Source organism: Stenotrophomonas lactitubi, from assembly GCF_002803515.1.
In the GTDB taxonomy this organism is placed as follows: domain Bacteria; phylum Pseudomonadota; class Gammaproteobacteria; order Xanthomonadales; family Xanthomonadaceae; genus Stenotrophomonas; species Stenotrophomonas lactitubi.
In genome coordinates, this window is record NZ_PHQX01000001.1 from 2835724 (window position 1) to 2892300 (window position 56577).

Annotated in this window: 51 protein-coding genes (1 of these 51 only partly in view); 24 read left to right on the forward strand and 27 right to left on the reverse strand. The window is 66.8% G+C overall.

Annotated features, from left to right (window positions below):
- On the forward strand, positions 1–304 hold the 3' portion of the coding sequence (locus tag CR156_RS13325) for a mechanosensitive ion channel family protein (RefSeq protein WP_080353823.1). 290 nt of this gene lie to the left of the window's left edge; the window shows 304 of its 594 coding nt (coding positions 291–594); its start codon lies off the left edge, out of view; its stop codon occupies positions 302–304.
- 531 nt (positions 305–835) lie between these two features.
- Here the strand turns inward: CR156_RS13325 and CR156_RS13340 are convergent.
- The gene (locus tag CR156_RS13340) at positions 836–1102 is read right to left on the reverse strand and encodes a DksA/TraR family C4-type zinc finger protein (protein WP_025879161.1); all 267 of its coding nucleotides are present in this window, start codon (positions 1100–1102) and stop codon (positions 836–838) included.
- Between the two features lie 106 nt (positions 1103–1208).
- Entirely contained in the window at positions 1209–1766 is a 558-nt protein-coding gene (locus tag CR156_RS13345; protein ID WP_100554171.1) for a DUF2058 domain-containing protein, read from the reverse strand.
- A 61-nt stretch (positions 1767–1827) separates the two neighbouring features.
- On the opposite strand from CR156_RS13345, the gene CR156_RS13350 reads away from it, so the two are divergent.
- The 3 genes from CR156_RS13350 (at position 1828) to CR156_RS13360 (ending at position 4833) form a co-directional block, all read left to right on the forward strand.
- Entirely contained in the window at positions 1828–2328 is a 501-nt protein-coding gene (locus CR156_RS13350; RefSeq protein ID WP_059064772.1) for a M48 family metallopeptidase, read from the forward strand.
- 46 nt (positions 2329–2374) lie between these two features.
- On the forward strand, positions 2375–3073 hold the full coding sequence (locus CR156_RS13355) for an RNA pseudouridine synthase (RefSeq protein ID WP_100461343.1): 699 nt from the start codon (positions 2375–2377) through the stop codon (positions 3071–3073).
- Positions 3074–3222: 149 nt separating this feature from the next.
- Complete coding sequence (locus CR156_RS13360; protein ID WP_409349554.1) at positions 3223–4833, forward strand: phospholipase D family protein; 1611 nt, start codon at positions 3223–3225, stop codon at positions 4831–4833.
- A 3-nt stretch (positions 4834–4836) separates the two neighbouring features.
- Here CR156_RS13360 and CR156_RS13365 read toward each other — a convergent pair whose 3' ends face one another.
- Positions 4837–5916, reverse strand: a complete 1080-nt coding sequence (locus tag CR156_RS13365) for an HDOD domain-containing protein (protein WP_100553190.1) — start codon at positions 5914–5916, stop codon at positions 4837–4839.
- 269 nt (positions 5917–6185) lie between these two features.
- Between CR156_RS13365 and CR156_RS13370 the strand changes: the two genes are divergently transcribed.
- A complete protein-coding gene (locus CR156_RS13370; protein WP_100553191.1) occupies positions 6186–7283 on the forward strand; it encodes a Glu/Leu/Phe/Val dehydrogenase dimerization domain-containing protein in 1098 nt (365 codons plus the stop codon).
- 85 nt (positions 7284–7368) lie between these two features.
- On the opposite strand, the gene CR156_RS13375 is transcribed toward CR156_RS13370, so the two are convergent.
- Positions 7369–10206 (reverse strand): autotransporter serine protease, encoded by a 2838-nt coding sequence (locus CR156_RS13375; protein WP_100553192.1) that lies wholly within the window; start codon positions 10204–10206, stop codon positions 7369–7371.
- A gap of 181 nt (positions 10207–10387) precedes the next feature.
- On the opposite strand from CR156_RS13375, the gene CR156_RS13380 reads away from it, so the two are divergent.
- From CR156_RS13380 to CR156_RS13390, 3 genes are all read left to right on the forward strand, one after another.
- On the forward strand, positions 10388–11563 hold the full coding sequence (locus CR156_RS13380) for a thiolase family protein (RefSeq protein ID WP_100553193.1): 1176 nt from the start codon (positions 10388–10390) through the stop codon (positions 11561–11563).
- A 124-nt stretch (positions 11564–11687) separates the two neighbouring features.
- Complete coding sequence (locus CR156_RS13385; protein ID WP_089236409.1) at positions 11688–12029, forward strand: hypothetical protein; 342 nt, start codon at positions 11688–11690, stop codon at positions 12027–12029.
- A gap of 149 nt (positions 12030–12178) precedes the next feature.
- Positions 12179–12589, forward strand: a complete 411-nt coding sequence (locus tag CR156_RS13390) for a hypothetical protein (protein ID WP_089236410.1) — start codon at positions 12179–12181, stop codon at positions 12587–12589.
- Between the two features lie 306 nt (positions 12590–12895).
- On the opposite strand, the gene CR156_RS13395 is transcribed toward CR156_RS13390, so the two are convergent.
- Positions 12896–14533 carry an acyl-CoA dehydrogenase family protein gene (locus tag CR156_RS13395; protein ID WP_100553194.1) on the reverse strand — a complete coding sequence of 546 codons (1638 nt, stop codon included), beginning with the start codon at positions 14531–14533 and terminating at the stop codon, positions 12896–12898.
- Between the two features lie 114 nt (positions 14534–14647).
- On the opposite strand from CR156_RS13395, the gene CR156_RS13400 reads away from it, so the two are divergent.
- Genes CR156_RS13400 through pdeM form a run of 4 tightly spaced genes read left to right on the forward strand, consistent with a single transcriptional unit; the run spans position 14648 to position 20337 of the window.
- The gene (locus CR156_RS13400; protein WP_099818946.1) at positions 14648–15646 is read left to right on the forward strand and encodes a ligase-associated DNA damage response exonuclease; all 999 of its coding nucleotides are present in this window, start codon (positions 14648–14650) and stop codon (positions 15644–15646) included.
- Entirely contained in the window at positions 15643–17250 is a 1608-nt protein-coding gene (locus tag CR156_RS13405) for an ATP-dependent DNA ligase (protein ID WP_100553195.1), read from the forward strand. Before CR156_RS13400 ends, CR156_RS13405 begins: the two co-directional genes overlap by 4 nt.
- A complete protein-coding gene (locus CR156_RS13410) occupies positions 17247–19706 on the forward strand; it encodes a ligase-associated DNA damage response DEXH box helicase (RefSeq protein WP_100553196.1) in 2460 nt (819 codons plus the stop codon). Before CR156_RS13405 ends, CR156_RS13410 begins: the two co-directional genes overlap by 4 nt.
- The gene (gene pdeM / locus CR156_RS13415) at positions 19696–20337 is read left to right on the forward strand and encodes a ligase-associated DNA damage response endonuclease PdeM (protein ID WP_089238046.1); all 642 of its coding nucleotides are present in this window, start codon (positions 19696–19698) and stop codon (positions 20335–20337) included. Before CR156_RS13410 ends, pdeM begins: the two co-directional genes overlap by 11 nt.
- A 33-nt stretch (positions 20338–20370) precedes the next feature.
- Here pdeM and CR156_RS13420 read toward each other — a convergent pair whose 3' ends face one another.
- The 8 genes from CR156_RS13420 to CR156_RS13455 form a co-directional block, all read right to left on the reverse strand.
- Complete coding sequence (locus CR156_RS13420; RefSeq protein ID WP_100554172.1) at positions 20371–20640, reverse strand: hypothetical protein; 270 nt, start codon at positions 20638–20640, stop codon at positions 20371–20373.
- Between the two features lie 177 nt (positions 20641–20817).
- Positions 20818–22086: an FAD-dependent oxidoreductase gene (locus tag CR156_RS13425; RefSeq protein WP_100554173.1), complete on the reverse strand. Its 1269-nt coding sequence runs from the start codon at positions 22084–22086 to the stop codon at positions 20818–20820.
- Positions 22087–22470: 384 nt separating this feature from the next.
- Positions 22471–22677, reverse strand: coding sequence for a transcription antiterminator/RNA stability regulator CspE (gene cspE / locus CR156_RS13430; RefSeq protein WP_019183439.1), 207 nt, complete (start codon positions 22675–22677; stop codon positions 22471–22473).
- Positions 22678–22765: 88 nt separating this feature from the next.
- Positions 22766–23512: an S-methyl-5'-thioinosine phosphorylase gene (locus CR156_RS13435; protein WP_099818943.1), complete on the reverse strand. Its 747-nt coding sequence runs from the start codon at positions 23510–23512 to the stop codon at positions 22766–22768.
- Between the two features lie 81 nt (positions 23513–23593).
- Positions 23594–24148, reverse strand: coding sequence for a hypoxanthine-guanine phosphoribosyltransferase (locus tag CR156_RS13440; protein ID WP_025879180.1), 555 nt, complete (start codon positions 24146–24148; stop codon positions 23594–23596).
- Positions 24148–25155, reverse strand: coding sequence for a beta-N-acetylhexosaminidase (gene nagZ / locus CR156_RS13445; RefSeq protein ID WP_100553197.1), 1008 nt, complete (start codon positions 25153–25155; stop codon positions 24148–24150). The genes CR156_RS13440 and nagZ overlap by 1 nt, the downstream gene beginning before the upstream one ends.
- A gap of 162 nt (positions 25156–25317) precedes the next feature.
- Positions 25318–26025 carry a DsbA family oxidoreductase gene (locus CR156_RS13450; protein WP_100553198.1) on the reverse strand — a complete coding sequence of 236 codons (708 nt, stop codon included), beginning with the start codon at positions 26023–26025 and terminating at the stop codon, positions 25318–25320.
- Positions 26026–26117: 92 nt separating this feature from the next.
- On the reverse strand, positions 26118–26603 hold the full coding sequence (locus CR156_RS13455) for a CYTH domain-containing protein (RefSeq protein ID WP_100461406.1): 486 nt from the start codon (positions 26601–26603) through the stop codon (positions 26118–26120).
- A 94-nt stretch (positions 26604–26697) separates the two neighbouring features.
- Between CR156_RS13455 and CR156_RS13460 the strand changes: the two genes are divergently transcribed.
- On the forward strand, positions 26698–27318 hold the full coding sequence (locus CR156_RS13460; protein ID WP_133120088.1) for a hypothetical protein: 621 nt from the start codon (positions 26698–26700) through the stop codon (positions 27316–27318).
- Positions 27319–27367: 49 nt separating this feature from the next.
- Here CR156_RS13460 and rlmD read toward each other — a convergent pair whose 3' ends face one another.
- A complete protein-coding gene (gene rlmD / locus CR156_RS13465) occupies positions 27368–28702 on the reverse strand; it encodes a 23S rRNA (uracil(1939)-C(5))-methyltransferase RlmD (RefSeq protein ID WP_099818938.1) in 1335 nt (444 codons plus the stop codon).
- A gap of 128 nt (positions 28703–28830) precedes the next feature.
- Here rlmD and CR156_RS13470 point away from each other — a divergent pair, with 128 nt between their 5' ends.
- A complete protein-coding gene (locus tag CR156_RS13470; protein ID WP_089238050.1) occupies positions 28831–29553 on the forward strand; it encodes an Hpt domain-containing response regulator in 723 nt (240 codons plus the stop codon).
- Between the two features lie 549 nt (positions 29554–30102).
- Here the strand turns inward: CR156_RS13470 and recO are convergent.
- The 9 genes from recO to rpoE all read right to left on the reverse strand — a co-directional run bounded on the left by recO (position 30103) and on the right by rpoE (position 38757).
- On the reverse strand, positions 30103–30822 hold the full coding sequence (gene recO, locus CR156_RS13475) for a DNA repair protein RecO (RefSeq protein ID WP_100553200.1): 720 nt from the start codon (positions 30820–30822) through the stop codon (positions 30103–30105).
- Between the two features lie 18 nt (positions 30823–30840).
- On the reverse strand, positions 30841–31737 hold the full coding sequence (era, locus tag CR156_RS13480) for a GTPase Era (protein WP_025877117.1): 897 nt from the start codon (positions 31735–31737) through the stop codon (positions 30841–30843).
- Positions 31734–32414, reverse strand: coding sequence for a ribonuclease III (rnc, locus tag CR156_RS13485; protein ID WP_032977092.1), 681 nt, complete (start codon positions 32412–32414; stop codon positions 31734–31736). The genes era and rnc overlap by 4 nt, the downstream gene beginning before the upstream one ends.
- Positions 32404–32787, reverse strand: coding sequence for a DUF4845 domain-containing protein (locus CR156_RS13490; RefSeq protein ID WP_100553201.1), 384 nt, complete (start codon positions 32785–32787; stop codon positions 32404–32406). Before CR156_RS13490 ends, rnc begins: the two co-directional genes overlap by 11 nt.
- Before the next feature lie 34 nt (positions 32788–32821).
- Positions 32822–33616, reverse strand: a complete 795-nt coding sequence (gene lepB, locus CR156_RS13495; RefSeq protein WP_025877111.1) for a signal peptidase I — start codon at positions 33614–33616, stop codon at positions 32822–32824.
- 54 nt (positions 33617–33670) lie between these two features.
- Positions 33671–35464 (reverse strand): translation elongation factor 4, encoded by a 1794-nt coding sequence (gene lepA / locus CR156_RS13500; RefSeq protein ID WP_165781022.1) that lies wholly within the window; start codon positions 35462–35464, stop codon positions 33671–33673.
- Between the two features lie 185 nt (positions 35465–35649).
- Complete coding sequence (locus tag CR156_RS13505) at positions 35650–37188, reverse strand: DegQ family serine endoprotease (RefSeq protein WP_100553203.1); 1539 nt, start codon at positions 37186–37188, stop codon at positions 35650–35652.
- 76 nt (positions 37189–37264) lie between these two features.
- Positions 37265–38140 carry a sigma-E factor negative regulatory protein gene (locus CR156_RS13510; RefSeq protein ID WP_100553204.1) on the reverse strand — a complete coding sequence of 292 codons (876 nt, stop codon included), beginning with the start codon at positions 38138–38140 and terminating at the stop codon, positions 37265–37267.
- On the reverse strand, positions 38137–38757 hold the full coding sequence (rpoE, locus tag CR156_RS13515) for an RNA polymerase sigma factor RpoE (RefSeq protein WP_025877103.1): 621 nt from the start codon (positions 38755–38757) through the stop codon (positions 38137–38139). The genes CR156_RS13510 and rpoE overlap by 4 nt, the downstream gene beginning before the upstream one ends.
- Positions 38758–38992: 235 nt before the next feature.
- On the opposite strand from rpoE, the gene CR156_RS13520 reads away from it, so the two are divergent.
- The 4 genes from CR156_RS13520 (at position 38993) to CR156_RS13535 (ending at position 44039) form a co-directional block, all read left to right on the forward strand.
- Entirely contained in the window at positions 38993–41056 is a 2064-nt protein-coding gene (locus tag CR156_RS13520; RefSeq protein ID WP_100553205.1) for a 3-hydroxyacyl-CoA dehydrogenase NAD-binding domain-containing protein, read from the forward strand.
- Between the two features lie 623 nt (positions 41057–41679).
- Positions 41680–42543 (forward strand): pirin family protein, encoded by an 864-nt coding sequence (locus CR156_RS13525; RefSeq protein ID WP_100554174.1) that lies wholly within the window; start codon positions 41680–41682, stop codon positions 42541–42543.
- 121 nt (positions 42544–42664) lie between these two features.
- Positions 42665–43384 (forward strand): aquaporin Z, encoded by a 720-nt coding sequence (gene aqpZ, locus CR156_RS13530; protein ID WP_089236428.1) that lies wholly within the window; start codon positions 42665–42667, stop codon positions 43382–43384.
- 196 nt (positions 43385–43580) lie between these two features.
- A complete protein-coding gene (locus CR156_RS13535) occupies positions 43581–44039 on the forward strand; it encodes a hypothetical protein (RefSeq protein WP_100553206.1) in 459 nt (152 codons plus the stop codon).
- An 84-nt stretch (positions 44040–44123) separates the two neighbouring features.
- On the opposite strand, the gene CR156_RS13540 is transcribed toward CR156_RS13535, so the two are convergent.
- Entirely contained in the window at positions 44124–44975 is an 852-nt protein-coding gene (locus tag CR156_RS13540; RefSeq protein ID WP_100553207.1) for a pirin family protein, read from the reverse strand.
- Positions 44976–45244: 269 nt separating this feature from the next.
- On the opposite strand from CR156_RS13540, the gene CR156_RS13550 reads away from it, so the two are divergent.
- The gene (locus CR156_RS13550; protein WP_100553209.1) at positions 45245–47326 is read left to right on the forward strand and encodes a carbon starvation CstA family protein; all 2082 of its coding nucleotides are present in this window, start codon (positions 45245–45247) and stop codon (positions 47324–47326) included.
- Complete coding sequence (locus CR156_RS13555; RefSeq protein ID WP_089236433.1) at positions 47326–47550, forward strand: YbdD/YjiX family protein; 225 nt, start codon at positions 47326–47328, stop codon at positions 47548–47550. The genes CR156_RS13550 and CR156_RS13555 overlap by 1 nt, the downstream gene beginning before the upstream one ends.
- A gap of 549 nt (positions 47551–48099) precedes the next feature.
- Here the strand turns inward: CR156_RS13555 and CR156_RS13565 are convergent.
- Entirely contained in the window at positions 48100–49356 is a 1257-nt protein-coding gene (locus tag CR156_RS13565) for a DUF819 family protein (protein WP_100460022.1), read from the reverse strand.
- Between the two features lie 156 nt (positions 49357–49512).
- Here CR156_RS13565 and CR156_RS13570 point away from each other — a divergent pair, with 156 nt between their 5' ends.
- Positions 49513–49902: a VOC family protein gene (locus tag CR156_RS13570; RefSeq protein WP_100553210.1), complete on the forward strand. Its 390-nt coding sequence runs from the start codon at positions 49513–49515 to the stop codon at positions 49900–49902.
- Between the two features lie 87 nt (positions 49903–49989).
- On the opposite strand, the gene CR156_RS13575 is transcribed toward CR156_RS13570, so the two are convergent.
- The gene (locus CR156_RS13575; protein ID WP_100553211.1) at positions 49990–51270 is read right to left on the reverse strand and encodes a sensor histidine kinase; all 1281 of its coding nucleotides are present in this window, start codon (positions 51268–51270) and stop codon (positions 49990–49992) included.
- Entirely contained in the window at positions 51260–51970 is a 711-nt protein-coding gene (locus CR156_RS13580) for a response regulator transcription factor (RefSeq protein ID WP_099818923.1), read from the reverse strand. The genes CR156_RS13575 and CR156_RS13580 overlap by 11 nt, the downstream gene beginning before the upstream one ends.
- A 132-nt stretch (positions 51971–52102) precedes the next feature.
- Here CR156_RS13580 and CR156_RS13585 point away from each other — a divergent pair, with 132 nt between their 5' ends.
- The 3 genes from CR156_RS13585 to CR156_RS13595 all read left to right on the forward strand — a co-directional run bounded on the left by CR156_RS13585 (position 52103) and on the right by CR156_RS13595 (position 56317).
- On the forward strand, positions 52103–53806 hold the full coding sequence (locus CR156_RS13585) for an ArnT family glycosyltransferase (protein WP_100553212.1): 1704 nt from the start codon (positions 52103–52105) through the stop codon (positions 53804–53806).
- Between the two features lie 112 nt (positions 53807–53918).
- Positions 53919–54671, forward strand: a complete 753-nt coding sequence (locus CR156_RS13590) for a phosphatase PAP2 family protein (protein ID WP_100553213.1) — start codon at positions 53919–53921, stop codon at positions 54669–54671.
- On the forward strand, positions 54668–56317 hold the full coding sequence (locus tag CR156_RS13595; RefSeq protein ID WP_100553214.1) for a phosphoethanolamine transferase: 1650 nt from the start codon (positions 54668–54670) through the stop codon (positions 56315–56317). The genes CR156_RS13590 and CR156_RS13595 overlap by 4 nt, the downstream gene beginning before the upstream one ends.
- The last annotated feature ends 260 nt before the right edge of the window (positions 56318–56577 follow it).

The following is a 56577-nucleotide window of genomic DNA, read 5'->3' on the forward strand; positions in this document are numbered from 1 at the left end:
GGTGGGCGCGGTGGCGTTCTTCGCGGCCTGGAGCGTGCTGTCCAATATCTTCTGCACGCTGCTGATCTTCACCACGCGGCCGTTCCGCCTGCATGACTACATCGAAGTGCTGGAGAACGGCGAAAAGCCCGGACTGAAGGGCCGGGTGATCGACGTCAACCTGATCTACACCACGTTGCAGGAAACCGGTGACGGCCACGAGGGCACGGTGCTGCAGCTGCCGAACAACCTGTTCTTCCAGCGCACGGTGCGGCGCTGGCGCGACCCGACGCAGGCACCCGGCGGCATCCAGGGCGACGGCTGAGGTCGGGTTGGTCGGCAGGGCTGCGCCCTGCACCTGCAGAGGCGGTAGTGCCGGCCGCTGGCCGGCAACCTCAACAGCAAAGGCTGGGTTCCTGTGGGATGGCGGGGTGGGCCCGGTGGCAGGGGCCGCTGCAAGTACGTCCATGTAAGCTCGGTCGCCGCATCCATGCGGCTCACGCCCCTGCCACCGGCCCCACCCCGCCTTCGACAGATCTCCGCGATCTGTAATCCACGCCATGCGTGGATGCTCTTTCATCAAATTCCAATATCGAAATATTCGATTTCCATCGGAATTCATCCACGCATGGCGTGGATCTACCAGGCACCGGAAAACTGTCAGAGGTGGGGCGGTGTCGGATTGCGGGGTGTCAGCCGCATGGATGCGGCTGCCAAGCCTACAAGGACGTACTTGCGGCGTCCCCGCAATCCGACACCGCCCCACCACCCCACGGAATGCCAGCTTTTGCTGTTGCCTTTGCCTTGGTTTGAAGGCCTCTGCAGGTGCAGGGCGCAGCCCTGCCGCCCCCCCCCTTCACCTCAACTGGCTGTCCTTGCTACCGCGCCGGTTGTAGCCACTCTGCGCCTGTTCCTCTTCGTCGTGCGCCTGCTGGCAGTTCACGCACAGCCGAACCCCAGGCACCGCCTGACGCCGCGCCAACGGAATCGGCGCGTCGCATTCCTCACAGTGTTCCAGGCCCGGGCCCTGGCGCAGCTGGCGCCGCGCGCGGGCAATCGCATCGTCAACGGTGGCGTCGATCTGGTCCTGGACCGCGCCATCTCCGGCCCAACCGGTAGCCATGGCCATCCTCCGCAGGGGTGTCGCCTGATATGGGGACGATACCCCCCGCCGCAATCGGTAGCGCCGGGCCATGCCCGGCGGACGCTGCGGCCGGTTCAGCGCCGCCTTACCAGACCAGATCGTCGGGAACCTGGAACTGCGCGTAGTAGGCGTCATCCTCGGCGTTGCCGGTGGAAATCTCGGCGCTGGAGCCGGGCGTGCCATGGTCGACGATGATGGCTTCCGGGGCGCGTTCACGTACTTTTTCAGCCGCCGCGCGTGGCAGCACCGCGTAGCTGTCGCCATGGGCCACGATGACCAGCACGCCCACCGACAACGCCTTGCGCAGCTTGGTATCGATCAACAGGGTGCGGATCACCGCGCCATCGCTGAAGCGGTACTCGTCCTCGCCTTTGTGAGGCACGGCGTGGGCGCTGATGATCTGCTTGGCCTGCGCCTTGCGCTCCGCCTGCTTGGCCTGCGCGTTGCGCTCGGCAGCCAGCGCACGGTCACGCTCGATCTTTTCGGCCCGGACGCGTTCAGCTTCACGCTGGACCTCGGCCGAGGTCGACTCGGCCTTGCCCTGGCGGGCCTTGGCCTGTTCACGCGCGGCGGCGCTGGCCTGCGACTTCTTGGCCAGGCCGGCCTTGAGCAATTGTTCCTGCAGCGCGTTGGGCTTTGCCATGGTCGATACGTACCGCGTGTAATCTGGATGCCCCATTCTACCGACGCGCCGACGCCCCTGCATGGCTGTCCTGAAGTACCTCACCGGCTACCCCGAACCCCTGGTCGCCCAGGTCAGCGACCTGCTGGCCCAGGGCAAGCTCGGCCCTTGGCTGCAGCAGCGCTATCCGGACCCGCATGAGGTGCGCAGCGACCGCCAGCTGTACGACTACACCCAGGACATGAAGGACCGTTATCTGCGCAAGTCGGTGCCGCTCAACAAGGTCTGCTACGACAACACGCTGGAAGTCATCAAGCATGCCCTGGGCACCCACACCGCCATTTCCCGCGTGCACGGGGGCCGGCTCAAGGCCAGCCGCGAGATCCGCATCGCCACCGTGTTCCGGCAGGCGCCAGCCGCCTTCCTGCGCATGATCGTGGTGCACGAACTGGCGCATCTGAAGGAGGCCGACCACAACAAGGCCTTCTACCAGCTGTGCCAGCACATGGAGCCCGATTACCTGCAGCTGGAGTTCGATACCCGGCTGTACCTGACCGAGCTGGCCAACCGTGGCCAGCGCTGAAACGGCGTAGCGGCTACACTGCGCGCCCCCTGCCCGACCTTTCGCCATGGAACCGACCCGACTCGACAAACGCCTGTCCGCCCTGCTCGGCATCCCGCGTGGTGAAGCGCGGCGCTATATCGAGGGCGGCTGGGTCAGCGTCGATGGCGAGGTGGTGGAACAGCCGCAGCGCCCGGTGGACGAGAGCGCCAGCATCGTGGTGGCCGAGCAGGCCAGCGACAGCAAGGCCGAGCGCGCCAGCATGCTGCTGCACAAGCCGGCAGGCGTGCCGGCCGATGCCCTGTGCGCGCTGATCCGCACCGAGACCCGCAGCGAACTGGATGCCAGTGACATCCGTCCGCTGCAGCGGCACTTCCACGGCCTGCAGCTGGCATCCTCGCTGCCGGCCGACGACAACGGGCTGGTGGTGGTCAGCCAGGATCCGGCGGTGCTGGCGCACCTGCAGCGGAACCTGGGCCGCACCGAACAGGAGTACCTGGTCGAAGTGGCCGAAGGCGGCCCGGAACGTGGCCCGTGGCTGATGGCCCGGCTGCAGCATGAAGCAGGCGGCCCCAAGGTCAGCTGGCAGAGCGAGCAGCGCCTGCGCTTTGCAGGCAAGGGGCTGACCGCGAGGGGACTGAGGACTGCGGTGACGGCCGCCGGCCTGCAGGTTGTGGCCGTACGCCGCCTGCGCATCGGCCGGGTGGCGCTGGGCCCGCTGGCCGTGGGCCAGTGGCGCTATCTGGGCAGCGACGAGCGGTTCTGAGTCACGGCGCTCCATCCACGCATGGCGTGGATCTACTGATGGCGACTCATCCACGCATGGCGTGGATCTACTGATGGCGATTCATCCACGCATGGCGTGGATCTACTGATGGCGACTCATCCACGCATGGCGTGGATCTACCTCCAGGCGTGGCGTGGATCTACGCGCGGTGTGGAACTACCATCGGCGTCATGAGTCTGCGCAAACCCCTATGGCGGCGCCTGCTACGCGTCGCCGCGATCATCATCGCCGCCCTGCTTCTGCTGGTCCTGTCCGGCCTGCTGCTGGCCGACCACCTGGCCCCGCAGGCGCGCGGTGAAGCGTCGCAGGTGCTGCCACTGCAGCCTGCGCAGACGCCCATCGATCGACAGATCATGCCCCTGCAGGCTGCCCATCCTGGGCAGTCTGGCGTGGCCTTCCTCAGCGATGGCATGGATGCGTTCGCCGCCCGCGCGATGATCACCGAACATGCCGGCCGCAGCCTGGACCTGCAGTACTACATCTGGCACGACGACCTGATCGGCCACCTGATGGCCAAGGCGCTGTACGACGCTGCCGAACGTGGCGTGCGCGTGCGCATCCTGCTCGATGACATGAACGCCAAGGACAAGGATGCGCTGATGATGGCGCTCGATGCGCATCCCAACATCGAGCTTCGCCTGTACAACCCGTTCCGCAACCGCAGCGGCATCGCCCGCACGCTGGAGCTGGTGCAACGCGCCTTCAGCGTGAACCACCGCATGCACAACAAGAGCTGGATCGCCGATGGGCGCATCGCCATCGTCGGTGGCCGCAACATCGGTGAGGAGTATTTCAGCGCGCGCAGCGACGTGAACTTCCAGGACCTGGACCTGGTGGTGGCCGGCCCGGCCGTGCAGCAGGCCAACCAGATCTTCGACGACTACTGGAACAGCGACGCGGCGATTCCGATCTCGGCGCTGGCGACCTACACCGATGCGCAGCTGCGCCAGCTGGTACGCCAGTCCGATCTGGACGCGCTGCATGCGCAGGCGCAACCGTACCTGCAGCGCGTGGCAGAGTCGCGCCAGCGCCAGCGCGCCAGCCCGGAGCCGCTGCATTGGAGCACGCAGGTACGGATCCTGTCCGATCCACCGATGAAGCATCACGGCGATGCGCATGACGACTGGCTGGTCACCGCGCTGGTCCGGCAGCTGCAGTCGACGCGCTACAAGGCACTGTTGATCTCGCCGTACTTCGTGCCCGGCAGCGAAGGGCTGGACGGCCTTTCGGCGATGGCCGGGCGTGGCGCCCAGGTCGGCGTGGTGACCAACTCACTGGCGGCCAACGATGTGGCTGCCGTGCACGGTGGTTACATGGGCTACCGGGTGCCGCTGCTGAAGGCCGGCGTGCAGCTGTACGAACTGAAGGCGAGCGGCCAGACCGGTGACAGCAGCCTGTTCGGCAGCAGTGGCGCCAGCCTGCACACCAAGGCATTGCTGGTCGACGACCAGCGCGGGTTCGTCGGATCGTTCAACCTCGATCCGCGTTCGGCCTATCTCAACACCGAGATGGGCGTGCTGTTCGACGACCCGGTGCTGGGCGCGCAGCTGCGCGCGGAATACCTGCGCCTGGCCAGCCCGGAACACAGCTGGTGGCTGGCACTGGGCGCTGATGATGAACTGCGCTGGCTGCAGCGCGAGCCGCCACCGCATTGGGTCGAAGCCGAGCCCGGCAGCAGCCTCGGCAAGCGTTGGACGGCGCGGGTGATCAGCTGGTTACCGCTGGAATCGCAGCTGTAACGATCAGCGGGCGAGCCCTTCGCCATCGCCGTGCAGGCTCTCGTCCAGGGTTTCCACATTGCGCCCGTGCAGGCGCCGCCAGATCCAGCGCAGGGCGTGCGGCGGCGCTGCCGGCAGCTGTTCCAGCAAGGCCAGCATGCGGCCCTGGCTGGCATGCCCGTGCCGGCACAGCAGGCTGGCCGCCGCAGCGGCGCTGGCCAGTCGCAGGCTGTCGGCCAGCGGACCGTCAGCGTCAGGCGCCAGGGCCTGATGCACCGGCTCGGGCAGTTCCCAGGCGGCAGCCACCCGCTGTGCCAGCGGTAGTGACCACTGCTGCAGCAACTGCAGGGCCAGCGCCGGCTCCACCTCTTCGCCGCGTGCCTGCGCTTCCTGCAGCAGTTGCCGCATGACCAGCGCTGCGCCCAGGCCCTGCACCAGGCCCAGCCATTGCGCAGCGAAGGCATCGCCGAAGGTGACCGTGCGCGCGTGGTCGGCGGCCGCGCGCGAAGCCAGCAGCGCGTGCTCCCATATGATCGAACTGAACTGCGGGAACACCTCGCACTGCACCTGCATCACCGGCTGCACCAGCACTGCACTGATGATCTGCCGCACGCCTTCGGTGCCGACCAGGGTCACCGCCCGCTGCAGGCTTTCCACGGGCCGCTCGTGCACCTTGTAGGCCGGGCTGTTGGCGATCCGCAGCAGGTTGCCGGTCAGCACCGGATCCTGGCCGATGATCGCGGCCATCACCCGCGCCGATGCAACGTCGTCATTGACCGTCTGGATCAGCTGCGGCAGCAGTTGCGGGCGCCGCGGCAGCTGCCGGGTAGCCCAGTCGCGGTCCTGCAGCGCGCGGTCCACCGCCTCGGCCAGACCCGACGCGCTGACCGCGGTCGGTTCGCCGGCCAAACGCGGATACAGGGCCAGCGCATGCAGCCCGCGCTGCAGGTGAGCGGCGACCTCGGCCGCCGGCAAGGCGTCACCCTGCAGGCTGGCCGCCGCCGCGGCCACGGCCTGGCGGGGGGCTGCGGCCAGACGTGCCGGGGCCTGCCCGGTCAGCTGCGACAGCCAACGCAGCACAGATCGCCACCACGCTGCGGTCATCGCCGCCCACCCTGTCGTTTTCCTGCTGCTGCCACTGCCTGCGCCTTCATCACATCCGGCCACCTGCCGTCGTCGCAGCATCGGCCGCACTTTCATCTTCTTTAACCCGGGCGCTTCCTGCGTCGACGGCATATCCCGGGCGAATGGACTAGAATGGCGCCGCGCGACCCGTCCCCCTGTACCGACGACGTCGCTTTTTTTGTTTTCGGACCCTACCGTTCATTGGCAGTTCGCCGCAGTTCACCGCAGATCGCGCCATCGGAGACCCCATGCTATTCGAAACCCTCGCAACCACCGGCCACGAACAGGTGGTGTTCTGCCACAACCAGGATGCCGGCCTGCGGGCGATCATCGCCATCCACAACACCACCCTGGGCCCCGCCCTGGGCGGGGTGCGCATGCGCCCTTACGCCAGCACCGACGATGCGCTGGCCGATGTGCTGCGGCTGAGCCGCACGATGACCTACAAGAATGCGCTGGCCGGTCTCAATGTCGGTGGCGGCAAGGCGGTGATCATCGGCGACCCCAAGGTCGACAAGACCGAAGTGCTGTTCCGCGCCTTCGGCCGCTACGTCGATTCGCTGGGCGGTCGCTACATCACCGCCGAGGATGTCGGTACCGACGTCAACGACATGGAGAACATCTACCTGGAGAGCCAGTTCGTCACCGGCGTGCACCAGGTCCATGGCGGCTCGGGAGATCCGGCCCCGTTCACCGCCTATGGCGCGCTGCAGGCGCTGATGGCCTCGATGCGCTTCAAGTTCGGCCATGAGGAAGTGGGCAAGACCAGCATCGCGGTGCAGGGCCTGGGCCATATCGGCATGGAACTGGTGAAGCTGCTGCGCGACCGTGGCGCCAAGCTGTATGTCACCGATCTGGACAGCGCGCTGGTGGATCGTGCGGTCAACGACTTCGGCGCCGAGGCCGTCAAGCCGGACGAGATCCACGAAGTGAACGCCGATGTGTTCGCGCCGTGTGCGCTGGAAGGCGCGATCAACGCCGACACCCTGCCGCGGATCAAGGCGAAGATCATCTGTGGCACCGCCAACAACCAGCTGTCCAGCCTGGAGATCGGCGACGAACTGCATGCGCGCGGCATCCTGTATGCGCCTGACTACGCGGTCAACGCCGGTGGCGTGATGAACGTGTCGCTGGAAATCGACGGTTACAACCGCGAGCGCGCGATGCGGCTGATCCGCAGCATCTACCACAACCTGACGCGCATCTTCGAACTGTCGCAGCGCGAGAACATCGCCCCGCAGCGCGCCGCCGACCGGATCGCCGAAGCGCGCATCCTGTCGATCGGCAAGCTGAAGATGCCGCTGGGCCGCAGCACGCCGCGCCTGGGCAATCTGCGCGGCGGCTGATCGCCGCCTCGCGAACCGTGCGGGTGCCGACCCATGGTCGGCACCCGCCGGATGAACGCGCCGGGCAGCAGGCCCGGCGCTACGATCAGAAGCCAGTGCTGTAGCGCAGCGCCGCCTGCCGTGCATCATTGCCACCCACGCGCTGGTCGATACCCAGGCTCAGGCGGCCATTGCGGCCCCACCATGATTCCAGCGCCAGGCCGAACAAGGCACTGCCCCGCGGTGCGTCGACACCGGCCAACGGCGCCCAGGCATCAACGCCGACGAAGCTTGCCTGCCAGGCCTGCTCACTGCCATCCAGCCGTTGTTGCCATTCGGCATGGCCGCGCAGGGTCCAACGACCCCACTGCCGCTCGCCGCGCAGGCCCGCCAGCATCTCGCTGCGCTGTGCACGTGACGCCTCACCGCGCAGGCCGAAGCCGAAGCCACCCTGCTCGCTGAAGCCATCGGTATCCAGGCGCGTGCTGCTGGCCCCCAGGTACGGGGTCAACGACGCACCGATGCGCCCGAAACGATAGCCGCCTTCGACGCTGGCACTGCTGAAACGCCCGCCGTAGCGCGCGGACACACCGTAGGCACCGGCACCCAGCAGCAACTGGCGGTCCAGCTCACGGGTGAACTGACCAGTGCCGAACTGGGCCAGCGCATAGCCACGCCCCAGGTTCCAGCCGGCGTACAGCTGTGCCTGCGTCTGGCGGTCGCGGCCACGATCACCACTGAAGTTGCTGCCGCCGTTGCTGCGGGTTTCGCCGAAGGCCATGCCCAGCAGACCATTGCTGCCCAATGCCACGTCCTGGCCTGCCATCCAGCCCTGGCTGTCGGCGGCGTTGCCGGCAAAGCTGCCCTGACCGGCTTCGCCCAGCGCGCTCTGCCAGGCACCACGCAGCTTCGGCGCTGCCTGCACGCGGTCGAAGCGCTCGGCAACCGCACGGCGCGACATGTCCACACTGTCGAAGGTCGACGCTTCAGCGCGCGCATGCGCCTGTCCGGACAGGCTTTCCAGGCTCGCCGACAGGCCCTCGGTCCCGCCCGCCGTACGCTGCAGCGCGCCGGCGGCCGTACCGAACGCCGAACCCTGCAGATTCGCGTTGTGGTCCAGCGCGGTGAATGCCGACTCCACCCGCAGTGCCGATGCCTGTGCATTGGCGCCCAGACCGGACGCAGCGGCAGAAACACTGAGCTGGGTCAGGTCCATCCACGCGTCGTTGCTGCCATAGCCGTACTGTGCCTGCAGCAGGGTCAGGCCGTTGGCGCCGGTGTTGGATACCGGTGTGGTGAACGTACCGTTGATACCGCCGTTGGCATGGATCAGCCCTTGCCGGCTGCCGACCTGCGGCACGTAACCGGAAACGATGCCATCGACCACCACGCCGCCGGCCAGCCGTGCGGTGCCGGTCACCTGCAGCGCGTTCACGCCCAGCGCGACGATCAGCCGCGCATCCGGACGCTGGCTGTAATTACCTTCGATGGTCGCGGTGGTGTTGGCGTTGATCAGCACCACGCTGGCGCCGTTGTCGACGTTGCCGATCACCCGCGGCGTGCCCGGCATGAACTGCAGGCCAGCCATTGAGACACCGCCGGCACCAGAGATGCTGACGTTGGAACGGATCACTGCCCCGCCCCGCAGGGCCAGGCTGCCGCGCTCGATGCGGGTATCGCCGCTGTAGCTGTTGTTGCCACTCAGCTCCAGCCGGCCATCGCCGCGCTTGACCAGGCCGCCAGCGCCTGCGATGTCGTTGCTCCAGATCGAGCCCGAGGATGGCGCGTCGACATTGACCGTGACATCGCCCCAGTCGAAGCGGCCGGGACCGTTCACCGCCTTGCCGACGTTGAGCAGGCCGTAGCCGTAGATCGGATCGACGCCCGGCGCACCGATGTCGGTGGCCGTGCCGAGCAGGGTCTGCCGCACCAGGTCGTTGTCGAAGTACGGGTAGCGCTGCCAGACCAGCGCCGCAGCGCCGGAGATCAGCGGCGCGGCGAAGGATGTGCCGTAGTTCCACAGATACTTGCCGGTACCCGGTTCGGGGAACACCGCGCTGCCGGGAGCGGTCAGGCAGTAACGCGCGGCGTCGCCACAGGCATTGGCCCAGGGGGCACGCTCACCCGGCTTGTTCGGATCGATCGCGGTGGCCACCAGCCAGCCTTTTTCCAGATCGGCTGCGGGCAGCGATCCGCCGAGGCCACGCTGGCTGGGCAACGCGGCCACGCTGCTGGGCTGGTCGCGCCCCTCGTTGCCTGCGGCGAACACCACCAGGCCGCCGTGGTTGATGATGAAGGGGCGGTATTCGGCCGCGACCTGCGCGGTGGTGCCGAGGTCGGTCCAGTACAGGCCGCCCCAGGAATTGTTCATCACCTTCACGCCGTAGCCGATCAGGTCCTGGTGGACCCCGGCCACGCCCAGCGTGCCGCTGAAGGAGTTGCCCTTTCCGCTGCCGTCATCCTGGGGCGTGGTGTCGGAAATGATGCGCGCCGAGACGATCTCCGCACCCGGTGCGATGCCTCCGGGCCAGACACCCACCGATGCACCGGCAGCCAGGCTGGCGACGGCCGTGCCATGGCCAAGCACGTCATCGACGTTGAGATTGTTGCGGCTCGGGTCGATGTAGTTGAGGTTGGCCACTACCCGTCCGTTCAGTGCCTCGGCGTTGCGCAGCACGCCCGAATCGACAATGCCGATGCGCACGCCGCGGCCGGTCACGCCAGTGGCCTGTGCGGCACGCGCGTTGGTCTGTGCCAGATGCGCATCCACCGCCGGCTCCAGCGGCTTGGACGCGGGAGGCGGGGTGACCGGGGGCGTTACCGGTGGCGTAACCGGTGGCGGGTCGATGCGCACGTTGCTGCCGCCCCCTCCACCGCCACACGCCGACAGCGCCACCGCCAGCGCCGATGCCAGGACCGACCTTCCCATCGTCTTACGTTCCATCGTTTCCTTCCCATGAACGTTGGCCTGCCGCCATCCGGGCAGGCATCCAGGACTGCCCAGCGGCAGTCTTCGCCGACCCTCTATACTGAGCCGACCCCCACGCAGTCTGCCGGGAAACGGCGCCGCTTCCAACGCCCGTCGTCTCCTTTCCGAACATTGCTCACGCATCAACGAGATTGCCATGTCCAACATCGTCATCGCCGCCGCCAAGCGCACCGCCATCGGCTCCTTCCTCGGCCAGTTCAACGGCGTTCCGACCCCGACCCTCGGCGCGGCCGCCATCGCCGCCGCGCTGGAACAGTCGGGCGTTCCTGCCAGCGACGTCTCCGAAGTCCTGATGGGCTGCGTGCTGCCGGCCAATCTCGGCCAGGCGCCTGCCCGCCAGGCAGCGATCGCCGCCGGCATCCCGCTGTCGGTCGGCGCGACCACCCTCAACAAGGTCTGTGGTTCGGGCATGAAGGCCATCATGCTCGGCCATGACCTGATCAAGGCCGGTTCGGCCAAGGTCGTGGTCGCCGGCGGCATGGAATCGATGTCCAACGCCCCGCATCTGCTGCCCAATTCGCGCACCGGCAACCGGTTCGGCAACTTCCAGGCCGTGGACCACATGGCCCACGACGGCCTGGTCAACGCCTATGACGGCAAGGCCATGGGCGAATTCGCCGAATGCGCCGTGGACAAGTACCAGTTCACCCGCGAAGAGCAGGACGCTTACTCCATCGAATCGGTCAAGCGCGCACAGGCGGCCCAGGCCAACGGCGCCTTCGCCGACGAAATCGTTGCGGTGAAGGTCGCCACCCGCAAGGGTGAAGTCGAGGTCGCCAGCGACGAACAGCCCGGCCGTTCGGACATCGCCAAGATCCCGACCCTGCGCCCGGCCTTCAAGAAGGACGGCAGCGTGACCGCCGCCAGTTCCTCCAGCATTTCCGATGGCGCCGCCGCCGTGGTCCTGCTGACCGAAGAAGATGCTGCCGCACGCGGCCTGCAGCCGCTGGCGCGCATCGTCGGCCATGCCACCCATTCGCAGGAACCGGAGTGGTTCACCACCGCCCCGATCGGCGCCATCCACACCCTGCTGGAGAAGACCGGCTGGTCGCTGGACCAGATCGATCTGTTCGAAATCAACGAGGCCTTTGCCGTGGTGGCGATGGCACCGATGCGCGAACTGGGCATCCCGCACGACAAGCTCAACGTGAATGGCGGTGCCTGCGCGCTGGGCCATCCCATCGGTGCCTCCGGCGCACGCCTGGTGGTCACCCTGGTCAACGCATTGCGCACGCGCGGCGGCAAGCGCGGCATTGCCACCCTGTGCATCGGCGGCGGCGAAGCGACGGCTATCGCCATCGAGTTGATCTGAAAGGGTTTAACGTCTATTTCGCAAAAATGAATGCGGGATCGCTTGACACCCAATCTTGGCTTGTCATCATGTTGTCGGCGCGCAGCATGCGCGTTGCCTAATTCTAACGACGAGGATTTACACAATGAGCATCAACAAGCTGCTGGTCGCGATGTCCCTGGCTCTGGCCCTGGCCGCCTGCTCGAAGCAGGAAGCTGCCCAGGACGCCGCTGCTTCGGCCAACCAGGCCGCCACCGAAGCCCAGGCTGCTGCCGACCAGGCCGCCGCTGCTGGCGCCCAGACCGCCGACGCTGCCCAGCAGGCCGCTGACACCGCCGCCACCGCTGCTGACGCTTCGGTTGACGCCGCTGCCCAGGCTGCTGGCGCTGCCACCGACGCTGCTGCCGGCGCTGCTGCCGACGCTGCCAAGGCTGCTGAAGGCACCGCCGAGAAGGCCAAGGACGCTGCTGAAGAAGCCAAGAAGTAATAACTTCTTTCTTCAAGCTGTTCTGAAGAAGCCGCTGGTTCGCCAGCGGCTTTTTCTTTGCGCGCAGTTCCGTGCGCAGGTCACCACCACGTCTTCACAACGGTATGAATAGGCTGGCGTCCCCATCCATTGCAGTACCGGAGACCGCCATGAAGATTCGCCCGCTGACCACCACCCTGCTGGCCGCCTCCCTGCTGCTTGCACTGGCCGCCTGCAAGGGCCCGGAAGCCGAACAGGCCAAGCAGGATGCCGCGCAGGCCGCCGACAGCGCCGGTGCCGCCGCACGCGATGCCGTCGACAAGGCCGCTGCAGCCACCCGTGACGCCGCCGACAAGACCGCCGCTGCCTCCGAGCAGGCTGCCGCCGACACCCAGCAGGCGTTGGACAGCGCTGCCGCCGCCACCGCCAACGCGGCCGACAAGGCCAAGGTCGCAGCGACCGATGCCGCTGCGCACGCCAGCGACGCCACTGCCGATGCCGCGCAGAAGGTTGCCGACAAGGCTCGCGATGTGGCCGACGACGCCAAGGCCACCGCCGCCAAGGAAGAAGCCAAGCACTAAGGCCTTCGCGTTCGCCGGGCATGGCCCGGCGCTACCGGAAAAGCCGAGCACGGGCTCGGCTCTACAGGAAAAGCCGCGGCATCGCCGCGGCTTTTCTGCTTTTCGCTTCTTCTGTTGATTCCGTGCTGAGCGCCCACGGAAACCGTCCAAGGCCGCGCGGGTGGGCTGCGCAGGGGCGTGAGCCGCATGGATGCGGCGACCGAGCTTACAGGGACGTACTTGCAGCGCCCCCTGCGCAGCGCACCCGCGCGGCGCTGCTCACACTCCAGCAGCGCCCACCACGAGGGGCTCCGCCGTTGGCCGCCGCTACGGCAGCGCGCGCGCCAGCATCCCCGCCACATCCACCCCGGCCGGCAGCGTGCCGAACGCCAACCCATGTTCGCCCTGCAGCCGGCTGCGGATGAATGCTTCTGCCATCGGACTGCGTGCACGCAGCAACAACGCCGCCTGCAGCAGCAAGGCCGTGCGTTCGCACAACACCCGCGCCTGTGCCTCCTCCGGTGCCGCCGCATCGCGCCACTGCTGCAGCGCCGCCGCATAGCGCGCATCACGGTCGGCCACCGCCTCCAGTTCACCGCGCAGTGCCGCCAGCACCTCCGGTTCGCGCGCCAGCGCGCGCAGCACATCCAGGCACTGGATGTTGCCGCTGCCCTCCCAGATCGAATTCAACGGCGCCTGCCGGTACAGCCGCGGCAACATCGATTCCTCCACGTAGCCGGCACCGCCCAGGCATTCCTGTGCTTCATTGACGAACGCAGGCGCACGCTTGCATATCCAGTACTTGCCCAATGCCGTACCCAGCCGCGCAAGCGCGGCCTCGGACGCATCGCTGCCGGCGTGATCGACCGCGCGCGCGATACGCATCGCCAGCACCGTGGCGGCTTCCGATTCCAGCGCCAGATCGGCCAGCACGTTGGTCATCAGCGGATGGTCCATCAGTGGCTTGCCAAAGGTGCGTCGATGCCGCGCGTGATGCAGCGCCTGTGCCAGCGCCATGCGCATTTCCGCCGCAGCGCCCAGCATGCAGTCCAGCCGGGTCATCATCACCATGCCGATGATGGTGGCCACGCCACGCCCTTCCTCGCCCACCCGCCAGGCCTGCGCACCGCAGAACTCCACTTCACTGGAGGCGTTGGCCCAGTCGCCCAGCTTGTCCTTCAAGCGCATCAGGCGGAACGCATTGCGATCGCCGTCGGCCAGCCGCCGTGGCATCAACAGGCAGGTCAATCCGGCCGGCGCCTGCGCCAGTACCAGGAAGCCATCGCACATCGGTGCGGAGAAGAACCACTTGTGCCCGACCAGTCGATAGCGCTCGCCATCGATGGGTTCGGCGCGGGTGGTGTTGGCGCGCACGTCCGAGCCGCCCTGCTTCTCGGTCATGCCCATGCCCAGGGTGATGCCGGCCTTGTCGGCCACCGGCACATCACGCGGGTCGTATACCGGTGCAGCGGCCTTGCGCGACCACTCGGCCAGATGCGGCTGCCCGCGCAGCACGGCCACTGCGGCATGGGTCATGGTCAGCGGGCAGCTGGTGCCTGCCTCGGCCTGGTGGTGCAGGTAGCTCAGTGCAGCGCGCGCGACATGGGCGCCGGGCTGCGGCTCATGCCAGGACAGTCCTGCAACGCCATGCTCCTTCGCCGTCTGCATCAGCTGGTGGTACGCCGGATGGAATTCCACGGTATCGATGCGATGGCCCTGCGCATCGTGCGTGCGAAGGCGTGGGCGGTCGCGGTTGGCGTCGAAGCCGATGCGGTACAGCTCGTCGCCAGCCAACCCTCCGTACACCGCCAGGCGTGGCGCGAACGCTGCCGCACCCTCGCGCTGCACGGCCTCCATCAGTGCGATGTCGTCGGTCCACAACTGGCGACCGGCGAACGGTGGCGGCTGGTTGAGCACCACGTGGGTTTCGTAGGGAGCGCTGCTGTTGAAGCTCGGTCCACTCATCGGTTCCTTCCCCGCCGGCAAGAGGTGTGCGGCCCGATTGTGCCGTATCGTCCGGCAACCCCGCGTTCAGGCCGATTCTCGCCGCGTGCACGACCGCCACGCCACAGTGATGGCATGGCAGGCAATGACGATCTGGTGGTACTGCGGCCGGAAGGGCTGTACTGCGCGGCAGGCGATTTCCATATCGATCCCTGGCGGCCGGTACCGCGCGCGGTCATCACCCATGGCCATGGCGATCATGCGCGACCCGGCATGGGTGAGTACCACTGCAGCACCGGCAGCGTGCCGATCCTGCGCTGGCGCCTGGGCGATGTGCCGCTGCACGCGCATGCCGAGGGCGTGCCGTTCGCGCTGGGCCGGGTGCAGGTATCGCTGCATCCAGCCGGTCACGTGCTCGGCTCATCGCAGGTGCGCATCGACGACGGCGAGCAGGTCTGGGTGGCATCGGGCGACTACAAGCGGCAACCCGATCCCACCTGCACACCGTTCGAAGTGGTGCCCTGCGATACCTTCATCACCGAAGCGACCTTTGCGCTGCCGATCTATCGCTGGCCCGATACCCGCGCAGTGGCGGCCGAGATCGCCGCCTGGCGTCGCGAGTGTGCGCAGCGTGGGGAAGCGGCCGTGCTGCTCTGTTATGCACTGGGCAAGGCGCAACGTGTGCTTGCCGAGCTGCGCGCGGTGGATGACCAGCCTGCCTGGCTGCATGGCGCCATCGCCAACGGCGTCGCCGTCTATCGCCAGGCCGGTGTACCGATGCTCGACACGCTCACGGTTGCCGAGCAGGGACGTCAGCCCGATGCCGCAGGCCAGCTGATCCTGGCGCCGCCCTCGGCCGCCGGCACGCCCTGGCTGCGCCGGTTCGGCCGCCACCAGCTCGGCTTCGCCTCGGGCTGGATGCAGTTGCGCGGCAACCGCCGCCGCCGCAACGTCGACCGTGGCTTCGTGATCTCCGACCATGCCGACTGGCCTGCGTTGCTGCAGACCATCACGCAGACCGGGGCGCGGAGGATCATCGCCACCCACGGCAACACCGATGCGCTGATTCCGTACCTGCGCGAACGCGGCATTGCCGCCGAAGCCTTCCGCACCGATTTCGGAGGCGAGGAATGAAGGCCTTCGCCGCGCTGTACCAGCGGCTGGATCGCAGCACCGCGACGCTGGACAAGCGCGCGGCATTGATCGACTACTTCCAGCATGCACGACCGCACGACGCGGCGTGGGCGCTGTACCTGCTCAGCGGTGGCAAGGTGGGCGGCGCGCGCCGCAAGATCGCAGGCAGTGGCGAACTGCGGACGTGGATCGCTGAAGAATCCGGCCTGCCGCCATGGCTGGTCGAGGACAGCTACGCGCAGGTCGGCGACCTTGCCGAAACGCTCACGCTGCTGCTGGATGATCCTGCCAGCGAAGGCGAGGATCGCCCCCTGGCCGACTGGATCGAACAGCACCTGCTTGCCGTCGCCAACCAGCCGGAGCCCGTGCGTCGTGCCGCTGTAGTCGAGGGCTGGCGACAGCTTGCATCGGCCGAACGCCTGGTCTTCAACAAGCTGCTGACCGGCGCACTGCGCGTTGGCGTGTCGCAGCGCGTGGTGCAGCAGGCATTGGCCGAATGGTCCGGGCTGGACATCGCCCGCATCGCCCAGCGCATGCTCGGCGACTGGGTGCCCTCCCCCGGCCTGCTGGCCACTTTGTTGTCTGCCGAAGAACTGCCGACCGATCGCCAGCAGCCCTATCCATTCTTCCTCGCCTCACCGCTGGAAGGTGAGCCCACCGAGCGGCTGGGCGAGATCAGCAACTGGCTGCTGGAATGGAAGTGGGATGGCATCCGCCTGCAGCTGCTGCGGCGCCAGGGTGAGGTGGCATTGTGGTCACGCGGCGAAGAACGGCTGGACGGTCGCTTCCCTGAGATCGAACAGGCCGCCGCATTGCTGCCCGATGGCTGCGTGCTGGATGGAGAGCTGCTGGCATGGGACGACGCTGACAATCTTCCGCGCGCATTCACCGCGCTGCAGACCCGCATCCAGCGCCGCAAACCCGGCGCCGCCACCCTGCGCAACACACCGGTGCGCGTGCTCGCCTACGATCTGCTTGAACGCGACGGTGAAGACCTGCGTGCGCTGCCACTGCAGCAACGTCGCGCGCAGTTGGCCGAGGTGGTCGGCCTGCTCGGCGATCCGCGCATCCAGCTGTCGCCCGAGGTGACCGCCGTCGATTGGCAGCATGCCGCGCAGCTGCGCGAAGCATCGCGCGAGCGCGGCGTGGAAGGGCTGATGCTGAAGCGCCGCGATTCGATCTACCAGTCCGGGCGTCGCCGCGGCGACTGGTGGAAGTGGAAGGTCGAGCCGCTCACCATCGATGCCGTACTGCTGTATGCACAGGCGGGTCATGGCCGGCGCAGCACGCTCTACACCGACTACACCTTCGGGGTCTGGGACGGCGACACGCTGGTTCCGGTGGCCAAGGCCTATTCCGGTCTGGACGACAAGGAAATCCTCGCCCTTGATCGTTGGATCCGCGCGCATACCCGCGAGCGCTTCGGCCCGGTACGCAGCGTCAGTGCCGAGCAGGTGTTCGAACTCGGCTTCGAAGCGGTAAACCGCAGCGCGCGCCACAAGTCCGGCATTGCCGTGCGCTTTCCACGCATCCTGCGCTGGCGCCACGACAAACCGGCTGCCGAAGCCGACCACCTCGCCCAGTTGCAGGCGCTGGCGCGATGAAGCGCAGTGAAGCGCTGCAGCGCCTGAAAGACTGGTTCGGCAGCCGCGGCTGGCGCCCCCTGCCCTTCCAGCGCGCGATGTGGCGACACTACCTGGCTGGCGAATCGGGCCTGCTGCACACCCCCACCGGCAGCGGCAAGACCCTTGCCATGTTCGGCGGCCCCTTGCTGCAGGCGATGCTCGACCCGCCCCCCACACCGCGTCGTGCCAGCGCGGTACGCCCGCTGCAGGTGCTGTGGGTGACGCCGCTGCGTGCGCTGGCCAGCGATACCGCACGCGCGCTGCAGGCACCGATCGATGGCCTTGGCCTGGGCTGGCGCGTGGGGCTGCGCAGCGGCGATGCCAGCAACCGCGACAGGCGCCTGGCCCGCGAAGGTCGTATCGATGTACTGGTGACCACACCGGAGTCGCTGGCGCTGTTGCTCAGCTATCCCGACACCCTTGAGCGCATGCGCCAGCTGCGCTGCGTGGTGGTGGACGAATGGCACGAACTGCTGGGCAACAAGCGCGGCGTGCTGCTGCAGTTGAACCTGGCGCTGTTGCGTGAGGCAGCCCCCACGATGCAGCTGTGGGGGCTGTCGGCAACATTGGGCAACCTGCCGCAGGCACGCGACGTACTGCTGCCACACCGGCCCCAGGCACCGATCGTGGAGGGCGCACGGCAGCGGCCGGTGACGATACGCAGCCTGCTGCCCGAACCCGGCGAACGCTTTCCGTGGGCCGGGCATCTAGGCCTTTCCCAGCTTCCGCGCGTGCTGGATGCAGTGTTCCGCGCGCGCAGCAGCCTGCTCTTCACCAACACACGTGCGCAGGCGGAACTGTGGCACCAGGCCCTCGCAGCGGTGTGGCCGGAAGATGCCGGTACGCTCGCCCTGCACCACGGCTCATTGGATCCCACGCTGCGCCAGCAGGTTGAAGACGGACTGCGTGCCGGCACGCTGCGGTGCGTGGTGGCCACGTCCAGCCTGGATCTGGGCGTGGACTTTCCGGAAGTGGACCAGGTGCTGCAGCTGGGCAGCCCAAAGGGTGTGGCCCGCCTGCGCCAGCGGGCCGGGCGTGCGCGCCATCGGCCCGGTGCCAGTGGCGAAATACTGTGCATTCCCAGCAACGCGCTGGAACTGGCCGAGTACGCGGCTGCCCGACGCGCGCTGCATGACGGGGTGATCGAAGCACGACGTCCTCCCACCTTGTCGCTGGATGTATTAGCCCAGCACGCGGTCAGCCGCGCACTGGCTGGCGGCTTCGACGCCGATGCACTGCTGCAACAGGTTCGTGGCACGCATGCCTTCGCCGCGCTGGAAGACGCGCAATGGAATGCCGTGCTCGATTTCATCGTGCAGGGCGGACGTGCGCTGTCCCGGTATCCGGAGTTCCACAAGGTGGTGCGCGATGCCGATGGCATCTACCGCATGCCCGATCGCCGCCAGGCGCTGCGCCATCGGCTGTCGATCGGCACCATCAGCAGCGACGGCAGCGTGCGCGTGCAGTTCCTGCGTGGCGGCAGCCTGGGCGCGGTGGAAGAGCAGTTCGCCAGCCGCCTGCGCCGGGGCGACCGCTTCCAGTTTGCAGGACGCCTGCTGGAGCTGGTGCAGCTGCGCGACATGACCGCGTTCGTGCGTGTGGCACGTGGCGGTGGTGATGGCGTGGTGCCGCGCTGGCAGGGCGGGCAGTTGCCGTTGTCGATGCCACTGGGGCGCGAACTGGAGAGGGTGCTGTCAGGCGCCGACCAGAGCGTGGAGTCGCGCTGGCTTGCGCCGCTGCTGGCGTTGCAGTCGCAGCTGTCTGCGCCGCCATCGCCCGGCCACCTGCTGGTGGAAGACGTGCGCCGACGCGAGGGCCAGTTCCTGTTCGTCTATCCCTTTGCGGGCCGCCATGTGCACGAAGCGTTGGCCGCGCTGCTTGCCCTGCGCTGCACCCGGCAGCAGCGCAACAGCATCGGCTATGCGGTGAACGACCATGGTCTGGTGCTCGCGCCGGCAACGCCGGTGGAACTGCAGGAACAGGACTGGCGGGCGATGCTGGACGCTGCAGGTCTGCTGCCGGACCTGCGCGAAGCGGTGAACCTGGGCGAGCTGGCGCGCCGTCAGTTCCGCGGCATCGCACGCGTGTCGGGCCTGCTGGTGCCCAGCCTGCCAGGTGGCATGCCACGCTCGCTGCGCCAGCTGCAGGCCTCCGCCGGTCTGCTGCATGACGTGCTGCGCGAGCACGACCCGGAGCATCTGCTGTTGGCACTGGCCGAGCATGAAGTGCTGCACGACAGCTTGGATCTGCCCGGGCTGCAGCAGGTGCTGGCCGGCATCGCCACACGTTCGTTGTCGCTGCAGCAGCCATCGTCGCTGACCCCGTTGGCGTTTCCTCTGTGGGCCGAGCGCCTGCGTGGGCAGTTCAGCAATGAAGACTGGCGCACGCGCGTGCAGCGTGCCGCGCAACAGCTGGAGCGCCGCCATGGCCGCTGATCTGCCACTGCAGCTGGGCGGTGAGTCGATGCTGCTGCTGGGCGGTCGGGCGCTGCTGTGGCCGGCGCGTCGCACGTTGTTGATCGCCGACCTGCACCTGGGCAAGGCGGACGTATTCCGGCGTGCGGGAATCGCCTTGCCGGCCGGCGGTACCGGCAATGACCTGCAGCGCCTGCAGGACATGGTGACCCTGCACCAGTGCCAGCACCTATGGATCCTCGGCGACGTCCTGCATGGCCCGGCGCATCGCGCGGCCTGGTACCAGCAATGGCTCGGTTGGCGCGAGCAGCACGCTGCGCTGGACATCCACGTGGTGCGTGGCAATCACGATCGCGATCTGCCGAAGGCGGCGCTGCAGGTACAGATGCATGACGACGCGCGCTTGGGGCCGTTCCTGTTGCGGCACGAGCCGCTGGCCGATGCCTCCGCGCACGTGCTGGCCGGCCATGTGCACCCGCAGGTTGCGTTGCCGGCGCTGCGTCGACGCTTTCCCGCGTTCTGGCTGCGCCAGGGCATCACCATCCTGCCAGCGTTCTCGGCATTCACCGCCGGTGTCGTGCCTGTACTGGCACCGGGCGAACAGCTGCTCGCCTGTGTGGAAGACAGCGTGGTGCCGCTGCCGGTTCGCTGACTCGTTGAGGCCTGCGTCGAGGCCTGCCCTGCATTACGACGGGCGCGCGACGATCCCGGGCATCAGGCTGAAATCCGACACTTCCTCGTCAGCGTGGCGCGGCAGTGCCTGTATCGCCACCAGCATCTCGTGGGCGCAGGCGCGGATATGGTCGTGGCTTTCCGGTGATGCGTGGCTGATCAAACTGCCGACATGGAACTCGAACACATCTTCCAGTACGTCGGGCTGGTCCTCGTGCAGCATCCGCAGCAGACCGCGCAGCTTGCAGATTTCCGATTCCAGCTTCTCGACCGCGAACAACATGGCGTCCTCCTCGTGCATCGTGCGGCACATCCGGGCCGCAGCAGGCAGCGACGGCGATGCCACCCGGGCCACGCGATGATCGATCACGAAAAGGAAAACGGGCGACGCGGCTGCCGCGTGCTCATCTCTTGTCGCATATACGGGGTGAGGTAATCGTTAATCGACGTGACGAAAGATTCACGCGGTGGCCGGAATTGCCACGCTCTGTGCGGCCGAGGGCGCGGCGGCCAGCGCGTCGATGAATGCTGGATCGAGCGGCAACGCGCCCAGCCACCCGTGCTGGGTACCGCTGAGCACGCGCAGCATGTGCCCGCGCCCGCCAGGCAGTCGTCCCATCGGCCCCAGCAACACGTCACGGGCTTTCGCCCACGCATCACGATCGGACTGGAACAACGGCGTCAGCCAGCGGCTCCAGCGCTGATACACCGCCACGTGCGCACGCCGTTGCGCCTGATAGGCCTGTAATGCCGGTTCACCGCCACCATGGGTGCGCAACGCGTCGCGCAGTGCCAACGCATCCAGCAGCGCCATGTTCACGCCCTGCCCCAGCTGCGGGCTCATCGCATGTGCTGCATCACCGACCAGTACCAGCCGGCCCTGATGCCAACGCTTCATCACGGCATCGCGGTACACCGCCCGCGCCAGTTGCCCAGCGTCCTGCAGATGGGTAAAGCGCGCGCCCGCCTGTGGCCACAGCGCATGCAGTTCTTCCAGCCAGGGCGCCATGCCGTCGCCCTGCCAGCGCTCGAAATCCGCGCGCGGCAGGCTCCAGAAGAAGCTCAGGCGAGGCGTATCGTCACCCGGCCGGGTACCCACCGGCAGCAGGCCGATCATCTTGCGCGCGGCGACGTAGCGCTGCCGCAGCTGCTGCATGTGCGGCCAGTCTTCGGCCGGCAACAGGCACCACAGCGCGCCCCACGGGTACACCCGGTCCAGCGCCGCGCCGCCGTCGATACCGTTGCGCAGCGTGGATGCAGCGCCGTCGGCGGCAACCACCAGATCGAACGGTCCATGCGTGCGGCCGTCGCTGTCGCGCAAGCACCCCTGCTGGTGGTCGACCTCGACGATGGTCGTACCGACGTGCAGTTCGCCGGCGCCTTCCCGCGCCTGGTCCAGCACCGAGAACAACGCGCCCCGCTGCATGCCCAGGCCATGCAGGCGCGCATCCAGGCCGTCATAGCCCATGTCCATCACCGCGCGCTCGCACGGGGTATCGCCATACAGCCGGCGCACCGGCATGGCGTAGCCACGCACCGCATCGAGCAGGCCCATCTGCCACAGCACCTGCAGTCCGCTGGGTTGCAGCAGGAACCCCGCGCCCACCGGCCCTGGCGTCGGCACGCGTTCGAAGATCTCCACCTCGTGGCCATCACGGATGAGCAGGATGGCCAATGCCTGGCCAGCGGTGCCGTATCCAATTACGGCGATGCGCAGTCGTTCCGTCATGCCCGCATTGTGCCATCGGCGCAGGGGCGGTACATCGACCGCCTCCTCTTCCGAGCAGATTTGCATCGGGCTCCACCACCACTGCCGGCTCTCCTGCGAATGTCCCCCGGCAGCCTCTGCGCGGCTGCCTCCTCCTTTACTTCGCAGGAGAGCCTGCAGTGGTGGCGGCGCTCGGCTTTCATGGCCTCTGCTGGCGCGCGCGATTCCGCAACGGGAGCGCCTGTCCTTGCGTGCGAAGTAAAGGAGGAGGCGATGGCCGCAGGCCGGCGCCGGGGGACATTCGCACGCAAGGACAGGCGCTCCCACAGCAAGGGCATCTTCACGTTCACGGCCCGCAAAAAAAAACCCCGCCGAAGCGGGGTTTTCAACGCACTATCGAGTGGATCACTCGGCCGGAACGATGTTCGAGGCCTGGGCGCCCTTCGGGCCCTGGGTCACGTCGTAGGTGACCTTCTGGCCTTCCTGCAGACTGCGGAAGCCCTTGGAGTTGATCGCGGAGAAGTGCGCGAAGACGTCGGCGCTGCCGTCCTCCGGCGAGATGAAGCCAAATCCCTTGGCGTCGTTGAACCACTTGACGGTACCGTTCGGCATGGTGATGCGTGACCTTATGCAATGAATGGGTGGTGTACGCTGAACCCGCGCACAAGCTGAGTATGCAAAGCTTGTTACGCGAAGACAATCACCCCCGCGCCAATTCGCCGACCAGTTCCGGAAGTCCGTTGCTGGCGGCCTGCACATTGGCCAGTACTTCGGCCATGGTGATTTCCTCGCCGTCACCGCACCCGGCGGCCCAGTTGGCAACGATCGCCAGGCAGGCGTAATCCAGCCCCAGCTCGCGTGCCAGCGCCGCTTCGGGCATGCCGGTCATGCCCACCAGGTCGCAACCATCGCGGCGCATACGCGCGATTTCAGCGATGGTTTCCAGTCGCGGGCCCTGCGTTGCGCCGTAGCAACCGCCATCGTGGACCTTCACGCCGGTCACCTTCGCCGCCGCCAGGATCTTGCTGCGCAGCATCGGCGTGTACGGATGGCCGAAGTCGACGTGCACCACGTCGGTGCCTTCTTCTTCGCAGATCGTGCTGATCCGACCCCAGGTGTAATCGATTACCTGATCCGGACAGGCCAGCACGCGCGGACCGAAATCGTCACCGATGCCGCCCACGGTATTCAGTGCCAACACCCGTTGCGCGCCGATCTGCTGCAGCGCGGCCAGGTTGGCGCGGTAGTTGATCTTGTGCGGCGGCAGCGAATGACCTTCACCGTGGCGCGCCAGGAAAGCCACGCGATGACCAAGCAATGTCCCGACCCGCACCGGGCCGGACGGCTGTCCGAAACGGGTCGAGACTTCGTGGGTCTGCACGTCGTCAAGCTTGGCCAGGTTGTAGACACCGGTGCCGCCAATCACGGCCAGGGCGATCTGTTGCATGAAAAGCACTCCAGAGAAAAAAGAACGCCGGCACCCGAGGATGCCGGCGGCAGGAAACGCAGGCCGCAGGCGGCCGCGTTGTTATTCCTTCATCGCGTAGATGGCCGGCACGCAGCGCAGGGTTTCGTTGACGTCCATGCCGAAACCGAACACGTAGCGATCCGGCAGTTCGATGCCGGCGTAGTCGGCGGTGACGTCCGGCAGCGCGCGATCGTGCTTCTTCACGGTCATCGCGGCAATGCGCACGTCGGTCGCGCCCTGCTCCAGGCACCAGGTGCGCACGCCCTGCAGGGTGTAACCCTCGTCGAGGATGTCATCGACCAGCAGCACGCGGCGACCGAACAGCGCGGTGGCCGGCTTGTGCTTCCACACCAGGTCGCCACCGGTGGTCTCGCCGCGGTAACGGGTGGCGTGCAGGTAATCGAACTGCACGTCCTGGCCACGCGCGCCCAGTTCCAGTGCCAGCTGGCCTGCGAACGGCAGCGCACCATGCATGATCGACAGGAACAGCGGCACCTCGCCCTGGTAATCGCGCGCGATGGCGTCGGCGATGCCGGCAATGGCCTTGTCGATGGTGGGACGGTCGACCAGCAGGTCAGCTTGGGCCAGGGCCTGGGAAATGGTGAGGTTCGGCATCAGACGGTTCTTCCAAGGGTTTGAAGCAGACGGGATTGGGTGTCGCCATGGCGGGCATCGGCCAGCAGGCCATCCCAGCCAAGCGCGCCGCGGCCGAGCAGGCCCAGCAGCGCAGCGGTATTGAGGGAGCGTCCCTGCACCGCGTGCAGGGCTTCATCGACCAGTTCCGGGTGGCAGACCAGCACCACATCGCAGCCGGCATCCAGGTGCGCGTGCACGCGCGCCGGCACGCCACCGGCGCTGTGCGAGGCGGCCATGCCGATGTCATCGGAGAACACCACGCCGCGGAAGCCGAGCTCGTCACGCAGAATCTGCTGGATCCAGCGCGGCGAGTAGCCAGCGGGTTCCGGCGCGACCTGCGGATAGATCACGTGCGCCATCATCACTGCATCGGCGCCGGCGGCGATACCGGCCGCGAACGGGACCAGATCCTGTGCGCGCAGTTCATCCAGCGCACGCGGATCGATCGCGGTATCCACATGGGTGTCTTCCAGCACGGTGCCATGGCCGGGGAAATGCTTGAGGGTGGCGGCCATGCCGACCGCGTGCATGCCACGCACATAGGCGGCGGTGAACGCGGCCACGACCTGCGGGTCTTCACTGAAGGCACGGTTGCCGATGGCGCGATTGCCACGGCCAAGGTCGACCACCGGCGCGAAGCTCAGGTCCACGCCGCTGGCACGCACTTCACTGGCCATCAGCCAGGCGTGCTGCTCGGCAAGTGCCAGCGCAGCGTCGGGGTCCTTGGCGTACTGGACACCAATGTCCTGCAGCGGGGGCAGCTCGCTGAAGCCCTCACGGAAGCGCTGCACGCGCCCCCCTTCCTGGTCCACGCAGATCAACTGCGGGCGCGGTGCGGCAGCGCGGATTGCCGCCGACAGTTCGGTCACCTGCTGACGCGAAGCGAAGTTGCGCTTGAACAGCACCACCCCGGCCACAGCATCGTGCTGCAGCCAGTCACGTTCCTGGGCGGTCAGTTCAGTGCCGGCAACGCCGATCAGCAGCATGGTCGATCTCCACAACGGGCGCCCGCATGGCGCAGTGCCGCATTGTCGCAGAACCGGCCAACAGGCGCAGTGGTCAAAAAAGGGGACGGAGGGGATTAACGCGCAATCGACCCACTGGTGGCGAATACGACTTAATCCCCTCCGTCCCCTTTTGCGGTCCGGTCAGACCTTGCAGCCGTCCGCGCCGCAGGCGTCGCCGCTGTCATCCGGGGCACCCTGCGGGCCCTGCCCCGCCGCCTGCTCGGCGGCAATCTGGCGCAGCGCGTTGGCGAAGGCTTCCGGGGGCTGGGCTCCGGATACGGCCCAGCGGCCGTCGATGACGAAGGTGGGCACCGAGGAGATACCCAGGGCATGGGCCTGCGCCAGGCCCGCTTCCACTTCGGCCAGGCCACGATCGCCGGCCAGCATCTGCTGGATCTCATCTGCGCCCAGACCACCTGCGGCGCCGGCCTCGACCAGCACCGCCGGGTCGGCCAGATTCCGCCCATGCTCGAAGTGGGCGCGGAACAGCGCCTCGCCGACCGCCTCCTGCACGCCGTGCTGGCCCGCCAGCCACAGCAGGCGATGCGCCGGCAGCGTGGTTACCCGCACCTGGCCCTGGCCGAAGTCCATCGGCAGGCCTTCGGCCCGCGCAGTGGTCTGTGTCTGGCCAAGAATCTGCTCGGTGCGCTCGGCACCGCCGAACTTGCGTTCATAGGCCTCGCGCAGCGGCACCGGGGTGGCGTCCGCATCCGGATCGAGCTGGAACGGCTGCCAGTGGATCTCAAGTTCGGGCGCGTCGGCGCCCAGCAACTGCACACCCTGCTGGAAGCGATGCTTGCCGATCCAGCACCAGGGGCAGACCACGTCGGAGTAGATGTCGATTCTCATCCCTGCGACATGTGGCCTGCTCGCTCCGAAAAAAGGGGACGGAGGGAATCAAGTCGCATTCTGCACGGCTGGGATCAAGATGCCCCTCTACTTCACCACTGTGAATAGGGATTATTGGCCAACGCCACGTTGTAGTAGCGCGCGTCGTCGGTCACCTCAGCGCCGATCCAGTCCGGCAGGTCGATCGCTTGATCAGCGCTGTCGAGCTCGACTTCGGCAACCACCAGGCCGGCGTTGTCGCCAAGGAACTCATCTACTTCCCAGGTCAGGCCGGCGTACTCGACCAGATGCCGGCGCTTGTCGATCAGGCCGCCGACGCACAGCGCCAGCAGGTCGCGCGCATCCTGCACCGGGATCGGGTAGTCGAACTCCTGCCGGGTATGGCCCAGCGTTCGCGACTTCAGGTTCAGTGCGGCCTTCTCGCCTTCGATGCGGACCCGCACCGAGGCGTTCTGGGTGCCGCGGTCGAGCGCGCCCAGATCGTTGATATAGCCCTGCGCCATCGGAATGACCCGGTGCGCGGCGGTGCGCCACCCATCATGGGTGACGAGGAATTTGCGTTCGATTTCAATGCCCATCGGCACAGTATGCGGCTCACGCCAGACGCTGCCTATCGGCGCGGCGACAGGCACGACTACACTGCGCGGCCCTCAAACCAAGGAATGGTCGCGCATGACACTTTCCCGTCGTCTTCGTCGCTGTCTTGCCCTGTCGGCACTGCTGCCGTGTGTGGCCGCCAATGCCGCATCAACGGCGATGCCATCGCTGCAACAGGCACAGGCCGCGATGGACCGGATGTTCGATCAGGCCATTGCCGATCGCCCCGCCAGCGACAGCAGCCGCCTGGTCGCCGAGACCTTCCGGCCGCGCCTGCAGGCGCTGGACAGCTGCGCAGCCGCCGAGGCCGGCGACGCCGTCGACTGCATCGCCACCGCCAGTGCAGGCATCAATTCGCGACCGCAGCTGCTGCGGCTGGCCCTGGTGCGCGGCGTGTGGACCCTGCCTGACCAGCGCGATGTCCCGGTTCCGGCGCCGCCGAAGGATCGGGTGCAGGCCCTGCTGCGGGAACGGATCGCCGCACAGGCGCAGCAGCAGGCCGACCCCGCCCTGCGCGCACGCTACGAGCAGGCGGCCGGCGCCCTGCAGGTGCAGGACGTGAGGAGCTGCGACGTCGCCAGCGACAGGGCCGTCATCGAATGCACGGTGCGCGCGGGCGACGGCAACGAGCACGGCGAGCAGTCCATGGCCTTCGTGCGCGTGGACGGCCAGTGGCAGAACGCCCCGGCCGACTGAGCGCGTTGCTTCCGCAGCAGGCGCCGGGCAGACCCCGGCGCTGCATTCATCAACGCTTTTCGAACACCGCGATGCTTTCCACGTGCGCGGTATGCGGGAACATGTCCATCGCACCGGCGCTGACCAGGGTGAAGCCCTGTTCGTTGACCAGGTAGCCGGCATCGCGGGCCAGCGAGCCCGGATGGCAGCTGACATAGACGATGCGCTTGAACTGCTTCAACGGCAGCTGCTGCAGCACTTCGATGGCACCGGAACGCGGCGGATCCAGCAGCAGCTTGTCGAAGCCCTGGCGCATCCACGGCGTGCTGCGCTGGTCCTGGGTCAGGTCGGCGCTGTAGAACTGCGCGTTGGCCAGTCCGTTGCGCTCGGCGTTCTCGCGCGCACGCGCCACCAGCCCGGCATCGCCCTCCACGCCAACCACTTCACGCACCTTGCGCGCCAGCGGCAGGGTGAAGTTGCCCAGGCCGCAGAACAGGTCCAGCACGCGCTCGTCGGCACCCGGCTCAAGCAGGTCCAGCGCGTGCGCGATCATCTTCTCGTTGAGCTTGGCATTGACCTGGATGAAATCCAGCGGACGGAACGCCAGTTCGACATCCCACGGCGCCAGCCGGAACGACAGCGCCACGCCCTGCCCGTCCAGCGGCTGCACGGTGTCCACGCCACCCGACTGCAGGTAGATGACAAAGCCCTGCTGCTGGCCAAAGGCCGCCCAGGCAGCGCGATCAGCGTCACTCAGCGGCTGCAGGTGGCGCACGGTCAGCACCACGGCCTGGTCACCGGCGATGAACTCGATCTGCGGGATGTCGCGCTTGCCGTCCAGGGATTCGATGAAAGTCGACAGCACCTCCACCTTGGTGCCGATTTCCGGAATCACGGTCAGGCACTGCTGCAGGTCCGCGACGAAGCGCGGGTCCTGCTCGCGGAAGCCGACCAGGGTCTTGTCCTTCTTCTCGACCCGGCGCACCGAGAACCGGCCCTTGCGGCGGTAGCCCCAGCTGTCGCCGACCAGCGGCGGCAGCACGGTGCCCGGCTTCACATGGCCGATGCGCTCCAGGTTGTCCATCAGCACGCGCTGCTTGGCGACGATCTGCTGGTCTTCATCCAGGTGCTGCAGCACGCAGCCGGCGCAGGTGCCGAAATGCGGGCACTTGGGGGTGACCCGCTGCGGCGAGGCCTGCAGCACCTGCACCGTGCGCGCCTCATCGAAGTGGCGGCTGCGGGCGGTCTGTTCGGCCATCACCACTTCGCCCGGCAGGGCGCCGCTGATGAAGGTGACCTTGCCGCCCTCGCCTTCACGGCGGGCAACACCGCGACCATCATGGCTGAGGTCGAGGATCTCGGTCTGGAAGGGAGTACGGTCGATGCGGGAGCGGGATCGGGCCACGTGGCAACAGGCTGCGGGCAAAAGTGGGGCCGTATTGTCGCAGATCCTGACCGGCGGGGCCGCTGGCCGCTTGCGCCCGCCGCCGCCGTGCTTGATGATTGACCCCAGCTGACATGGAGGCAGCCCTGATGCAGATGACCCCGCGGGCCAGTCGACCCCGCTTCCTGCTTGTCGAGGACGACATCATCAGCCGTGGTTTTTTCAAAGCGGCGTTGGAAACGTTACCAGCGGATGTGGACACCGCCGACTCACTGGCCAGCGCCCTGGCGCGCGCCGAGCCTGGTGCCCACGATCTGTGGCTGATCGACGTCAACCTGCCCGATGGCAATGGTGCCCAGCTGTTGCACCAGCTGCGCCGCTCGCACCCGGACACCCCGGCGCTGGCGCACACCGCCGACGGCGATGCCGCCATTCACGCACGCCTGCGCGAGGCTGGCTTCAGCGACACCCTGGTCAAGCCACTGGGCCGCGACCAGCTGCTGAAGGCCGTCCGTCGTGCGCTGGTCAACAGCCCCGCCGGTTCCACGGTGCCGCCAGCGGCGGTCGAGCTGGCGCTGGAGGACTGGGATGAAACCGCCGCTCTGGCCGCGCTCAATGGCCAGCGCAACCACCTGATCGCCCTGCGCGAACTGTTCCTGGCCGAACTGCCGGGCGTGCGCGACGCGGTCGAACAGGCCGTGGACCAGCACGACGAGCGCCAGCTGCGCAGCCAGCTGCACCGGTTGCAGGCCAGCTGCGGGTTCGTGGGTGCAGCGCGACTGGCACGCGCGGTGCGGCAGCTGCACCACACGCCCGAATCGGGGCAGGCACAGGCGGTGTTCCGCGCCGCCGTAGCGGCTCTGCTGCACTGAGGGGTTCGGCCGGGCGGCGCCCGGCACCTGCAGAGGCAACAGCCGGAGCAACGGCAACAGCCAAAGCGGCTTCCTGCGGGATGGCGGGGCACTGTGGGTTTGCGGGGCCGCCGTGAACCCATCCCTGGGGGCTTGGTCGCCGCATCCATGCGGCTCACACCCCGCAAACCCACAGTGCCCCGCCTTCGACAGTTTCCCGGTGGCCGGTAGATCCACGCCATGCGTGGATGAATCTCCATCGAAATCGAATATTTCGAGAATTGAACGAAGAGCATCCACGCATGGCGTGGATCTACCGTGTCGACCAAGGTCGACACCTACCAGAGCCGAAAGCTGTTCCGACAGCTCGCGGACAATTGTCGAAGGCGGGGTGGGTCCGGTGGCAGGGGCGTGAGCCGCATGGATGCGGCGACCGAGCCTACAGGGACGTATTTACGGCGCCCCCTGCCACCGGACCCACTCCGCCTACCCACGGATAGCCAGCTCTTGCCGTTGACGTTGCCGTTGATTCGGCAGGTGCAGGGCGCAGCCCTGCCGGGCACACCACCCTCACCGCCTGGGCGCGAGCTGCTCCAGCATCTCCCACGATTTCAGGCCGCGTGCGCCAAGGTGATGAGCCAGCACCCGCCGCATCGGCAGGCGCAGGCTGGCCAGATCGGCGGCGTCCGGCTCGTCGTCAGCTGCCAGGGCCAGCAGTGCTGAACCCGTAGCCGCCGCGCGACGCTCGCCGCCACGCTCACTGAGCAGGCGCTGCGGCCCTTCCTGCGGGTCCAGCTCATAGCGCGCCGCCGGGTCGATCGGCTGGCCATCGCTGGCGGTCTCCAGATCGAAGCCCACGCCCAGCGCCGCCAGCAGCTCGCGTTCGAAACGACGCAGGGTCCAGGCCAGGCCGGCACCCACGGCCAGGCGCGCACGCGCTTCGCCGTAGGCCAGGTACAACTCCGGCAGCGGATCCTGGCGCGGCGCCAGGCGCAGGGTCAGTTCACTCAAATAGAACCCGGCCAGCATGGCCTGGCCGAGCAGGCGCGGCGCCACATCCAGCGCTTCAGCACCGCGCAGCTGGGCCAGTTCGCCACGCTGCAGCGCGCAGAAGCGGATCCACTGCAGGGGCTGCAGGGCCGCTCTCAGCACCTGGCCCTTGGCGGTGGAAACGCCGCGCGCGAGCAGGCCGATCCGGCCGTGCTCGGCGCTCAATACCTCGACCAGCAAGCTGGTCTCGCGATAGGCCCGCGCATGCAGCACGAAGCCGGTGTCGTCCTCGATCAGCATCGAAGCGACCGTCGCGGCTTATTCGTAGCCGAAGGCCTTCAGCGCGGCCTCGTCATCGGACCAGCCCTCACGCACGCGCACCCAGGTTTCCAGGAACACCTTGGCCCCGAACAGACGCTCCATCTGCAGGCGGGACTTGGCCCCGATCTCCTTCAGGCGGGTGCCGCCCTTGCCGATCACGATCGCCTTCTGGCCTTCGCGCTCGACCCAGATCACCGCACCGATGCGCAGCAGGTTGCCGTCCTCGGTGAAGCGCTCGATCTCCACCGTGGTGGCGTACGGCAGCTCTTCGCCCAACTGGCGCATCAGCTGTTCACGCACCAGTTCGCCCGCCAGGAAGCGCTGGCTGCGGTCGGTGATTTCGTCTTCGCCGAACATCGGCGGGGCTTCCGGCAACAGCGCCAGCACATCACGGACCAGGGCTTCCAGGCCGTTGCGCTTCTGCGCCGAAATCGGATGCACCGACGAGAAGTCACGGCCGGCGGTCACTTCCTGCAGGAACGGCAGCAGTGCGCCCTTGTCCTTCATGCGGTCGATCTTGTTGACCACCAGCACCACCGGGATACCGGCGTCGCGCAGCACGTTGAAGGCCAGGCTGTCCTCTTCGTCCCAGCGTCCGGCTTCGATCACCAGCAGGCCGGCGTCGACGCCTTCCAGCGAACCGCGGGCGGCGCGGTTCATGACCCGGTTCATCGCCCGCTTCTGCACCTTGTGCAGACCAGGTGTATCGACCAGCACCAGCTGCCCTTCCGGGTAGGTGGCGATGCCCAGCAGGCGGTGACGGGTGGTCTGCGGCCGGTTGGACACGATGCTGACCTTGGCCCCGACCAACGCATTGGTCAGGGTCGATTTGCCCACGTTCGGGCGGCCGATGACGGCCACGCTGCCGCAATGATGGGGAGTTTGTTCGCTCACTTGGAATCCAGTTGTTCAAGGACGGCCGCAGCCGCTTGTTGTTCGGCGATCCGCCGCGAGGAGCCTTCGCCCTCGGTGCTGGCGGCGGGGTCGGCTACGTTGCAGCGTACCCGGAAGTGTTTGGCGTGGTCGTCACCGGATTCTGACACCAGTTCGTACTGAGGCAACGCCTTCTGTCGGCCCTGCAGCCATTCCTGCAGGCGGGTCTTGGGATCCTTCTCCGGTCGCCCGGTGGCCGGCAGCGCCTCCATCGAGGCGGCAAACCAGGGCAGGACCATCGCCCGGCAGGCTTCAAAGCCCACGTCCAGGTAGATCGCCGCGACCACGGCCTCGAATGCATCGGCCAGGGTCGAGTCGCGGCGATGGCCGCCGGACTTCATTTCGCCAGGCCCCATCGTCAGCCGGTCGCCCAGCTGCAGGGTCCGCGCGATCACCGCCAGCGCACCCTCGCGCACCAGCTCGGCGCGGGCGCGGGTCATCGCGCCTTCGTCTGCCTTGGGCCAGCGCAGGTACAACGCCTCGGCGACCATCATGTTGACGATGCTGTCGCCAAGGAATTCCAGCCGCTCGTTATGCGGCGCGCCGGCACTGCGATGGGTCAGCGCCTGCTTGAGCAGGTCTGGATCGCGGAAGGCATGACCGATCAGGTCTTCACGTTGGAAAGATTTATTCGGCACCGCTACGGGTCAGGTCCTGGGAAGAATCGAATTTGCCAACCACGTCCAGGTTGCCGACCAGCGGGCGGCGCACTTCGTAGTTGACCTTGAGGGTCCAGCCATTGTCGCGACGGTCGAACTTGACGTTGGCCGGCTTCACATTGTCCGAGTAGTTGATGTACAGCCGCTTGAAGAACAGGTCCTGGATGTTGGCCGGCGCCATGCTGCCGATACCGGGTTCCTTGGCCAGGCTCTTCATCGCCGAGCGCACCGCGTAATACTCCTGGTACATCGGGAACAGCTTCATGCCGACGTAGAGGAAGAAGCCAACCACGATCAGGACTACCAGGAACGAAGTCAGGGTCATCCCGCGCTGCGTGTTCATCGTCTTCATTGCGTTCTCCCCAGATACGCGAGTGGATGTGAAGTCAGTTGATGCTCGAGCCGATCCGCGACGGTTCGAAGCCGTCCTTGCAGAACCAGCCCTGGCAGTTCAGCCAGATCAGGAATGCCTTGCCACGCAGGTTCTCTTCCGGCAGCAGGCCCCAGAAACGGCCGTCGTCGCTGTTGTCACGATTGTCGCCCATCACCAGGTACTTGCCAGCCGGCACGGTCCACTGGCCCTGGCCACGCGGATAGTCGGTCTCCAGCACGGTGTGGGTGCGGCCCGGCAGGTGCTCGACCAGCAGGTTGGCGCCCTCGCCCTGGCCCTTGTGGCCGGCGTAGATGCCCTTGTTGTCGTACTTCAGCGGCTCGCCGTTGAGGATCACGCCGTCGCCTTCGAACACCACGGTGTCACCCGGCACGCCGATCACGCGCTTGATGAAGTTCTCGCCCTTGGCCGGGTCGTTGTCGCCATGGCCGGGGAAGTGGAACACCACCACGTCACCGCGGGCCGGATCGCCGACCGGCACGAAGCGGGTATTGGTGATCGGCAGGCGCAGGCCATAGGAGAACTTGTTGACCAGGATGAAATCGCCGATCAGCAGGTTCGGCATCATCGAGCTGGACGGGATCTTGTACGGCTCGGCGATGAAGCTGCGCACGATCAGCACGATCGCCAGCACCGGGAAGAACGCACGCGAGTAGTCCACCAGCACCGGCTCGGTGTCGAGCAGGCCGGCGCGCTGGGCGCGACGCTTGGCCAGGTACAGCTTGTCGGCCAGCAGGATCAGGCCGGAGGCCAGGGTCAGCACGACCAGGAGGATCTCAAACAGTTTCATTCAGGGTCCTTTGCAACGTCACCGGACGATCGGCCCGAAGGCCGGTTTCGGGGCTTATTTGTTGTCCATCTGCAGCACGGCCAGGAAGGCTTCCTGCGGAATTTCCACGCGGCCGACCTGCTTCATGCGCTTCTTGCCTTCCTTCTGCTTTTCCAGAAGCTTCTTCTTGCGCGAAACGTCGCCACCATAGCACTTGGCCAGAACGTTCTTGCGCATGGCCTTGACCGTGGTGCGCGAGATGATCTGCGAGCCGACGGCGGCCTGGATGGCGACGTCGAACTGCTGGCGCGGGATCAGGTCCTTCATCTTCTCGCACAGCTCGCGACCACGACGATCGGCATGGCTGCGGTGCACGATCAGCGAAAGCGCATCGACCTTGTCACCATTGATCAGCACGTCCACGCGCACGAACGGGCCGGCATCGAAACGCACGAAGTGGTAGTCCAGCGAGGCATAGCCACGGCTGACCGACTTCAGCTTGTCGAAGAAGTCCAGCACCACTTCGGCCATCGGCAGCTCGTAGCTGATCTGCACCTGGCTGCCCAGGTAGTTGATGCCGATCTGGCTGCCGCGCTTTTCTTCGCACAGCTTGATGATGTTGCCGATGTACTCCTCGGGGGTGAGCACGTTGGCGCGGATGATCGGCTCGCGGATCTCCTGCACATGGTTCAACGGCGGCAGCTTGGCCGGGTTGTCCATGTTGATGATCGTGCCGTCGGTCTTCAGGACTTCATACACCACCGTCGGCGCGGTGCTGATCAGGTCCAGGTTGTATTCGCGTTCCAGGCGTTCCTGCACGATTTCCATGTGCAGCATGCCGAGGAAGCCGCAGCGGAAACCGAAGCCCATCGCTTCGGAGCTTTCCGGCTCGAAGCGCAGCGCGGCATCATTCAGGCGCAGCTTGTCCAGCGCTTCGCGCAGGTCAGGGTAATCCTCGGCATCGACCGGGAACAGGCCGGCGAACACGCGCGGCTGCATTTCCTGGAAGCCCGGCAGCGGCTTCGGCGCCGGATCGGCAGCGAGGGTGAGGGTGTCACCGACGGGTGCGCCATGCACGTCCTTGATGCTGGCAGTGACCCAGCCCACTTCGCCCGCACGCAGTGCCGGCAGCACCTTGCGCTTCGGGGTGAACACACCGACGTTGTCGACCTGGTGGTTGCGGCCGGTGGACATCACCTGCAGCTTGTCGCCGGCCTTGATCTCGCCCTGCATCACGCGCACCAGCGAGACCACGCCCAGGTAGTTGTCGAACCACGAGTCGATGATCAGCGCCTGCAGCTTGTCGGTATCACGCGGCACCGGCGCCGGAATGCGATGCACGATCGCTTCCAGCACGTCGACCACGTTCAGGCCGGTCTTGGCACTGACCGGGACTGCGTCGCTGGCATCGATGCCGATCACGGCCTCGATCTCGGCCTTGGCACGCTCGATATCGGCGGTGGGCAGGTCGATCTTGTTGATCACCGGCACCACTTCCAGCCCCTGCTCCACCGCGGTGTAGCAGTTGGCCACCGACTGCGCCTCCACACCCTGCGCTGCATCGACCACCAGCAGCGCGCCCTCGCAGGCGGCCAGCGAGCGGCTGACTTCATAGGAGAAGTCGACGTGGCCGGGGGTGTCGATGAAGTTCAGATGGTAGGTCTGGCCGTCCTTCGCCACGTACGGCAGCGACACCGACTGCGCCTTGATCGTGATGCCACGCTCGCGCTCGATCGGGTTGGAGTCGAGCACCTGCGCTTCCATCTCGCGGGCCTGGAGGCCGCCACAGAGCTGGATGATGCGGTCGGCCAGCGTGGACTTGCCGTGGTCGACGTGGGCGATGATGGAGAAGTTGCGGATGTTCCGCATCGAATCAGAGGACATAGAGAGGTGGCGGCGGCGCGCGGCGTCGTCAGGGTAACGGTCGATTATCGCACGCCCGGAGGGTGGCCGCGTGGTTGGCCTGGCCGGACCGCCCCCGGAATGGCCGAAGCCCCGCCGGGGCGGGGCTTCGGGGATACCACAAGGGCCGCCATGAAGGCGGCCATCCGTTGTTACGGGCCGGCCTTGACCGCCACAAAGGCGCTGTTGCCGCTGCCGGTACGGACCAGCAGCATGACCACGTCGCCCTTCTTGTACCCGGACAGTGCACGGTTCAGGCTTTCCACGCTGCCGACCGGGGTGCTTGCCACCTGCAGGATCACCATGCCGCCGGACAGGCCGGCATCACGGGCGCCTTCGCCCTTCACTGCGGTGATGCGGACACCTTCGCCCGCCTCAAGACCCAGCTGCTTGCGCTGCGGCGCGGTCAGATCGGCAACCTCCAGCCCCAGCAGGGCATTGGCACCGGTCTGCGGAGCGGCCGTGTCATTGCCTGCGGACAGGCTGCGGGCATTGCCCTGCGCATCCTCGGCCAAAGCGGTCAGGGTCGCGCTCAGGTCACGCGGCTTGCCGTCGCGGATCACGCCCAGGGTGACGCGGCTGCCCGGCGCCATCGCACCGATCAGCGGCGGCAGGTCAGACCAGCTGTTGACCGGCGCACCGTTCACCGTGCGGATGACGTCTCCGATCTTGACCCCGGCCTTGGCCGCAGCGCTGTCCGGCACGATCTGGTTGACCAGCGCGCCGCGGCTGTCGGGCAGGCCCATCGCCTGTGCCTTCAGGCCGTCGATTTCCTGGACCACCGCGCCGAGCTGGCCACGGGTGACCTTGCCGGTCTTCTTGATCTGCTCGACCGCGCTCATCGCCAGGTCGATCGGGATCGCGAAGCTGATACCCATGTAGCCACCCGAGGCCGAGAAGATCTGCGAATTGATGCCGACCACTTCACCGCGGGTGTTCAGCAGCGGGCCGCCGGAATTGCCCTGGTTGATCGCCACGTCGGTCTGGATGAACGGCACATAGCGCTGGTCCGGCCCACCGGTGTTGCGGCCGAGGGCACTGACCACGCCGGCGGTAACCGAGTGGTCCAGCCCGAACGGCGAGCCGATCGCGACAACCCACTGACCGGGCTTCAGGCTGTTGGAATCACCCACGCGCACGGTCGGCAGGTTCTTGCCGTCGATCTTCAGCAGGGCCACGTCGTACTGCTGGTCGCTGCCGACCACCTTGGCGGTGAACTCGCGACGATCGCCGAGCTTGACCTTCACTTCACTGGCGTCGGCGACCACGTGGTAATTGGTCAGCACGTAGCCGTCAGGCGAAATGATGAAGCCCGAGCCCATGCCGCGGCCCTTGATGCTGGGTCCACCGTCCTGGCCACCGGGCCCCTGCCCCGGCATCGGGAAATCCGGGCCGAAGAAGCGGCGGAAGAACTCGGGCATCTCGTCATCACCCGGGCCCATGCCGCCCCGTGCCTGGCGGTTGCTGCGGACGATGGTGGTGTCGACGTTGACCACACCGGGGCCGACCTGTTCCACCAGATTGGTGAAATCAGGCAGACCGCTGACCAACGGTTGCGCCGGTGCGCGGGGCGCCGCAGCAGCGGCTGCGGCCTGCGGCTGGGCGGCAGGCGCCGCCGGTTGGGCGCAGGCCACCAGCGGCAGGGTCAGGGCGAACAGGCCAATGGCATGTGTGCGCAGTCGGGGAGTCATCGGACGGCAACCTCCGGGTCGGATGGAAAGGGAAAGAAGCGCCCCGCCGACGGCGGGGCGTGGGACGGCACCCGGCTCAGTCGCGCGGGCGCTGCGACGCCGGCAGGTCGTCCTGCAGGCGTGGCTCGAATGGATAGAACGCGGCGCCACCGGCATGGGCCGGGAAGCTGGCATTGAGAGCGCCACCGGCGGCGGGCGCCAGGCTGGAACGCGGCCACGGCCGTGCCTGCAAGCTGCCGACCTCGCCAAATGGCAGGTTGCGCGCGCTACTGGCGGGCACGGTCGGGGTCAGCGGCGCCTGGCTGGCGACCGCGCGCAGCGGTGCGTCATCGCGCTGGGCCACGCGTGCGGCCTGCTGGCTGCGGGTGGCGCTGGCGCGGCGCGCGTCCTGGCGACGGCTGGCCGCTGCCATGGCCACCGCCGGCACGCTGGCCACGGCCATCGCGGCAGTGTCCACCGACGCCTCGGTGACAGCCGCAGGCTGCCCGGATGCCGGCGGCAACTGCGCCTGGCTGGCGATCACCTGCGGTGCGGAGACATCGACGGGCGGCGCCTCCTGCAGCTTTTCGCGCCCTACGAACAGCGCCACGGCGGCAACCGAAGCCGCCAGTGCGCCGCCACCCCAGGCACGCCAACCACTGCGGCGGGCCTGACGCTTCGGCTCGGCCTGCGGCGTAGGCTCGGCGGCGATGGCGGCAGCCACGGCGGCACTGAAACCGGCCGGTGCCAGCAGTGACGCCTGCCCACGCATGACGTCACCCAGCAGCTGCCAGCGTTCCTGGCAGCCAGCCAGTTCCGGATCATGTTCCATGCGGCGCACCAGGAAGCGCGCCTCGTCTGCCCCCAGCTCACCGTCGACCAGCGCCGACAACTGCTGGCGATGGCGTTCGTCCAGGCGTTGCCCGGCGGGAGACTGGTGGTTGTGCGATTCGTTGTTCGGAATGCGGGTCATATACGGCTCTTCTCGCGGGTGGCGCTGCCGATGTCCAACAGCGGCCGGAGTTCGGTGTCGATCGCCTCGCGCGCCCGGAAGATCCGTGAACGCACGGTGCCGATCGGGCACCCCATCTTCTGCGCGATTTCCTCGTAGCTCAGGCCTTCCACCTCGCGCAGGGTGATCGCTGACCGGAGTTCTTCCGGCAGCGCATTGACGGCCTTCATCACCGTCTGTTCCAGTTCCTGGCGCATCAACTCGCGCTCGGGCGTGTCGGTGTCGCGCAGGCGTGTTCCGCTGTCGAACTGCTCGGCGTCACCGATGTCGATGTCATCGGTCGGCGGGCGGCGATTGTGCGAAGCCAGATGATTTTTGGCGGTATTCACGGCGATCCGATGCAACCAGGTTGAGAACTGGGCGTCGCCACGGAAGCTTCCAATCGCACGGTAAGCACGGATGAAAGTGTCCTGGGCCACGTCCTGACATTCACTCCAGTCGGCGATGTAGCGACCGACCAGGGCCACGACCCGATGCTGGTACTTGCGCACCAGGACATCGAAGGCGGCACTCTCGCCGTGCTGCACGCGCCGGACCAGTTCCAGATCCAGCTCCTGTGGTGTATCAACATCGGCCATGAGGGGCCGCACTCCTGTCAGCCCAACCGACGTCGGGCAATGAGACTGCCAATCCCGGGAAAAGTTCAGTCGCCGATCACCTGGCGCCGCACCAGCTTTTAACCACCGTTCCGTTAACGTTCCGGTCCAAGGCCTGCGATCCGGGGCGCCACACCCCTGCTATTGGGATTTGACGCGGGGGAAACAACCTCTGGATCATAGCCCCCTTCTCCATACACAACCGGATGGAACGTCCATGCTCTCAAGCTTCGATGGTCTCCGCTTCAGCCACTGGCACCCCGAGATCCGCGACGATGGCGTGGTGGTCCTCTCCCTTGATCGTCAGGACAGCAGTGTCAACGCAATGTCGCAGGATGTCCTGCTGGAGCTGGGCGATCTGCTTGAGCGCATCGCCATGGACCCGCCCAAGGGCGTGGTGATCCAGTCGATCAAGAAGGCAGGCTTCATCGCCGGCGCCGACCTGAAGGAATTCCAGGAATTCGATCGCCGCGGCACCGTCAACGATGCCATCCGCCGTGGCCAGTCGACCTACCAGAAGCTGGCCGAACTGCCCTGCCCGACCGTGGCCGCCATCCATGGCCATTGCCTGGGCGGCGGCACCGAGCTGGCCCTGGCCTGCCGCTACCGCGTCGCGTCCAATGACAGCTCCACCCGCATCGGGCTGCCGGAAACCCAGCTGGGCATCTTCCCGGGCTGGGGTGGCAGCGCGCGCCTGCCGCAGCTGGTGGGCGCGCCCGCTGCGATGGACATGATGCTGACCGGACGCACGCTGTCGGCCTCGGCCGCACGCGGCATCGGCCTGGTCGACAAGGTGGTGGCACCGGCCGTAGTACTCGACACTGCCGTGGCGCTGGCCTTGTCCGGCACCACCCGCCCGTTCAAGCAGCGCGCGACGGCGTGGGCGACCAATACCTGGCTTGCACGCCAGCTGCTGGCGCCGCAGATGGTCAAGCAGGTTGCGCGCAAGGCGAAGAAGGACCAGTACCCGGCGCCGTATGCGTTGATCAGCACCTGGCAGCGCAGCGGCGGCAAGCCGGTGCAGGCACGCCTGGACGCCGAACGACGCGCGGTGGTGAAGCTGGCCAGCACGCCGACCGCACGCAACCTGATCCGCATCTTCTTCCTCACCGAACGCCTGAAGGGCCTGGGTGGTGGTGATTCCGGCATCCGCCACGTGCACGTGGTCGGTGCCGGCGTGATGGGCGGTGACATCGCAGCGTGGGCGGCCTACAAGGGCTTCGACGTGACCCTGCAGGACCGCGAGCAGCGCTTCATCGACCCTGCCATGGAACGCGCGCAGGCACTGTTTGCCAAGAAGGTGCGCGACGAGAGCAAGCGCCCGGCCGTAGCCGCGCGCCTGCGTGCGGACCTGGAAGGCAACGGCGTGGCGCAGGCCGATCTGGTGATCGAGGCGATCATCGAGAACCCGGAAGCCAAGCGTGCGCTGTACCAGACGCTGGAGCCGAAGATGAAGCTCGACGCGTTGCTGACCACCAACACTTCGTCGATTCCGCTGGTGGAACTGCGCGATCACATCCAGCGTCCGGCGCAGTTCGCCGGCCTGCATTACTTCAACCCGGTGGCACAGATGCCGCTGGTGGAGATCATCCATCACGACGGCATGGCCGCTGAGACCGAGCGTCGCCTGGCCGCCTTCTGCAAGGCGCTGGGCAAGTTCCCGGTGCCGGTGGCCGGCACCCCCGGCTTCCTGGTCAACCGCGTGCTGTTCCCGTACATGCTGGAAGCCGCTACCGCGTATGCCGAAGGCATTCCGGGGCCGGTGATCGACAAGGCGGCGGTGAAGTTCGGCATGCCGATGGGCCCGATCGAACTGATCGACACCGTGGGCCTGGACGTGGCCGCTGGCGTGGGCAAGGAACTGGCACCGTTCCTGGGCCTGCAGATTCCGGCGGCGCTGCAGACGGTGGAACCGGACAAGCGCGGCAAGAAGGATGGCCAGGGCATCTACACGTGGGAAAACGGCCGGGCCAAGAAGCCGGACGTGGCGCGCGACTATCAGGCGCCTGCCGATCTGGAAGATCGCTTGATCCTGCCGCTGTTGAACGAGGCAGTCGCGTGCCTGCACGAGGGCGTGGTCGCCGACGCGGACCTGCTGGATGCGGGCGTGATCTTCGGTACCGGTTTCGCACCGTTCCGCGGCGGTCCGATCCAGCACATCCGTGCAGTCGGTGCCGATGCACTGGTGGAACGCCTGAAGGCGTTGCAGCAGCGTCACGGCGACCGTTTCGCACCGCGCCCAGGCTGGAACAACCCGCTCCTGCGCGAACCGGTGGTTTGATCGGCCGGGCCTGCGGCCCGGCACCCGCAGAGGCAACAACAACAGCTACAGCAAAAGCCAGGGCCGAAGCGGCTCTGGCTTTTCTGTTTGTTGGGCGGGGCGGTGTGGGTTGGCAGGACACGCCGTAAACCCATCCATGGGGGCTCGATGGCGCCATCCATGGCGCCAACGGTCCTGCCAACCCACACCGCCCCACCCCTGACAGTTTCCCGGTGACGGTTCGTGAACTGCGATTGATGGTAGACGTCGACCTTGGTCGACACGCTTGATCCACGCCATGCGTGGATGCGAGCGAAGCGACCAGCGTTTGATTTTGATTTTCTTTTTTCTTCTCCGTGGCTGGACGGCACACGGAAACTGTCAGAGGTCGGGCGGGTGGGTTGCGCAGGGGCGTGAGCCGCATGGATGCGGCGCCCGAGCTTACAGGGACGTACTTGCAGCGCCCCCTGCGCAACCCACCCGCCCGGCCAAGCGCGGCTTCTGCTTTTGCCTTCAGCGACCAACCAACAGCCACGAGGGGCTGCGCCGTTGGCTGGAACAACCTGTTACCCGAACGGGGAATGTCACCGTCACGACAGCATGCGATGCTGACCGCCTTGATCCCTGCCAGCGAGAACGCCCGCATGACCACCATCATCGCCCCGCGCGTACACGACATCGGCGGCCTGGAAGTGCGCCGTGCAGTGCCCACCCTGCAGGCCCGCAGCATCGGTTCGTTCGTGTTCGTCGACCAGATGGGCCCGGCACTCATGCACCCCGGTACGGCCATCGACGTGCGCCCGCATCCGCATATCGGCCTGGCCACCGTCACCTATCTGTGGTCGGGCGCCATCGGCCACCGCGACACGCTGGGTTCGGACCAGGTGATCCGCCCCGGCGACGTCAACTGGATGACCGCCGGCCGTGGCATCGCCCATTCCGAGCGCACGCCACAACTGGACCGCGACCATGACAACCCGATCCACGGCATGCAGACCTGGGTAGCGTTGCCGAAGTCGCATGAGGAAATCGAACCGGCGTTCTACCACCATGCGGCTGCCACCCTGCCCGAGCAGCGTCGCAACGGCGCCTGGCTGCGGGTGATCGCCGGACGCGCCTACGGCGAGGAGTCGCCGGTCAAGGTGTTCGCCGATACGCTCAACGTGGCGATCGACCTCGACCCGGATGCAGAGATCGACATCGATGATGGTCACCGCGAGCGTGCGCTGTACATCCTCGAGGGCGAAGCGCAGCTGGATGGCGTGGACATTCCGGCCCAGCACCTGGTGATTCCCGAAGCCGGGGCGCGCGGCCGCCTGCGCGCGAAGACGCCGGTGAAGGCGATGCTGTTCGGTGGCGAGCCGCTGGATGGCCCGCGCCATCTGTGGTGGAACTTCGTTTCCAGTTCGAAGGAACGTATCGAGCAGGCCAAGCACGACTGGGAAGCCGGGCGTTTCGGCACCATTCCCGGCGACGACAAGGAATTCATTCCCCTGCCCGAGCATTGAGCATCGCGTGTTGCACACATCCGAGGGTGTATCCCTGCACCCGGCGTTGACGCTACAGTCACCCGCTGATCACTGAAATGTGACATAAATCACACTTTCGACCGTCAAAGGAGTGCAACACATGAGCATGGGTAAACGCTTGTCCGCCGAGTTCCTCGGCACGTTCTGGCTGGTTCTGGGTGGCTGTGGCAGTGCTGTGCTGGCCGCCAAGTTCGGTGGCGACGGCAATCCGCTGGGTATCGGTTTCCTCGGCGTGGCGCTGGCCTTCGGCCTGACCGTGGTGACCGGCGCCTACGCGTTCGGCCATATCTCCGGTGCGCACTTCAATCCGGCGGTCAGCGTGGGCCTGTGGGCCGGCGGCCGCTTCCCGACCAAGGATCTGCTGCCCTACATCATCGCCCAGGTGGCCGGCGGCCTGCTGGCCGGCTTCATCCTGCTGCAGATCGCCTCCGGTGCCAGCGGCTTCGCCATTGATGGCAGCCAGGCGGGTGCGTTCGCCAGCAACGGCTATGGTGCGCTGTCGCCCGGTGGCTACAGCGTGGCGGCCGCGTTCCTGTGCGAAGTGGTACTCACGGCAGTGTTCCTGATCGTGATCATGGGCGCGACCCATGGCAAGGCGCCGGCAGGTTTCGCGCCGCTGGCCATCGGCCTGGCCCTGACCCTGATCCACCTGATCAGCATTCCGGTCACCAATACGTCGGTGAACCCGGCCCGCTCCACGGCGGTGGCCTTCTTCGCCGGCAGCGGCGCAACCGGCCAGCTGTGGCTGTTCTGGGTCGCCCCGCTGCTGGGCGGTGCGATCGGCGGCATCATCTACAAGTGGATCGGCAACGACCGCTGAGCCGTGACCGTGCCATTGCGGCCGACCTTCGGCCGCAATGGTTACGGATGTAACCGCGATTTGTGCGATCGCTCACGTTCCGTTAAGGTCTGGTCATCCGCCCGTGCTTTCGCCGGGCAGGACGGCATCCGGGGATGGAATGCCTCGGCCGCCGGTGACACCGGCGGTGCCAACGACACGCCACCTTGGGGGATGCATGAAGTTCGCGCCTGTTGTTTTGTCGAGCCTGCTGTTCGTTGCGGCGTCTGCCTGCGCGCAGGCCCCGGTCGAATGCCCTTCGTTGCCCGCCAGCAGCGGCCTGCAATGGCAGCAGCAGGTACAGTCCGGTTTCCTGATCTGCCGTGCGGCCACCGGCGACGGTCGCGAAGTGCTGAGCCTGATGCTCAGCCAGCGCGATCCGGGCATTCCCCTGACCCGCTCGCTGCGCCAGGAAAAGGGCAGCTTTGCCGGTGAATCGATGTACTGGTACCAGCCGGATCTGGGTGGCCAGCAGCCACCGGGTTATGCCGAACGCCGCATCAGCGTGGTCAAGCTGGACAAGGGTCGCTACGCGCAGATCGCGCTGTATCCCGACAGCTCCCAGGAACTGGGCACACTGCAGCAGCTTGCGCAGGGCATGAACCTGACGCCCTCTGCCGTGGCCGACGGCCGCTGAGAGGCTGCGGGGATGACTGCATTGCAGCGTCCCCGCAGGATCCGGCACACCGGGCATCCGCCGGGCGTGGCCCGGCGCTGCCCGTCAGAATCTGCCTTCCTGGAAATCAACGAAGGCCTGCATCAGTTCTTCGCGGGTGTTCATCACGAACGGGCCGTGGCGCATCACCGGCTCGCGCAGCGGGCGACCCGCCACCAGGATCAACCGCGCACCGTCGCTACCTGCCGAAAGATGCAGCTGCTCGCCGCCGCCCAGCACCGCCAGTTCCTGCCGCGCCACGTCGCGCGCTGCATCCTGCTCGCCCACCGTCAGCCCGCCTTCGAACACGTAGACGAACGCGTTGTGGCCTTCCGGCAGCGCATAGGTCCAGGCGCGGTCGGCGGCCAGTTCGATATCCAGATACAGCGGATCGGTGGCGGGCTGCGCGATCGGGCCCGCCGTGCCCTCGACCGTGCCGGCGATCACCTTGACCTGCACGCCTTCGGCCGGCCGCACCACCGGAATCTTTTCGGGAGCGAATTCCTGGTACTTCGGCGCGGTCATCTTGTCGCGCGCCGGCAGGTTCACCCACAACTGGAAGCCGCGCATCTGCCCGCTTTCCTGCTCGGGCATCTCCGAATGCACCAGGCCACGGCCGGCGGTCATCCACTGCACGCTGCCCGGGGTCAGCAGGCCTTCGTTGCCGTGATTGTCGCGATGCCGCATGCGGCCATCGAGCATGTAGGTGACTGTCTCGAAACCACGATGCGGATGCTCGGGGAAACCGGCGATGTAGTCCTCGGCACGATCGGTGCCGAACTCATCGAGCAGCAGGAACGGATCGAGGTCGGGCAGCGACGGACCGCCGATGACCCGGGTCAGGCGAACACCGGCACCGTCGGAGGTGGGCATGCCACGGATGGTGCGCAGGACGCGGACCGGCTCGGGAAGGCTCATGGTGACTCCTGTTGGATGGATGCCAGTAAAAATGGACGCTGCGGCGCGCAACGCCAATGGATGCCGTCGCAACCGATTGTTCCATCCCTGGTGTTCGCCGCATGTCATGTCCGCACGCCGGCACCGCCTGCGTTGTGGGCAGCGAGGGAACATCGCCACCTGCCACCCCCATGTACGACCAAAGTACTACCGCAGAATGGTCCCGTGCACATTGACCCTGCCAGGGGCACGCGGGACTCTTTGCCTGTCTTTCCGGGAGAGAGCACCTCATGAAAGGTTTTTCCAAAATAGGCTGGGCGGCCCTCGCCCTGCTCGGCGCGTTCTGCCTGGGTACGGTGGCGCTGCGGCGCGGTGAGCACATCAACGCGTTGTGGATCGTGGTGGCGGCGGTATCGCTGTACCTGGTCGCCTATCGCTTCTACAGCCTGTTCATCGCTGACAAGGTGATGCAGCTCGATCCGACCCGGGCCACCCCGGCGGTGATCAACAACGATGGCCTGGATTACGTGCCGACCAACAAGCACGTGCTGTTCGGCCACCACTTTGCCGCCATTGCCGGTGCCGGCCCGCTGGTCGGCCCGGTGCTGGCCGCACAAATGGGCTACCTGCCCGGCCTGCTGTGGCTGGTGGTCGGCGTGGTGCTGGCCGGCGCTGTGCAGGACTTCATGGTCCTGTTCCTGTCCAGCCGCCGCAACGGCCGCTCACTGGGTGACCTGGTGCGCGAGGAAATGGGCCAGGTGCCCGGCACCATCGCGTTGTTCGGTGCCTTCCTGATCATGATCATCATCCTGGCCGTGCTGGCGATGGTGGTGGTCAAGGCGCTGGCGGAAAGCCCGTGGGGCATGTTCACGGTGATCGCCACGATGCCCATCGCGATCCTGATGGGCGTCTACATGCGCTACATCCGGCCAGGCAAGATCGGTGAGATCTCGGTGGTGGGCCTGGTGCTGCTGCTCGCCGCGATCTGGTTCGGCGGCAAGGTGGCAGCAGACCCGACCTGGGGCCCGGCCTTCACCTTCACCGGCACCCAGATCACCTGGATGCTGATCGGCTACGGTTTCGTCGCCTCGGTGCTGCCGGTGTGGCTGCTGCTGGCACCCCGCGACTACCTGTCGACCTTCCTGAAGATCGGCACGATCATCGCGCTGGCCATCGGCATCCTGGTGGTGATGCCGGAACTGAAGATGCCGGCACTGACCCAGTTCGCTGCCAGCGGCGACGGCCCGGTGTGGAAGGGCGGCATGTTCCCGTTCCTGTTCATCACCATCGCCTGCGGCGCGGTGTCGGGCTTCCATGCACTGATTTCTTCGGGTACCACACCGAAGCTGTTGGCCAATGAAGCGCACATGCGCTACATCGGCTACGGCGGCATGTTGATGGAATCGTTCGTGGCCGTGATGGCACTGGTGGCCGCTTCGATCATCGATCCGGGCATCTACTTCGCGATGAACAGCCCGGCAGCCGTGATCGGTGCCGATGCAGCGTCCGCCGCGCACTACATCACCAATACCTGGGGCTTCACCATCACTCCCGAACAGCTGACGGCCACGGCCGCAGCGATCGGTGAGCCGACCATCCTGCACCGTGCCGGTGGTGCGCCCACCCTGGCGGTGGGCATCGCGCAGATCCTGCATGAGGCGATCCCCAGCAGCAGCGACGCGATGATGGCGTTCTGGTACCACTTCGCCATTCTGTTCGAAGCACTGTTCATCCTCACCGCTGTGGATGCGGGCACCCGTGCCGGTCGCTTCATGCTGCAGGACCTGCTCGGCAACTTCATTCCTGCACTGAAGAAGACCGAATCGTGGACCGCCAACATCATCGGTACGGCCGGCTGCGTGGCGCTGTGGGGCTACCTGCTGTACACCGGCGTGGTCGATCCGTTCGGCGGCATCCAGACGTTGTGGCCGTTGTTCGGCATCTCCAACCAGATGCTGGCGGGCATCGCGCTGATGCTGGGTACGGTGGTGCTGTTCAAGATGAAGCGCGACCGCTACGCGTGGGTCACTGCGGTGCCTGCGGTGTGGCTGCTGATCTGCACCACCTACGCCGGCTTCATCAAGATCTTCGACAGCAATCCGGCGCAGGGCTTCCTGGCCCAGGCACACAAGTTCCAGGACGCCCTGGCCAGCGGCACCATCACCGCACCGGCAAAGTCGGTCGCACAGATGCAGCAGATCGTGGTCAACGCCTATGTCAACACCGGCTTGACTGCGCTGTTCCTGCTGGTGGTGGCGTCGGTGCTGGTGTATTCGATCAAGACGATCGTGGCGGCGCGCCGCAATCCGCAGCGCAGCGACCGCGAGACCCCGTACGTGGCCCTCAAGCCGCATGAAATGGTGGACCTGTAATGAGTACGCAACTGGTTCCGGTGGGGCAGTACCAGGCGCATCGCCGCCTATGGCGACGCCTGGTGCAGACGGCGCGGCTGTGCTGCGGCATTCCCGACTACGACAACTATGTGCGGCATGTGCGGGAGAAGCATCCGGACCGCGAGCCGATGGACTACAAGACGTTCTTCCGCGAGCGGCAGGAAGCGCGGTATGGCGGCCGCAACGGTGGTCGCTGCTGTTGAAGTGTGAAGTGGGTGCCGGGCTTGCAGCCCGGCGCCCGCAGAAGCGACGGCAACTGCAACTGCAACGGCCGAAGCGTCGGCTCTGGGTTTCTGTTTGGTTGGCGGGGCGGTGTGGGCTTGCAGGACACGCCGTAAACCCGTCCATGGGGGCTCGATGGCGCCATCCATGGCGCCAACGGTCCTGCAAGCCCACACCGCCCCGCCTTTGACAGATTTCCGGTGACGGCGCGAAACATCTGGGGTCGGATCCGTTTTCCTTGGAAAACGGATCCGACCCCTTCTTTGTTCATGGAGACCGATGGAATTCATCCAGGGATGGGATGGATCCAGCAGATCGCGGAAAACTGTCGGAGGCGGGGTGGGTCCGGTTGCGGGGGTGTCCGCGGCATGGATGCCGCGGCCAAGCCCCCAGGGATGGGTTTACGGCGTCCCCCGCAACCGGACCCACCCCGCCATCCCACGGTATGCCCGCTGTTGCTGTTGCTGTATGAGGTTGCCTGCCAGCGGCCGGCACTACCGCGGGTGCCGGGCGCCGCCCGGCTGGACTACTCAGCCGTTGGCCATCCACTTCAGGATCAGCCCGGTCACGTATGCCAGTCCGGTACCGGTGGCATAACCGACTGTGCCGAGCAGCACGCCCACCGGCGCCAGCGTCGGATGGAACGCTGCTGCCACCACCGGTGCCGACGCTGCCGCACCGATGTTGCCCTGCGAACCAATCGCGAAGAAGAACAGCGGCGCGCGCACCAGCTTGGCAACGATCCACAGCACCAGCACGTGGGTGGCCATCCAGATCGCACCGAGCAGGAACAACCACGGACGATCCAGCAGCGAGAGCAGGTTCATCTGCATGCCGATGCAGGCGATCAGGAAGTACAGGAACACGGTGCCCAGACGCGAAGCACCGGCGGCTTCCAGCCGTCGTGCACGGGTGAAGCTGAGGGTCAGGCCCATCGCAGTGGACAGCAGGATCACCCAGACGAACTGGCTGTCGAGGCTGAACTGGCTGGCCCAGCTGACATTGGCCTTGAACCAGCCGGACAACGGTGCGGCGATGGCATGGGCCAGGCCGACGCCGCCCAGTGCGACGCCGACAATCACCATCAGGTCGGTCATGCTGGGGATGCGTGCGTTCTGCGCGTCGTAGGCGCTGATGCGCGCCTTCATCTCATCGATGGCGCGTGTGTCGGCCCCGTTGCGGGCATCGATCTGCTGCGCGCGGTTGGCCATGAACAGCAGGATCGCCATCCACAGGCTGGCGCAGGCCACGTCGACCACGGCGAACTGGCCGAAGGTGGTGGCATCGGTGCCGAACACTTCGCGCATGGCAACCATGTTGGCGCCACCGCCGATCCAGCTGCCGGCCAATGCGGCCATCCCGGCCCAGGTGTCACCGGCCACGGTTTCCGGGTGGATCAGTTTCATCACCTGGAAGGAGACGATGGCACCGAGCATGATGCCGGCGGTGCCGGCGCAGAACACCAGCAGCAGCTTCGGGCCGAGCTTGGCGATGCCTTTCAGGTCGATCGACAGGGTCAGCAGGACCAATGCCGCCGGCAGCAGCACGTCACGTGCGACCGGGTTGTACAACGAGGTGTTGTGGCCATCGATGACACCGGCGGTGTTGTAGATGGCGGGGATGAAATAGCACAGCAGCAGTGCGGGTACCCAGGCGAAGATCTTCTTCAGCAAGGGCGTTGGGCCACTGGCAGCCCAGAAGATCAGGGCGAGGGTGGCGGCAATCAGACCAAGGCCAACGATGTCGTTGCTGATCAGGGCAGTAGCGGTAGCGGGTTCGGTCGGCATGGGATCCTCTGTCGATCGAAAGAGCGGAAAAGAAAAGCGCCGCATAAGCGGCGCGGGTCGAAATTAACATAGTCTTCACGCAGGGTCATGCTGCGCTGCTTGCGGCAACGCGCGGGCCTGCCGAGAATCGCAGCATTCCCTTCTGGAGCCTGCCCCATGCAACTCGGCGCTTTTTCAGTCAGCCTGGCGGTGAAGGACCTGGCCACCTCGCGTGCGTTCTATGAGGCGCTCGGGTTCTCGGTAACCGGTGGTGATGCGGCGCAGAACTGGCTGGTACTGCGCAACAACGGCATCGTGGTCGGCCTGTTCCAGGGCATGTTCGAGGGCAACCTGCTGACCTTCAATCCCGGCTGGGACCAGCACAAGCAGGAACTGGCCTCCTTCCAGGACATACGTGAGATACAGGCCGAACTGGATACCAAGGGCATTGAACTGGCGCTCCGCACCGATCCTGATGGCCAGGGCACGGGCTACCTGCAGCTGGCTGATCCCGACGGCAATGTGATCCTGATCGACCAGCATGTGGCGCGGCCGACGGCGCGGTGACGCGGCCAGCGTGCCAACCAAGGTTGGCACCTACCAGAACGCACGCGGCCATTGCCTGGTAGGCGTCGACCTCGGTCGACGGACAGGTCAGCCTGGCCGCGATGTACCAAAGTCGAGCGAGGCCAGGGTGCCGCGCGGCTCACAGGGCTGCAGCTGCAGGGTCCAGCCCAGGTGTTCGCACAGCCGCGCGATCAGTTCCAGGCCGATGCCGCCGCGGTCACCACGCTCCCCGCGTGCCATCCGCGCATGGATCGCAGCGATCTCTTCCGGACTCATGCCATGGCCGGGGTCCTGCAGGGTCAACACCGCTGCCGAGGTCAGGCGCAGCTCGATATGACCGCGCCCGCTGTTCTCGATGGCATTGCGCAGCAGGTTGCCGATCGCTGCCTGCACCACGGCCAAGGGTGCAACGATGTCCACCGGCGCAGCCTGGATGCCGATGCTCAGGTCCTTGTCGCCCAGCAGATGGCGATGGTCGTCGACTATCTCCGGCAGCAGCTGGTCCAGGGCGATGCGCTCGGCGCGGCTGGCCAGACGTGCGGGATCACGCGCCAGCACCAGCAACAACTCGATCAGCTGCTCGACGCCCTGCGCGGTACGCAGTACGCGCTGCATCTGCTGGCGTGCGCGCTCGGGCAGGCCCGGCTGTTCCAGGGCCAGCTCGGCGGCACCGGTCATCACCGCGATCGGCGTGCGCAGTTCATGGCTCGCGGTGCTGATGAACACCCGCTCACGCTCGACGAACTGCTCGTTGCGATCAAGGTAATCGTTCAGCGCATCGGCAATGGTATGCAGCTCGGAACTGCCTCGCGGGTCGACGTGGATGCGCTGGCCCTGCACGCCAGGCCGCAGTGCACCGATGTGCTGGGCCAGCAGGCTCAACGGGCGCACCATGCGCTCCATGCCGAACGAGGCCATCAACACGGTGACGAAGATCATGATGATGCCGGCGAGCATCACCCAGCGTGTGGCGAACTGTTCCAGGTCGTGGAAATCGGAGATGTCCAGGGCCAGCGCAACCCGTCCCATCGAACCGGTATCGCGCACCATCACCGCCGTCTCGCGCTCGCCGATCATCACCCCGTCATGCAACCCCGGATGCAGGGTGCGCAGGCTGGCGGGCATGTTGGCTTCGTTGAAGCGGAACAGGCTGAGCGTGTCCGAGTCCTGCCAGCGATAGTGCGGCTCGTGCTCGGTGTGATCGACAATGCTGTCCAGTTCCGAATTGAGCAGCGCGCGCCACGCGGCATGCTCGGCGTGTTCGTGCACGTAGTTGCCCACGCTGAACACTGCCAGCGAGATCAACGCCAGGTAGCCCAGCAGCCACCACACCACCCGCCGGTACAGCGGGCCCGGTTTACGCGCCATCGTCATCGTTCCGTGCATCGGCGCCTGCAGTAGACGCCAGCCGGTAGCCGACCCGCGGCAGGGTATGGATCAGCTTGTCGGCAAACGGACCGTCCACGCTGCGCCGCAGCTCGTACACATGCGAGCGCAGCAGGTCGCCATCCGGCGGCTCATCACCCCACAGGGCGAACTCCAGCTGCTGCCGGGTCACCGCACCCGGGCTGGCCCGCATCAGCACTTCCAGCAGCTTGCGGCAGGCCGGGTACAGGTGCAGCACCTGGCCGGCACGCTGCGCCTCCAGGGTCGCCAGGTCCAGCACCAGGTCGCCCACCTGCAGGCGCTTGCGCGGATTGCGGCCCTGCGCGCGCAGCAGCAGCGCCTCCAGGCGCACTTCCAGTTCCGGCAGAGCGAATGGTTTGGTCAGGTAGTCATCCGCGCCGGCACGGAAGCCCGCGATCTTGTCCGGCAGTTCATCGCGCGCGGTCAGCATGATCACCGGCACTTCCGAGGCGTGCTCGGAACGCAGCCGGCGCAGCACCTCCGGGCCCTCCATGCGCGGCAGCATCCAGTCCAGGATCACCGCGTCGTACGGGTGGCTGCCGGCCAGGTGCAGGCCGGTGATGCCATCCGGGGCAACGTCCAGCACATGCCCGCGCGACTCGAAGTAGTCGAACAGGTTGGCCACCAGCTGGCGGTTGTCCTCGATCACCAACAGGCGCATGCACGAAACATCCACGGGAAGTGCCACCATGGTAGCGCCGCGGATGTCGGAATGCGGTCGCCTTGGCGGCGGCTCTGACGGCTTTCCCACGTGCCCCTCATCAGAATGGCCGTTTTGCTGCCGGAGCCCCCCGTGCCCGTTGCCCTGCCCCGCCGCTGGCACCTTCCCCTGCTGTGGCTGCTGATCGTGATGGCGTTGGCTGCCGGTCTTGGCATGCGCCAGCCGCAGCCACCGGACGAGCCACGGTTCGTACTGGCCGCGCGGGCCATGGTGGAGAGCGGCGAGTGGCTGCTGCCGCACCGGGGCAGTGAGCTGTACGCCGAAAAGCCGCCGGTGTTCATGTGGCTGCAGGCCGCTGCCCATCAGGTGGTCGGCAGCTGGCAGTGGTCGTTCCTGCTGCCGTCGCTGCTGGCCGCGCTGCTCAGTCTGTGGCTGGTTTCGGACCTGGCGCGCCGACTGTGGTCGCCACGCCATTCGCTGTACGCACTTGGCGCACTGTTCTGCACCCTGCAGTTCGGCCTGATGGCCAAGCGCGCGCAGATCGACATGGTGCTGGTGGGCATGACCACGCTGGCCCTGTGGGGCCTGCTGCGCCACCTCTGCGAGCGCCGCAACCTGCCGGCGCTGTGGCTGGCCGGCTTCGCCGCTGGCGTCGGCACGGTGACCAAGGGTGTGGGCTTCCTGCCGCTGCTGATGGTGCTGCCCTGGTTCGGCTGGTGGCTGTACCAACGCCGTCGCGGCCAGCAGGTGGACGGCCCCCACCCCGCCAGCCTGCTGTGGCTGGTTCCGGCCTTCCTGCTGGGCACGGCGGTATGGCTGGCGCCGCTGGGCTGGGCGCTGCTGCATGAACCCAGTGCATCGTTGCAGTCGTACGCACACGAACTGCTGTTCAAGCAGACCGGCACCCGCTATGCCAACGCCTGGCATCATCGCCAGCCGGTCTGGTATTACCTGCAGGTGATCGCCACCCTGTGGCTGCCCGGCGCCCTGCTGCTGCCGCTGATGATCAAGCCGTGGTGGCGTCGCCTGCGTCGCGGTGACCAGCGCCAATGGCTGCTGCTGGGCTGGGCCGCGCTGGTCCTGCTGTTCTTCACTGCCAGCCCCGGCAAGCGTGAGGTGTATGTGCTGCCGATGTTGCCGGCGATGGCACTGGCAGTTGCACCGTTGCTGCCCGGCCTGCTGCGTCGCCTGTGCGTGCGCCGCTACCTGTTCGGCTACAGCCTGCTGCTGATGCTGGCTACCGGCGCGCTTGGCGTGATGATGCTGACCGACAGCCCCTGGGCGCAGGCGCAGCTGGCACGGCGGGCGATGCCCGACACGTTGCTGCCCGTATTCGGCGATGGCCTGCTGACCTTCGCCATCGCCGTGGCGACGCTGGCGGTATGGCTGCGGGTACGACGCGCGGCCACACTCGTACTGCTCACCCACGGCCTGTTGTGGATGCTGTACGGACTGGTGCTGATACCGGCGCTGGACCCCTACGCCTCGGCGTCGGCGGTGATGCGCCGGGTGGGCACGCGGATCGGCCCCGATGCGGAACTTGCGCTGGTGGCCTGGCGCGAACAGAACCTGCTGCAGGCCGACCGGCCGGTACGTGAGTTCGGTTTCAAGCGGCCGTGGGCGGAGCAGTGGCACGACGCTGGCCCATGGTTGGCCGAGGCCCCGGACAAGCGCTGGTTGCTGGTGCTGGACAAGGCGATGAGCCCCTGTGTCGATCCGGCCCAGGTCATCGAGATCGGTGTTGCAAACCGTAATCGTTGGCAGTTGCTTCCGGGTACTGCGTGGGACCCGGCGTGCCACGCCGAACGCGCCGGCGCCAACGACGATGAAGACTGAACGACGATTCGCGCCGGGTGCGTATTAACCCGGCGCAAACGCATGTACGACCCTTCTCCGACATGCCAGTGACGAGCATGGCCGCGGATTCCCGTAACGGCCCCTTCCCTGCATGCCCGCTCGTCCTCTTGCCCCGGCAGTCTCCTTCGCGCCATCGCTGTTGGCGTCGCGTTTTGCCGTTACCCATCTTTGGCTGCCCTCTGTCATCGGCATTGCGGTGTTCACCCTGCTGATGGGCTTCGGTGGCGACCAGTGGCTGGCCGACCATCTGTTCCGCCTGGAGGGCGGTCAATGGGCCCTGCAGAACAGCTGGCTGACCCGTTCGGTAGTGCATAAAGGCGGCAAATGGTTGAGCACCGCTGCGGCCTTGGTGGTGATGCTGCTGTGCTTCCACCACTGGCGTCGTGGTCGTGATCGCACGCTGCGCTGGGCGCTGCTGTATGTGGTGATTGCCATGGCTCTGGGTACGGGCGCGATTTCCCTGCTGAAGTCGCTGGTGCCGATGGACTGCCCGTGGGATCTGCTGCGCTATGGCGGACACGAACCGTTCGTCGGCCTTTTCAGCAACCGCCCGACCGGCATGGCCGCCCGCGCCTGTTTCCCCGCCGGCCACGCAAGCGCGGGATACGCGTGGCTGTGCCTGTATTTCTTCGCTCTGCTGTGGCGACCGTCGTGGCGCCGGGCCGGGCTGTGGATCGGCCTCGGCAGTGGCCTGGTGTTCGGCATCGGTCAGCAGCTTCGTGGCGCCCATTTCCTTTCGCATGACGTTGCTACCGCGTTGATATGTTGGCTGCTGTCGCTGGGCCTGTACCTGATGGTCCGCCGCCAGTTGGACCGCTCGACCCGCCAGGAGGCGATTGCATGAACGCATCGGTCCAACGTTCCTTCCGGTTGCCGACACTGGCCAGCATCCGCGCATGGCGGCCACAGCTGTCCACCGAAGCGCTGATCATTCTCACCAGCCTGTTCTTCGCTGTGGCCGGCAATGGCCTGTTCTGGCACAGCGCCATGGCCAGCCATCCGGGCAGCCTGCGCTATGCGCTTTCGCTGCTGTTGCTGCTGCTGGGTGCACACGGCGTGCTGCTGGGCATCCTGGTGTGGCGCTGGAATGCCAAGGTGGTGATCAGCGTACTGCTGCTGGTCACCGCGTTCGCCGCGCACTACATGAGCCGTTACCACATCTATCTGGATGCGGACATGCTGCGCAACGTGCTGGCCACCGACCCGAAGGAAAGCCGCGAACTGATGACGGTGTCGCTGCTGTGGCCGGTACTGCTGCTGGCCGCGCTGCCGATGGTGGTGCTGTGGCGCGTTGAACTGCGCCGCCGCAGTTGGGGCCGCAGCCTGCTGTGGCGCATCGGCTTCCTGCTGGTGGCTGCGGCCACCGCACTCGGTGGCGCGCTCGTTTCATTCCAGGATGTATCGGCCCTGATGCGCAACCAGCGCGAAGTGCGCTACCTGGCAACGCCCGCCAATGTGCTGCTGGGGCTGCCGCGTGCGCTGCGCGGCGACAACCCGGTGCAACGCGCGCCGAAGTTGCCGATCGGTACCGATGCCAAGGCGACCCCGCGCGCACCGACCAGCAAGCCACGTCTGCTGGTGATCGTGATGGGCGAAACGGTACGCGCGCAGAACTGGGGCTTGAATGGCGGCCGCAATACCACGCCGGAGCTGGCCCAGGCGGCAGTGGTCAATTTCCCGGACATGCACTCATGCGGCACCAGCACGGAGGTTTCGTTGCCGTGCCTGTTCTCGCCATGGGGACGCCACGAGTACGACGAAAAGAAGATCCGCGCGCACCAATCGCTGCTGCATGTACTGAACCGCGCGGGCATCGCACCGCTGTGGCGCGACAACCAGTCCGGCTGCAAGGGCGTATGCGAGGGCCTGGACTTCCAGTCGCTGTCGGATGCAACCACGCCGGGGCTGTGTGCCGATGGCCGTTGCATGGACGAGATCCTGCTGCAGGATCTGGCCACCCAGGTACGTGCGCGCCCGGGTGACCGGGTGGTGGTGATGCACCAGCTGGGCAACCATGGCCCGGCCTATTTCGAGCGCTACCCGCCCGCCTTCCGCCGCTTCACCCCGACCTGCGATACCCGCGACATCGGCCGCTGCACGCGCGAAGAAATCACCAACAGCTACGACAACGCCGTGCTGTACACCGACCACTTCCTGAGCAAGACCATCGGCACGCTGCAGGGCCTGCAGGATTACGACACGGCGATGATCTACCTGTCCGACCACGGTGAATCGCTGGGCGAAAAGGGTCTGTACCTGCACGGCGTGCCATACGCGATCGCACCGGCCGAGCAGACCCGGGTACCGATGACGATGTGGTTCTCACCGGGCTTTGCCAGCAGCCGTGGGTTGGACCTGCAGTGCGTGCGCAAGCGCTCGGCCAGCTACACCGACCACGACAACCTGTTCCCGTCGGTGCTGGGGCTGATGCAGGTGAAGACCTCGCTGTACGAGCGTGATCGCGACCTGTTCGCCGGCTGCGAGAGTTAGGGTTTGAAGGCAGGGCTGCGCCCTGCACCCGCAGAGGCCTTCAGGCAACGGCAACGGCCGAAGCAACAGCAGAAGCGGGTTTGCTGTGGGTTGGCGGGGTGGGTCCGGTGGCGGGAGACGCCGTAAACCCGTCCATGGGGGCTTGGCCGCGGCATCCATGCCGCGGACACTCCCGCCACCGGACCCACCCCGCCTTCGACAGTTGGCCGCAATCTGTCAGGCCATCTCTCGGGGTCAGATCCGTTTTCCGGAGGAAAACG

Excerpts from the sequence above, each read along its gene's own strand:
- CR156_RS13550 (WP_100553209.1), top strand. The coding sequence starts at position 45,245 with ATGAAAGGTTTTTCCAAAATAGGCTGGGCGGCCCTCGCCCTGCTCGGC.
- CR156_RS13405 (WP_100553195.1), top strand. The coding sequence starts at position 15,643 with ATGAAGGCCTTCGCCGCGCTGTACCAGCGGCTGGATCGCAGCACCGCG.
- CR156_RS13435 (WP_099818943.1), bottom strand. The coding sequence starts at position 23,512 with ATGCAACAGATCGCCCTGGCCGTGATTGGCGGCACCGGTGTCTACAAC.
- CR156_RS13540 (WP_100553207.1), bottom strand. The coding sequence starts at position 44,975 with ATGAGCCTTCCCGAGCCGGTCCGCGTCCTGCGCACCATCCGTGGCATG.
- CR156_RS13390 (WP_089236410.1), top strand. The coding sequence starts at position 12,179 with ATGAAGATTCGCCCGCTGACCACCACCCTGCTGGCCGCCTCCCTGCTG.
- CR156_RS13370 (WP_100553191.1), top strand. The coding sequence starts at position 6,186 with ATGCTATTCGAAACCCTCGCAACCACCGGCCACGAACAGGTGGTGTTC.
- CR156_RS13570 (WP_100553210.1), top strand. The coding sequence starts at position 49,513 with ATGCAACTCGGCGCTTTTTCAGTCAGCCTGGCGGTGAAGGACCTGGCC.
- CR156_RS13385 (WP_089236409.1), top strand. The coding sequence starts at position 11,688 with ATGAGCATCAACAAGCTGCTGGTCGCGATGTCCCTGGCTCTGGCCCTG.
- pdeM (WP_089238046.1), top strand. The coding sequence starts at position 19,696 with ATGGCCGCTGATCTGCCACTGCAGCTGGGCGGTGAGTCGATGCTGCTG.
- CR156_RS13345 (WP_100554171.1), bottom strand. The coding sequence starts at position 1,766 with ATGGCAAAGCCCAACGCGCTGCAGGAACAATTGCTCAAGGCCGGCCTG.
- CR156_RS13425 (WP_100554173.1), bottom strand. The coding sequence starts at position 22,086 with ATGACGGAACGACTGCGCATCGCCGTAATTGGATACGGCACCGCTGGC.
- CR156_RS13350 (WP_059064772.1), top strand. The coding sequence starts at position 1,828 with ATGGCTGTCCTGAAGTACCTCACCGGCTACCCCGAACCCCTGGTCGCC.
- CR156_RS13580 (WP_099818923.1), bottom strand. The coding sequence starts at position 51,970 with ATGCGCCTGTTGGTGATCGAGGACAACCGCCAGCTGGTGGCCAACCTG.
- CR156_RS13505 (WP_100553203.1), bottom strand. The coding sequence starts at position 37,188 with ATGACTCCCCGACTGCGCACACATGCCATTGGCCTGTTCGCCCTGACC.
- aqpZ (WP_089236428.1), top strand. The coding sequence starts at position 42,665 with ATGAGCATGGGTAAACGCTTGTCCGCCGAGTTCCTCGGCACGTTCTGG.
- lepB (WP_025877111.1), bottom strand. The coding sequence starts at position 33,616 with ATGAAACTGTTTGAGATCCTCCTGGTCGTGCTGACCCTGGCCTCCGGC.
- CR156_RS13340 (WP_025879161.1), bottom strand. The coding sequence starts at position 1,102 with ATGGCTACCGGTTGGGCCGGAGATGGCGCGGTCCAGGACCAGATCGAC.
- CR156_RS13375 (WP_100553192.1), bottom strand. The coding sequence starts at position 10,206 with ATGGAACGTAAGACGATGGGAAGGTCGGTCCTGGCATCGGCGCTGGCG.
- CR156_RS13470 (WP_089238050.1), top strand. The coding sequence starts at position 28,831 with ATGCAGATGACCCCGCGGGCCAGTCGACCCCGCTTCCTGCTTGTCGAG.
- rpoE (WP_025877103.1), bottom strand. The coding sequence starts at position 38,757 with ATGGCCGATGTTGATACACCACAGGAGCTGGATCTGGAACTGGTCCGG.
- lepA (WP_165781022.1), bottom strand. The coding sequence starts at position 35,464 with ATGCGGAACATCCGCAACTTCTCCATCATCGCCCACGTCGACCACGGC.
- CR156_RS13535 (WP_100553206.1), top strand. The coding sequence starts at position 43,581 with ATGAAGTTCGCGCCTGTTGTTTTGTCGAGCCTGCTGTTCGTTGCGGCG.
- recO (WP_100553200.1), bottom strand. The coding sequence starts at position 30,822 with ATGCTGATCGAGGACGACACCGGCTTCGTGCTGCATGCGCGGGCCTAT.
- CR156_RS13450 (WP_100553198.1), bottom strand. The coding sequence starts at position 26,025 with ATGAGAATCGACATCTACTCCGACGTGGTCTGCCCCTGGTGCTGGATC.
- CR156_RS13355 (WP_100461343.1), top strand. The coding sequence starts at position 2,375 with ATGGAACCGACCCGACTCGACAAACGCCTGTCCGCCCTGCTCGGCATC.
- CR156_RS13565 (WP_100460022.1), bottom strand. The coding sequence starts at position 49,356 with ATGCCGACCGAACCCGCTACCGCTACTGCCCTGATCAGCAACGACATC.
- CR156_RS13395 (WP_100553194.1), bottom strand. The coding sequence starts at position 14,533 with ATGAGTGGACCGAGCTTCAACAGCAGCGCTCCCTACGAAACCCACGTG.
- CR156_RS13490 (WP_100553201.1), bottom strand. The coding sequence starts at position 32,787 with ATGAAGACGATGAACACGCAGCGCGGGATGACCCTGACTTCGTTCCTG.
- CR156_RS13440 (WP_025879180.1), bottom strand. The coding sequence starts at position 24,148 with ATGCCGAACCTCACCATTTCCCAGGCCCTGGCCCAAGCTGACCTGCTG.
- CR156_RS13420 (WP_100554172.1), bottom strand. The coding sequence starts at position 20,640 with ATGTTGTTCGCGGTCGAGAAGCTGGAATCGGAAATCTGCAAGCTGCGC.
- CR156_RS13520 (WP_100553205.1), top strand. The coding sequence starts at position 38,993 with ATGCTCTCAAGCTTCGATGGTCTCCGCTTCAGCCACTGGCACCCCGAG.
- nagZ (WP_100553197.1), bottom strand. The coding sequence starts at position 25,155 with ATGCTGCTGATCGGCGTTGCCGGCACTGAACTGACCGCCCAGGAACGT.
- CR156_RS13410 (WP_100553196.1), top strand. The coding sequence starts at position 17,247 with ATGAAGCGCAGTGAAGCGCTGCAGCGCCTGAAAGACTGGTTCGGCAGC.
- CR156_RS13455 (WP_100461406.1), bottom strand. The coding sequence starts at position 26,603 with ATGGGCATTGAAATCGAACGCAAATTCCTCGTCACCCATGATGGGTGG.
- CR156_RS13460 (WP_133120088.1), top strand. The coding sequence starts at position 26,698 with ATGACACTTTCCCGTCGTCTTCGTCGCTGTCTTGCCCTGTCGGCACTG.
- CR156_RS13510 (WP_100553204.1), bottom strand. The coding sequence starts at position 38,140 with ATGACCCGCATTCCGAACAACGAATCGCACAACCACCAGTCTCCCGCC.
- CR156_RS13400 (WP_099818946.1), top strand. The coding sequence starts at position 14,648 with ATGGCAGGCAATGACGATCTGGTGGTACTGCGGCCGGAAGGGCTGTAC.
- CR156_RS13525 (WP_100554174.1), top strand. The coding sequence starts at position 41,680 with ATGACCACCATCATCGCCCCGCGCGTACACGACATCGGCGGCCTGGAA.
- CR156_RS13380 (WP_100553193.1), top strand. The coding sequence starts at position 10,388 with ATGTCCAACATCGTCATCGCCGCCGCCAAGCGCACCGCCATCGGCTCC.
- CR156_RS13575 (WP_100553211.1), bottom strand. The coding sequence starts at position 51,270 with ATGGCGCGTAAACCGGGCCCGCTGTACCGGCGGGTGGTGTGGTGGCTG.
- CR156_RS13365 (WP_100553190.1), bottom strand. The coding sequence starts at position 5,916 with ATGACCGCAGCGTGGTGGCGATCTGTGCTGCGTTGGCTGTCGCAGCTG.
- CR156_RS13555 (WP_089236433.1), top strand. The coding sequence starts at position 47,326 with ATGAGTACGCAACTGGTTCCGGTGGGGCAGTACCAGGCGCATCGCCGC.
- CR156_RS13590 (WP_100553213.1), top strand. The coding sequence starts at position 53,919 with ATGCCCGCTCGTCCTCTTGCCCCGGCAGTCTCCTTCGCGCCATCGCTG.
- CR156_RS13595 (WP_100553214.1), top strand. The coding sequence starts at position 54,668 with ATGAACGCATCGGTCCAACGTTCCTTCCGGTTGCCGACACTGGCCAGC.
- cspE (WP_019183439.1), bottom strand. The coding sequence starts at position 22,677 with ATGCCGAACGGTACCGTCAAGTGGTTCAACGACGCCAAGGGATTTGGC.